Origin of the sequence: Bradyrhizobium sp. AUGA SZCCT0177 (assembly GCF_018130125.1) — a bacterium.
Lineage (GTDB): Bacteria > Pseudomonadota > Alphaproteobacteria > Rhizobiales > Xanthobacteraceae > Bradyrhizobium.
Window position 1 is genome coordinate 1 of sequence record NZ_JAFCMA010000016.1, and the last position, 55635, is coordinate 55635.

Below are 55635 nucleotides of genomic sequence, written 5' to 3' on the forward strand. Positions count from 1 at the left end.
TCTCATGTGCGATTGTGCATAAGAATGCTGCACATGAGCATACAGGGCAGCGGAGAACATCCGACATTCCCTGCGCAATGGCTTTACGGTTTATAGCGCGCTCTCCCCGGTGAGACGGCCTCTATTGCCACCGTCGCCCCTCGGAAGCGTTAGCTCCCGAAAGACTTGACGCCGTTACGGGCGCCAGGACCACACGCCTTCACCGTACGCATCAGCCGCGACCGTCAATCGCAACATCAGCGTCCACCGCGACCCGCCCCTCGTTGTGACGATGGCCAACGCCCCTCTGAGTGGGACGGGATGGCGAGAATGTGCCGATGATTTGGGTCGAAGGAAAGGAAAATATTTTTGATTTTCGGAAATTCTGGACTTGACACGATTTCCGTAAATCGGAACTGATTTGCCCGTCGGGCAAATTTTGTTGATTGCGCTCGCCTTTTTTGCGTCATTCCCGATCGGCAATTGCGTATCGTACAAGGCACCTCAATCAGCGTCGGTAATTTTTCCTTTGCCGGTACAGGCCACGCACTTGGCCGGATAGATTCTGCGGGTTGCCAGCACAGGCTGCTTCACCACGGGGAAGCCCGTTCCTTTGCAGGCGGAGCACGTATGCTCCCTGATTTTTTGCGTCATGATTTTCATTCGCTGCCTCCTGGGTGGTGATCCCGCCAATATGCACGCTGGCCGCCCCAAGACGCTGATCAATATTGCTCATCCTGTGCGAATTTGTACAAGCGGCGGCGGGTCGGGAAAAAGCGCAGCCTGGGTCGATTTGGCAATACAGCTATCATTTCCTTGAAATGAGAGACGCCAATTTCATGTCATTGTGCAAAATGGACTGTTCGGCCCGATTATCCCATTTAAGGGATACGCCCGACCAGTTCCTCTCCGTGACGGTTGCCTGATCGCCTTCATCTGCACCCCAGCGAATGCGACTACCGACCTTGAGATTCCTTGATTCATCGCCGGTCATCGTCGGCTCATGTCCCCGGTGGCCGCGGCCCCTGGAATTGGATGCCGCACTTCTTGATGTTTGCGGCTTGTTCAATGGCAACCATCTGCCCCTTCATTTGGGCAAGCTCGGCTGCGGTCTGCTTGTCGCCGCCGACGAAAAACGCGGCTGGCCAAAAGATGACAACGGCCGCAGCGGTTGCCAGGCCGTCGTTGGTTCGCTTTTGATCCTGAACGCCCGATAGCGAAGCGGCCCGGGTTGAAACGGCCTGTGCTTGCTGAGCCAGTTGCTGACACGTATAACTCTGATACGCGACCGGCGAGACGTAAGCCGGCATGATATCAGATGAACTCGACGCGCAGCCAGCCAGCGCGGTGCAAAGCACCACGATCCCGAGATTTCGCATTTTTGACTTCCCCCTGCCCAGGAGGTGTTGCGCCTACTGTGGCGGGAACACAAGGCACTCGCAGGCAGTTTGGCGCTTCCCGGTATTAGTACTGCCTTCCCGCCAAATGATGCGCGGGATTTCCATGGCCAACAAAAGGTTGCTGCTTAGCGAATCCACGACGCATCGCGCATCCTGTGAATTACCCCCCACCCACCAGCGCCAGAAACACCCGTCGCACCTCCGCCTCGGTCTCCCTTACCCTTGCCTGCAGCGTCGAGAAATCCGGGGTGTCGCCGGCGCGCGCCATTACGCGCTGCAGATTCTCGCCTGCGGTTTCCGGGTTGAACTTGCCGTTCACGCACAAACGCAAAATCTGGGTCAGGTCGTGATAGAGCCGCGCAGCCTGGCGCAGCACTTCGGCTTCGGCTTGCGGCAGCACGCCAAGCCGCGCGGCCTGGTCGAGCACTTGCAGCGTCGAGACGCTGAGGATTTCGGGTTTGGCTGAAGCATAAGCCAGCTGCAGATATTGCGCGATGAAATCGATATCGACGAGGCCGCCGGCTGCGAGTTTCAGGTCCCAGATGTCGTCCTCGCCTTTTTCCAGTGCGATGGCGCGGCGCATGTCGGCGACGTCGGTCGCCGTGCTGGCGGGATCGCGGGAGCGGACCAGCACGCCGCGGATGATGTCCTCGATCTTCTTGCGGAACGCAGGGGATGCCGAAATCACCCGCGCCCTCGTCAGCGCCATGTGCTCCCAGGTCCAGGCCTCGCGTTCCTGATAGTCGGCGAATGAATCGATCCGCGACGCCACCGGGCCGGCGCGGCCCGAGGGGCGCAGCCGCATGTCGACGTCATAGAGCACGCCGTAATTGGTCCGCGTCGTGAAGGCCGAGATCAGGCGCTGGGTCAGCCGCGCAAAATACTGCGCGCCGTGCAGCGACCGCTCGCCGTCGGAATCCGGATACTCCTCGTCGAAATCATAAAGCAGGATCAGATCGAGATCGGAGGACGCGGTCATCTCGCGGCTGCCGAGCCGGCCCATCGCAATGATCGCGGTCTCCTGCCCTTTGATCCTGCCATATTGGGTCGCGAACTGGTCGGTGACGAGACCATGCACGGTGTTCACGATACCTTCGGCCACATCGGCAAAGGCGACGCTGGCCTGCTGCGCCGATACGGTACCTGAAAGAATGCGCGTGCCGATCAGGAACAGGCTTTCCTGGCCGAACAACCGCAACCGGTCGAGAAAGTCCTCGTAGGAATCCGCGTCCTTCAATGTCGTCGCAAGCCGCGCGGACAATTCCTTCTGGTCCGGCATCGCGCCGAAAAAGCGCGGGTCGATCAAGCCGTCCATGATCTGCGGCTGACGCGCCAGCATGTCGCCGAGCCGCGGCGCGGCGCCGAGGATCAGCGCCACCAGCGCAACGAGATCGCGGTTCTGGCTCAATAGCGAGATCAACCGCCCGCCGCGCTGCAGCGCGCCGAGGAAACGGTCGAACGCCGTCACGGCATCGTCGGGGTCCTCGGCATGCGCGAGGCCGTCGATCAGGCCGGGGATGAATTCGATGAACGCGCTTTTGGTGGCCTCGTTACGCAGCCCGCGATAATCGCCCGTCATCCATTGCTGCAGGGTGCCTGCGACCATGACCGGCTTCTTGAAACCGAGCGTCGCCAAATGATCCAGCAGCCGCGGGTCTTCGGGTCCCGCGCCGTAATTGACATCGGGCAGTTTCTCGGTGCCGGTCGGATCGCCCTCGAACAGCTTGCTGTAATGCCCCTGCACTGTCTTGAGGTGGCCGAGCAAATCTTTTGCGAAGGCGGCGCGGCTCTCATAGCCGAAGAAGTTTGCGAAACGCTCCATGGCTTCGGGCTCGTCGGGCAGCGCATGGGTCTGCTCGTCCGATATCATCTGCAGCCGGTGCTCGACGCGGCGCAGATATTCGTAAGCGATGGTGAGCTCTTCCTGCGCCTGAAACGTGATCCAGTTGCTGGTCGCCAGCACCTGCAACGCCTGCAGCGTCGGCCGCACCCGCAAATGCGGATGCCGGCCACCCGCGATCAATTGCTGGGTCTGGGCGAAGAATTCGATTTCGCGGATGCCGCCGCGGCCGACCTTGACGTTATGGCCCTCGACCGAGATCTCGCTTTGGCCGCGATAGGTCTGCATCTGCCGCTTCATGTCATGGACGTCGGCAAGCGCGGCGAAATCGAGATGCTTGCGCCAGACAAACGGTGCCAGTTCGGCAATCAGCGCCTCGCCGGCCTTGGGATCACCGGCGCAGGGCCGCGCCTTGATCATCGCGGCGCGTTCCCAAGTGCGCCCTTCCCGCTCGTAATAATGCAGCGCCGCGTCGGTCGACATCGCGACTTGCGTCGAGGCGGGATCGGGGCGCAGCCGCAGATCGACGCGGAACACATAGCCGTCGCCGCTGCGCTGCTGCAGAATCCGTGCGAGCGCCTGCGTGACGCGCACGAAGAACGGCGCCGGTTCGATGTCGGCGACGAGCGAGGTCGCGGCGGGATCGAAGAACACGATCAGGTCGATGTCGCTGGAGTAGTTCAGTTCGCCTGCGCCCATCTTGCCCATCGCGAGCACGATCAGGCCGCAGCCTTCCTCGGGCCGGTCATGGTTGGCTGCATTCATCCGGCCGCGCACGACCTCCTGTCGGAGCAGGAACCGCAGCGCCGCCTGCACTGAAGCGACCGCGAGATCGGTCAGCGCCGCCGTCACGCGCATCACAGGCCAGACCCCGCCGATGTCGCACAGCGCGGTCATCAACGCGGCTTCCGCCTTCATGCGGCGAAGCAGATGCATCACGTCGGCTTCGCTGGCCGCATTGAATACGTCGCTGGTGGTTTTCTCGATCAGCGTGGAAAGGTGCGACTCCGGGTCGCACGCCAGCAAGCGGATCAGCCGCGCGGCGTCGGCGCGGAACAGATCGAACAGATAGGGCGAGAACTCCGCGATGCCCAGCAGGATGCGCCTGGCGAACGGCTGCGCCAGCACGGCCTCGAGCGCAGCCAACTGCGCCGGCTCCAGTTCGGAGAGCCAGGCTGAAAATATCTGTTCGGCATTGCTGGAAGCGGAGACATGCGGCCCGTCCACGAAGCGCGCGGCGAGGCCCTGTCCTTCCGCGTTGCCCGGCGCGGATGAGTTCATGCCACCTTCTGTGGCACATCCTGCGTTTGAGCCGCAAGCCTGTCACCGGAGGCCGCGCGCGCCGGAATGGCCAGCGTCGCGACCAGGCCCGGATGCGCATCGCCGAGCCGCAGTTCGCCGCCATGCAGGGTTGCCACCGCCGAGGCCAGGCTGAGGCCGAGGCCGGACCCCGGCAGCGTCCGGCTGGCCTCCAGCCGCACGAACCGTTCCACCGCGTGCTTGCGATCGCCTTCGGGAATGCCGGGGCCGTGATCGGTGACGCTGAGCAGCACGGTATCGCCCTCGCGCCGCGACTCGATCAGGATCTCCCGGGAACGTGCCGCCACCGCGGCGTCCAGCGGCTGCACCGCCGGATCCGGCTTGCCGTATTTGATCGCGTTCTCGACCAGATTGGCCAGCGCCTGGCTGATCAGCTCGCGGTTGCCGTGCAGGGCTGCGGGTGCGGCCCTGACGCGCAAGGTCAGGCCGTCGTCTTCGGCCAGCGGCTCGTAGAGTTCGTGGATGCCTTTTGCGACGTCGGCGGCGTCGAAATCGTCCATGTTGCCGCGCGCCTGCCCGGACTCGGCGCGCGCGATCATCAACAGCGCGTTGAAGGTGCGGATCAGGCCGTCGGATTCCTCGATGGTGCGTTCGAGCGCGGCGCGGTATTCGCTCTCGCTGCCTGAACTCGCCAATGCCTCCTCGGCGCGGTTGCGCAGCCGCGTCAGCGGTGTCTTCAGGTCATGGGCGATGTTGTCGGAGACTTCCTTGAGCCCCGTCATCAGGGCCTCGATCCGCTCCAGCATGGCGTTGAGGTTTTGCGCGAGCCGGTCGAGTTCGTCGCCGCTGCGGCCCACCGGCAGCCGGCCGGAGAGATCGCCGGCCATGATGCGCCGGGTGGTGCCGGTCATGGCGTCGATCCGGTGCAGCACCCGCCGCGCCACGAAGATGCCACCGCCGAGACCGAGCACGATGACGACCAGCAGCGACCATTGCGCGGCGTTGGCGACGATGCCGAACATCCGCCTTCGTTCCTCGAGGTCGCGTCCGACCAGCAGCCGAAAACCGTTGTCGAGTTGGGTGACGCGCACCAGCGCGCGATGGTGGGCGGTGTCCTGCTCGTCGAGCCGGCGGTACGCCGTCTCGGACCAGCCCGAAGAGGCCATGACGCCCGGAGAGAGCGATTCGACATTGCCGCCGAACGCCGTTCCCGCCGGCGTGGTGACGAGATAGAGATTGGCGCCGGGCCGCAGCGTGCGGCGGCCGAGCGTGAGGGCAAGGCCCTGCAGCCCGCGGCGTGCGTAGATGATCTCGATCTCTGCGATCTCGGCGTTGACGGTCGCGGTGATCTGCTCGTTGATCAGCCGGCGCGTATTCCAGGCGAAATAGCCCAGGAGCGAGGCGGCAAACAGCGCAAACAGAAACAGGTACACCAGCGTCAGCCGAAACGCCGTGGTGCGGATCAGTTTACCGAATGCCGTCACGGATCATGTATCCAATCTGAGTGCTTCGTCTGTTATCACTGACCGTCGTCACAGCTTTTATTTCCATTTATTTTCAATGTATTGCTGGCATCTACCGTCGTCTGGCTTCGCTAAAAATCGCCGAACGCCGGCCGGTTTTGGTGAAATAACGGTAAGTTAACGCTGCTTTCCCTCGTAAAGTATCCGTGATGGTCACCGATCCAAAGCAGGTCGATTTTGGAACAACTAACCATCACGACCGAGCATCCGTGACGGTAAGTGGTAAGCAGAACGGGAACGTTAAAGTGGCACTCAATTCGAACCAAGTTAAATCCCTGCAACCTGGCGTACATGCGGACGGTGGGGGCTTTATCTGGTGGTGCGCGAGAGCGGTGATCGGGTGTGGGCCTTCCGCTTCACCGACCTCGAGGGCACGCGGGCCCAGATGGGAGTTCGCCAGGGCTGGCGATCGCGACAGCGCAAGCGGTGACGTTCTGACCCTTAGTGGGCGCGCGAGAAGGCGCGCGACTATAAGGTCGCGTTGAAGCGCGAGGGCATCGATCCGCGCGTCAAGAAGCGGGCCACCGCTCAGGGCAGCAAGACCTTCAAGGAGTTTGCCGAGGAGCAGTATCCTGATTGGTGCCAAGGGCTGTCCGAAGAGGAGTTAAAGCAGTGGCAGCGCTCCATCCGGGATGTGCCGAGCCTGCACGACAAGAAACTCCAGGAGATCACCACCGAGCACGTGTTGGAGGCGCTCAAGGCGATCTGGACCGTGAAGCCGGTCACAGCGTCGCGGACGCGCCAGCGGATCGAGCGGCTGATGGACGCCGCCAAAGCCTTGAGACTGCGCGCGGGCGAGAACCCGGCTGCATGGCGCGGCAACCTCAAACATCTGCTCCCGTCGCCCCGCAAGCTGAATCGCAAGAAGGGGCATCGGTCCGCGCCATATACGAAGATGCCGGGAATGATGACAGGGCTGCGCTATGATCCCGGCAACGCCGCGCGCTGCACAGAAGTCGGCATCCTCACCGTGTCGCGGAGGCAGGAAATCCGGCTGATGGAGTGGACGGAACTCGACTTCGAAGCAAGGACGTGGATGGTTCCGGCTGAGAAGATGAAGATTAAGGGCGAGCTAGAGCCGAAGCCGCATCTCGTTCCGCTGTCAGATCAGGCAATCGAGATCATCCAATCGATGCCGCGCACGGATAAGTACGTGTTCCCCTCCGACCACGCGGAGGAACATCAGCCGTTCCGGGCGAACGCGCTTGTTGGGGCCATCGAGCGCACTGCCGTCAAATCCACCATGCATGGCTGCCGCACGAGCTTCCGAAATTGGGGCGCAGACAACAACGAGCACAATTTCCGCCGCGAAGTGCTCGAGTTCTGCCTGTCACACCGTATCGGCGATGAGGCTGAACTGTCGTACTGGGACAGCGAGATGATCAATCGACGCCGCGAGGCGCTGCAGGTGGGCTGACTTCATCAAGCCGCGCAAGGATACGTCGAGCGAGCAGCCACCAAGAAAGCGGCCAAAGCTCAATCTCGTCGCCTAACGAGGCGCACAAACCTACAGCATGCGGTGTCAGCTTAGTGCTGCTTGGTGCACTCAATTCCAACATGAGAATAGTTTGATGCCAACGCCCCCACGCAGGTTAGAAGACATTGTAGAGGCGCTGCGGCCGAAACCAGGCACAACGCGAAAATGCACCGTGCTACTTGGTGCTGGCTGTTCGATCAGCGCGGGGATTCCGTCGCAGGTGCAGTGGTAGAGCATATTAGGACCGCATATCCTGCCGCCTACGCGCGTGCGACCCCCAAAAGACTATCCTGGCTGCATGGCCGCTCTCGACCGGGGGGTCCGACGCGACCTTATTGGCGGATGCATCGACAATGCGAAAATCAATTGGGCCCACCTCGCGCTCGCCCAACTTATAGATCATGACTTTGTCGATCGGGTACTTACTACCAATTTTGATCCGCTCGTTTCCAGGGCTTGCTCACTCATAAATTCGTTCCCGGCGGTTTATGACTTCGCCGCATCGCATCTTTTCAATCCCGACCAGGTGAGTGAAAAGTCGATATTCCATCTCCATGGCCAGCGTGATGGCTTTGTGCTTCTCAACACGCGTGAAGAGGTGAACAAACATCGGCGCTATGTGAAACCTGTTTTCGAGGATGCGCACAAAGGCCGGATTTGGAGTGTGGTCGGTTATAGTGGCGAGAACGATCCGGTTTTTGATCTTCTTGCCGATGTTAGGACGTTCGAGTATGGGCTCTATTGGGTAGGCTATGGAAAGGCGCCGCCGGCCCATGTCTCCAAACGGCTCCTCGCCCCCGGACGGCTCGGCTGACTATCTTCGATGGATAGAAGAACAGGTGTTCTGACAGGGTCTTGATAAGCATGGCGAGAGAGCTGCAAAGCAGCGACCCTGCTCACGATTGGTTTCCTCGCTTGTTAGATCTAACGCGGCCGTCTCGAGGGACGGGCCACGGGCCTCACGGTTCGCCCGGCGAAGCATCGTCCGGAGACGCGCGAAGACGCGCTCCTCACCATGAGGTTCGCTACCGCGCCACGACCTCGACCTCGCCATCAACACCGTTCACCACGTTGAACGGGCGCTCGAACACCTTGCCTTCGTTCTTGGCGATGGCGCGGTATTCGCCTTCGGACAGGACGACGCGGGGAAATGCGCCGATCGATTCCTTGATGACGTCGCCGCCCGGCGTGATGACGGACCAGGCGGTGTTGGCGAGCGCCTCGCCGCCCTTGTCGCTGACCAGCTTTAGCGTGATCACAGCGGCGCGATGGGTGACGATCACGTCGGTCAACTTGCCGGCCTGCACGCGGATGTCGGAACGGACAACGGAATTGGCGTCGCCGTAGTTGGAGATGATGTAGTAGGTGCCCTCCGGCAGCAGCGCGACGTCGCCGCCGGCGACGTTGGGCAACAGCGAGGTCCGCTCCGCGCCGTCGAACTGGCTGCCTTTATAAATCGCGAACGAAATCTGGTTCGGCGGGATCTTGGAGGTGCCGACGCGGCCTTCGATGCGCAGGCCGCCGGCCGGAAGCACGAAGGATTCCCGATCGGTCTCCGACTTCAGGCTCACCGCCCGCACCGCGCTGACGAGGCCGAGCGCGACGTGCACGACATAATTGCCCGGCGGCAGCACGATGTTCGGGGTCGCACCGCGGTCCTCGCGGATCAGGCGGAACGTGCCGTTATCGTCCGGCTTGTCCGCGAACACCCGCCACACCAACCCGCTGTTGATGACCGGCAAATCCTTGCCGTAGCGCGCCGTCAACGACAGCACGGCCTGGCCAGGCGTCGCGGCGCCCGGCGGCGGCGCAACCGGCGGGACGGTGGCGATCGACGGCGGCACCAGGGTCGGCTGCGTCAGCGTTGGCGGCAGGGCGGGAATCGAGCCCGGCGGCGCCAGGTTCATCGCAGGACCCGACGGTGCATCCGGAATCGAACCCGGCGGCACCGGCGGCGGGCGATCGGAGAACATCTGGGCCGAAGCCGGGCCAGGTGCCAGCAACACCAAGGCAAACATTGAGGCAAGCAGAAGCCGCGGGAAAAGCCGCCATGCGCTCCCGTCCCCGCCGATGCCATTGCCTCGCCAAGTCATCGCCATGCTTTTCACTGAAAACGCGGCAAATTCAAGCCTGCAGAGTAGCCCGAAAGAGCAGCCCGAAGCCTCCTGGACCAAGGAACCGGCAGTTGATCACGCGGTCGCAGTCCAGTCATAATCTCCGCCTAGGCCGCTTTGGCCGGGCATAAACCATGCATCTGGAATTGATTGACATGATTCTGGTACGGCCATGCCGCGGCGAATATGCTTGAGCCGCAGGAGAGTTTTTCGTGTTGGATAACTGGATGGGCCGCGGCCAAAAGGGCTCCGACGGCCGTGACGAGGTAGGGCTCGGCAGCATCCGCCGGCCGGTGATCGGGCTGGCGCTGGGCGGCGGCGCCGCGCGCGGGTTCGCCCATATCGGCATCATCAAGACCCTGGTCGCCCACGGTATCCATCCCAATGTCGTGGTGGGAACGTCGATGGGCGCGGTGATCGGCGGCGGCTACGCCTCCGGAAATCTCGAAAAGGTGGAAGAATGGGCGCGCGGCCTGCAGCCGCGCAATATTTTCAGCTATCTCGATATCCGTCTCAACGGCTCCGGCCTGATCGGCGGCAGCAGGCTTGCCGCCCAACTCGAGACGACGATGGGTCAGGGCCTGATCGAGGACCTGCCGGTGAAATTCGCCACTGTTGCGACCGAAGTGCGCACCGGCCACGAGATCTGGCTGACCCATGGCCGCATGATCGACGCGATGCAGGCCTCATACGCGCTGCCGGGAATATTCTCGCCGGTCCTGATCGGCGACCGCTGGCTGGTCGATGGCGCGCTGGTCAACCCGGTTCCGGTGTCGGCGGCCCGCGCCCTCGGCGCGGAGATCGTCATCGCCGCCAATCTCTCCAGCGACGTCTTTACCCACTCGACGACGATCTATGCGCATGGCCCTTCCGCCGAGCTTGCGGTTGTGCCGGAAGCAGCGCCTGAACCTGCAACTCCGAAGCGCGGCCTCGGAAAATTCTTCTCCGCCGAACGCACCGTAAAGCGCGAATTCTTCGGCGCGCCCGGCCGGCCGGGAATTTCCACGGTCATGGTCGACGCCTTCAACATCATGCAGGACCGCATCACCCGCGCGCGGCTGGCCGGCGATCCGCCGGATCTCCTGATCTCGCCCCGGGTCGGCAAGATCGGCTTGTTCGATTTTCACCGCGCCGACGATCTGATCGCCCATGGCGTGCGCGCCGCCGAGCGCGCCATCGATTCCATCCAGGAAGCGATCCACATTCTGGCGCCGCCAGCGGCTGGTGCCGCCGCGCCCGCCGAAAAGGCCGGACCAGAGAAAGAATAGGGCTCAGGCGGTCTTGATGTAGTCGCGCAGCGCTTCCTGCTCGGCTTCATATTCGTGGACACGGCGCTTGACGATGTCGCCGATCGAGATCAGGCCGACCACCTTGCCCTCCTCGACGACAGGCAAATGCCTGAACTTGCCCAGCGTCATCATTTCCATGATGCCGCTGACCGTGTCCGACTCCCGGCAACTGACGACCTTGCGCGTCATCACGGCGCTGACCGGCTCATCCAGCACCTTGGCGCCGCGCTCGCCGAGCACACGAACGATGTCGCGTTCCGACAAGATGCCTTCGAGGCGTCCCTGGTTCATGACCAGCACGGCGCCGATCTTGCGCTCGCCCAGGAGCTTGACCGCGGCCGAGAGCTTGGCATCTGGCTCGACGTTCAGGATGTCATGGCCTTTGGAATCGAGAATTGCACGTACCGTCATTGCCGCCTCCTGAATCGGTGCGCACCCCTTTTGGGGGTTCGACTTGTTCGCGAGTCTTCAATCAACAGTTCCGCGCCGAACTCGTTTCAAGAGCGTTCGTTTCAGGCGCGGTCTACAAGCTCGGCTGTCCAGCATGGCAGCGGGCTTTGTCTTGTGTCACACATGTCAAGATGATGGATGAAATCGCGGTGCGCCGCAAGCGACGATCAGACGCGGTCGGCCTCGTCAGGCGATGACGCATCTGCAGCATGCGCTGCCGCCCGTGGCACCGGATCGAACAGCGAAAACAGCATCAGGCCGGCGAGAAATCCGCCGATATGCGCTTGCCACGCCACGGTGCCGCCGTCGGCGCCGATCGCAATCGATCCGACGCCAAAGATGATGTTGACGCCGAACCACACCGCCAGAAATCCCAGCACGCGCGTGTCGCGAAAGGCCTGTCCGAGCGACAGCGCCGGCACCTTCGCCGCTTCATCCGCGTCGCCGCGGCTGAACGACAGAAAGCTTCCCTTCACGAAGGCAAAGCGAATGGCGGCCGCCATGGTGCCGGACACCGACGCCGACGCGCCGATCATCGGCGCGATCGCGTGTTCATGCGTGAGCAGATGTGCAATCGCGCCGGCCGCGGCCGTCACGGCCATGAACAGGTAAAACCTGACCGCGCCGAACCGGCGCGCCAGCGCGCTGCCGAACGGCAACAGCCACAGCACGTTGAAGCCGATATGGGTGAGATTGGCGTGCAGCAGCGAATAGGTGACGAAGGTCCAGACCTTGGCGCCCGCTCCGCCGGGAAAATCGATGTTGAGCAGCGTCGAATCGTAGCGTTTCGGAATGAAACCGAAGACGTCGATGGTCCAGTTCTCGAGGTCCGGCGGCAGCAGCACCCGCAGATGAATGACCGCGATCAGCGCGATATAGGCCGTCAGCGCACCCGGCAGGGTCAGGATCGGCTCTCGCGGACCGTCCGGGGCTTCAAGCTGGGTTTCAGGCTGGGATTCCAAGGGGCCAGGGACCTTTAGAGACCTTTAGAGGCGGCTTTGGGGAATAATCGGCCCAGATAGGCGGCTTTGCCCGCGCTGTGCAAGTGCACAAAATGGCTGTGGTGGACATACCCGTGTCCCCGGCTCTGCAGTGCACCGCAAGAGCGCTGCACTGCGTCCGGGACACGAGACAGGGTCGCTATGCCAACAAGAGCAAAGAAAAAGGGAGGACGCTGAGAACGTCCTCCCTCATCGTGCCGATCTTTTCGCGCCCCTGGAGCTTGGGGGAACATCCCCACCCCTCCCCGCGCGACGACCAAACTGTTTGACGCCACCTGTGTACCAACCGAGCCGGTAAGTCGGAGATAAGCCGGCCGGGCCCGATGCGTTCCACTCTACGCAGGCCGCACCGGGATCGCCAATCTCATAGTTAATTTAACGTTAATAACGCAAAGCCGCCGCCAAAGCGGCCAAACCGCGTCCACGGCATGGACGCTGCACAGCCTGTCCTGCACAACACAGAAGGGACAGCACGTGAGCAAAATCGGGACAGATATGTGCCGCCCTGCCACGGGCGGGGGCGAGGCCAACGTATGAAACATCCATCCAGCCGTCAGTTTTTTGCCTATTGGGACGCAAAACGCGGCCACGCGCGGGCACCTGACCGCAGCGAGATCGAACCTTCCGCGGTACGCGAACTGCTCGGCGACATCTTCGTGCTGGGTTACGAAAACGAGGCCGGCTTCCCCTTCCGCGTCGCCGGAACACGGGTCTGCGCCCTGCTCGGCCGCGACGCAAAGGACAGCAGCTTCTCGGCGCTGTTCGCACCAGAGAGCCGCCGCGAAATCGAAGACGTCGTGACTTACGTCGCCGAAGAAATGCTGGCCGCCGTCGCCGGCATCACCGCGACGTCGGAAGACGGCCGGGCGGCGCATCTGGAATTGCTGCTGCTGCCGTTCAACAACCGCGCGCACGCGCCGATCAGCGTCACCGGCCTGTTGGCGCCGTTCGAGGACGATCTCGGCACCCTGAAGGATTTCAAGCTGACGTCGTGGCGCTATCTGCACCGGCCGGAAAAACTCGTTCCCCGCGCCTTGCGCAAGCTAGCCATCGCGCGCGGCTTCATGGTGTATGAGGGGATTACCGGCCGCTGAACCGCGCGGCGCGCTTTTCAAGAAACGCGTTGCGTCCCTCCAGCGCATCCGCGCTCTTGCGGATCTCGGCCTGCGTCTCGATTTCGCGCCGGAACTGATCGGCATAGCTGGCGTGTTCGCTCTCCTCGAGCAGGCGGCGCGTCGCAACCAGCGCCCGCGTCGGACCGTTTGCAAGCTTGCGCGCCAGCGCCAGCGCGCCGCCCTGAAGCGCGGCATCATCGAACACTTCCCGGACCAGTCCCCATTCCCTGGCCGTCTCGGCCGATAGCGGCTCGTTCATCAACATCAGTTCGAGCGCGCGCTGCCGGCCGACCAGGCGCGGCAACAGCCAGGTCGAGCCGAGATCAGGCACCAGTGCGATCCGGCTGAAGACCTGAATGAAGCTCGCCGAGCGCGCCGCGACAATCACGTCTCCCGCCATCGCGAGACTGAAGCCGCCGCCGGCGGCGACGCCATTGACCGCCACCACGACCGGCACCTGGCATTCGCGCAGCGCCTTGAAGGCCGGCCAGTAATACCGCATCACCCCATCGACAATGTCGTCGCCGAGGATGGCCGCGGCCTTGAGGTTCTGGCCGGAGCAAAAGCCGCGGCCGGCGCCGGTCAGGACCAGCGCCCGTACCCCGGGATCCTCGGTCATCTCAGGGATCGCGAGGGCAAGATCGCCCAACAGGTCGGGCGTCATCGCATTCAGCGTCGCAGGCTCGTCCAGCGTCAGCACGCCAACGGCATCGTCGCGGTCCCGCTTCACTCCCGGCATCGCATCCCTCCCCTTAACTTGGCCGGCCCTGCCGGGCCATTAAGCATGATGGTACCGAAACAACGCACTGACAAACAATCGCTTTCAGCGGTCTTGACCGAAAACGACCTTTGCCGGGATACTGACCGGATTGGACGTGAGCCATGTTTGAGATCATTATTTTCTGCGTCATTTTACTGGCGGTTTCCTATTGGGCGGTCCTGTGGCTGATGGGACGGCGCGAGGATGTTTTGCACGGCGAGTTCGTCGAAGCCGGCGCGCAGGTCGAGGAGCCCGCTCGATCGGTGTTTCCAGAGCGGCCTGCCCGTAAAGTTCAAGCGGTTCGGCAAGTCTTCCCCGAAAGGCCTGTCTTCCCCGAAAAACCCGTCATCACCGAGAAGCCCGACATCACGGAGAAGCGCGTTCAAACCGCAATCGCGGAGCCGGCCGTTCAAGCTGTCTTGCCGGAGCAACCCGCCTTCAGGCCGGAACGGCTGGAGTCGCTGCTCAACTCGATCAAGCAGGATCTCAATCAGCTGGTCCAGAAGTGGCTTTCGACCGCCGGTCGACGTTCAGGCCGAAATCTGTGCGCGCGTTGACATAGCTCGCTCGCGGTCGGAGGTTGCTCGACAACTCTTGAAGGTGCGGCATTGCGCAATCGCTGGGGCATTCTTGCGATCCTGTTCGTGGTTCGCCTCACGATGGCCTTCCAGTTTCAGAGCGTGGCCGCGGTCGCGCCGTTGCTCGGCAGCAATTTCGGCGTCAGCCTTGCCGATATCGGATTGCTGATCGGTCTTTACTTCACGCCGGGCGTGGCGATTGCGTTGCCGGGCGGCGCAATCGGGCAAAGGTTCGGCGACAAGACCACCGTGCTCGCCGCGCTCACGCTGATGCTGATCGGCGGCCTTGCGATGGCGCTGTCGGATTCCTGGAACGTGCAGATGGCGGGACGGCTGATCGCAGGCGCCGGCGGCGTGCTGCTCAACGTCCAGATGACCAAGATGGTCGCCGACTGGTTCGCCGGTCGCGAGATCGCAACGGCGATGGCGATCTTCATCAATTCATGGCCGGCCGGCATTGCGCTTTCGTTGTTGACCCTGCCCGCGATCGGCACCGCCTGGGGCGTGAGCGCGGTCTATTTCGCGGTCGCAGCCTTGATCGGATGGGGGATCGTTCTTCTTGCCGCGGGCTATCGATCGCCGCCGAATGCGGCTGCGGTCTCCGGCGCTCCCGCACGTCTCGACCGCAACGTAACGATCGCGGTGATCGTCGCGGGGCTGCTCTGGGGCATCTACAATATCGGCTTTGCGATGATCTTCAGCTTCGGACCGTTATTGCTGGTCGAACGCGGCTGGTCGATCGCGTCAGCAGGATCGACCATCAGCATCGTGCTGTGGCTGGCGGCGCTCGCGGGCCCGGCAGGCGGATTTCTGGCGGATCGAACCAAGCGCCCGCAGACCGTTCTTGTCGGCGGGTGCATCGTGTTCGCGCTGCTGATGCTGATGCTGCCACGCTCCGGCGCCGTGCTGCTGACAGTCGTCGCGCTCGGCCTCGTCTGCGCGCTGCCGTCGGGGCCGATCATGAGCCTGCCCCCGCAGGTGCTGCAGCCTTCCACCCGCGCGATCGGCATGGGCCTGTTCTACACGGTCTATTATGCGGCGATGATGCTGGGGCCGTTTGTCGGCGGCAGCCTCGCCAAATGGACGGGGACCGCTGCCACCGCATTCGACTTCGGTGCGGCGATGGTTTTGCTGTGCCCGCCGCTGCTGTGGACGTTCAACCGGATTGCGGCGGCACGGACACACACAGCTTGATGCACATACTTGATGCAACCGGCGATAACACATCATTAACCCTGTCGGCCTTAGGGTCTTCCTGACGCCGAAGGACCGGACGTCGGGTGGCGAAGAATGTCGTTTGCGCAAAAAAAATCCACTGTCCCGGTCGCTCAGGAGCGACGGCGCTTCCAGCGCGTGAAAGTCCACCTGCTCGGCCGCTATATGCTGCCGGACCGGCGTGAATTTCCCTGCCAGATCATCAATATGTCGCCGGGCGGATTGGCCCTGCTGGCGCCCGGCATCGGCAATGTCGGCGACCGCGTGATCGCCTATCTCGACCATATCGGCCGGGTTGAGGGCAAGATCACCCGCATCATCGACAATGGTTTTGCCATGACCGTGGGCGCGACCGCGCGCAAACGCGACAAGCTCGCCGCCCAGCTCACCTGGCTCGCCAACCGCGATATTCTCAATCTGCCGGAAGACCGCCGCCACGACCGTATCGTGCCGCGCAACCCGATCGCGCTACTCACGCTCGAGGACGGCAGCAAGATGACCTGCCGGATCATCGACCTCTCGGCGTCGGGTGCGGCGATTGCCGCGGAAAACCGCCCGCCGCTGAAATCGCTTGTCATGCTGGGCAAGGTCCAGTCCCGGGTGGTGCGAAATCTCGAAGAAGGCTTCGCGCTCGAGTTCGTCCACGAGCAAATTGCCGAGACGCTCGAAGACGCGGTTAGCGCGCGGTAAAGCGCCAGCCGCCCCAATCCTCGATTTCCCGACTTCAAAAGGCGGTATCCGCGTTGCCGGATACCGCCTTTGTGCGCTCTGACGCCGGCCAGAGCAGGTTAACGCCGGGCGCTTTTGCAACCACAAGTGCCGCTGCGGCAGCGCCTGGCGCGTTAATGCGTAAAATTTGAATCAATTGCAGTTGTTTCAAATTTTACGCGAATTTTATTCAAGTATAGATCGAATTCGCCGCGTCTTTTACTTGTATTCGCGTCAAATGTACTTGGCTGACTTAGCGGCGGCGCAAATCCTTTGTGCGAAACATGGTCCCAACAAGAAACGGGGGCCACAATGTTGTTCAGGGGACAGGGGAAGGGATTGGCGGTTGCCGCCATCCTGCTGGGGATGAGCGTCTCTACGAGTTATCAGGCGAAAGCCGGTGACGCGCTCTATGCCAGCCTTGGCGATACCACGCGTTCGCCGATCGGCTGGGTTGAATTCTGCGCCGAGAATCCCGGCGACTGCCGCGGCGGCGCATCACAGCCGCGGGACATCGTGCTGTCGCAGACGGCATGGCGAGATTTGCTGAGAGTCAACAAGTGGGTCAACGAGACCATCAAGCCGATCACCGACATGGATCATTGGGGTGTGATCGAGAAATGGTCGTTGCCGACAGACGGCTACGGCGACTGCGAGGACTACGTGCTGTTGAAGCGCAAGATGCTGATCGACGCCGGCTGGCCGCGCGAGGCGCTGCTGATCACGGTGGTGCGCGACAAAAAGGGCGAAGGCCACGCGGTGCTCACGGTCAAAACCGACAAGGGCGAATTCGTGCTCGACAACCAGAACGAAAACGTCCTCGCCTGGACGGAGACTGGCTACCGCTTCGTCAAGCGTCAGTCGCAGAGCGACCCTAATCTGTGGGTGTCGCTCGGTGATAACCGCCCCGCGGTCGCCACCGCCAGTTCTCGCGATCGCTAACGAAACAGGAATTTTACGAACCCGCGACCCGGTCACATCCCCACCCCTCCCCGTCCCAGACCGGTTCGCGCGCGGCCAGGCTTCCCCCAAAGCCTGGCCGCAACTTTTTTGTGACAAAGCCCAGCCGGCGTGCGGACAGATAGACCGGGTGCGTTGCGCTGATCTAGTCTTCCGGCAGCCAGAACTCGAGCATGCGTTTGGTTTCGCCGGTCCTTCGACGCCGTTGCCAATTCGGGTTGCGCGAGAGGAATTGAAACGGGTCCCTGTGCTCTCTTGCGGCCTCTTCGAGATAGGCCCGCCAGCGATAGTGACTGTAGGTCTGCATCGCGTTGATCGAATAGTGCATCGCGATCTCGCGATGACCGCGAATGACCAGAAAATTCTCATCGTTCTTGCCGCTCGCAGACTTCGAGAAATTATGCGATCCCGTGATCACGATGGGATCGTCGCCGAACGGGTCGATCACAATCATCTTTGAATGCGTAATGGCGTGGCCGATATGCGCCCGGAAATCTGTCGCCGTGCCCTCCACCGCCCATTCTCCAACCGTCTTGCGCACCCCTGTTGCCTGCGCGGAATCGAGGAAGAAATCCTCCGGGTTCTGTTTCAGCAATTTGAACTCCTCGGCGCCCGTGCTGGTGAACTGCGTCGCCACACCGCGCACGTACAGGTTCTTTTCCTCCTGCATCCTGAGCAGCGTGCGCACAGGCTCGTTGCCGGGCTGGAACATCACGAAGAGCACGCCTTGCTTCGCGTTCTTCACGAGATCGACGAGTTCCTCGATATCGACCTCGCCGCTCATCTTGGAGAACCAGCTGTCGATTGTGGCGTCGCCGAGCGGGATCCCTCGCTTCGGCCGGTTATTCGAGGCGAGCAGTTCCTCGGACACGACATCGCCCGCTTCGGCCAGCAGCTTGAACTGAGCCTCAAATCGTTCTGCCAGTTCGTCATGAACCAGCATGATCCCGTTGTTGAGCTGAGTACAGAGGCCGGTCGGCGTCCAATTGGTGCTGCCCGTCCACACCTTTTCCGGCTTGAATCCGCCCGCGGCCCGGCGCCCCACAACCACGAACTTGTTGTGCGCCAAGGCCCTCGGTGCGAGGAAACGATCGTGAACCACGACGCCAGCGTCGTTCAGCCGCGTCCGGGCTTCTTCATTTTCGTCCTCTCCTTGCACTTCAACGCTGCCGTTAGCCAGCACGATATGCGCGCGCTCGCCTATTGCGACGAGACCGTCCACCAGTTCCTCGTCGCTCAGTTCGTATAGCGCTGCATGGAGCTCAAGCCCATCGTCGTCGGCCACTTCGGCCATCATCTGCAGCATGGTCTCGCGCAGTGTTCCGCCGAGGAAGGATCGAGCTTCGCGGTCAACCTGCTCGCTGACAACGACGGCCGTCTCTTTCAGCTCCGCGAGGGTGATGCCCTTGCGCTTCATGTAGCGCGCCATGAACTGCGACAGCACGTATCCGCGATTGAAGTGCACGCTGACGCCGTCGCCGCAGTCCGCGCCAAGTGTCAGCGTTCTGGACCATTCACTCGACGGCCCGTCATGCAGCTTGCCATCGGCATCCACCACCCTAGCGACTACGCGATACGCGATCACATCGCCGAGATCGGTCGCGTGATCGGTCCAGTCATAGCGTTGAAACGGCCAGATCTGCGAAGAGCGCGAAGTGAGCTGATTGCCGTCGCCGTCAACTTCCACGTCATCCTCGAAGCCGACGCGGTTCGACAGATATTTGGGCTCCGCGTCACCGCGCCGGCATTCGATGGCGAACCCCAGGCATCCGGGAATGTCATCCGCGTGTGTCCAGACAAGATGCGCATCGTCGGCGTTCGAAAACACTTTGAGATTGATTTCCGACATTCGAACCCCCGCATTGAAGCAGATTGACGTTGAAGGAATTCTTTCCAAACCTCGCGCAGGACGAAAGTTGCTCTATCATGTATCACATCTTTTACGTGTACTTAATATGAAACGGCGACCCTGTTGCTCTGTCGGGGCTCTACGCGCCGCAGGTCCGTAGCGTCTCGGCTTTTCCGCTGCCCGGCCGACGTGCGATGATGGCCGGCCTCCTCGGGAGAACGCACCTTGGCCGACACTGAGATCGACGCCATCCGTGAATTGCTGGGCTCGAAACCGCGACCGGTCGGATGGTCGGAGCGGCGCCAGCGGCTCGACGAAGTCGGATCGACCTGGCCGGTCGCATCCGATGTGAAATGTGACGCCGTCGATTGCGACGGCGTCCCCGGCGAGTGGTCGCTTGTATCAGGCAGCGACGCGTCGCGCGTGCTGCTGTATTTTCACGGCGGCGGTTATTGCTCCGGTTCGATCCAGAGCCATCGCCGGATGGTGACGGAAGCCGGCCGCGCGGCGCAGTCGCGCTCGCTCGCGATCGATTACCGCCGCGCGCCCGAGCACCCCTACCCGGCCGCCCACGAGGACGCGCTGACGGCGTGGCGCTTCCTGCGCAAGCAAGGCATACCGGCGGCAAACATCGCCGTCGGCGGCGACAGTGCCGGCGGTAATCTCGCGCTCGGGCTGATCGGCCGGTTGCGTGCGGAAGGCGAGCAGCTGCCCGGCTGCGCCTGGCTGGTCTCGCCCTGGACCGACCTGACGATGTCGGGCACCACGCTCGACACCAAGGATGCGACGGACCCGCTGATCCACCGGGCCTATCTCGCCGAACTCGCGGACGCCTATGCGCCGTTGCCGCTCGATCGCCGGGAACCGCTGATCTCGCCGTTATTTGCGGATCTCGCCGGCTTTCCGCCGCTCCTGATCCAGGTCGGCTCGGCCGAAACGCTGCTGGCGGACGCCACACGGCTGGCGGCCGCCGCCGGATCTGATAACGTCGAGGTGAGCCTCGAAATCTGGCCGCACATGATCCACGCGTGGCCGGTCTGGAATGCGAGATTGGAAGATGGCCGCCGCGCATTGGCGAAGGCGGGGCAATTTGTCCGCGCGCATCTGCAAAGACCGCCGTAGAGCGTGTGCAGGCCGCGCAGGCCGCCCAAGGCCATTCTGCAGCGCAAAAGCCCGGGATTATTGATGTTTTACCCGGAATCCCGCCTCGACTGGGTGAATCCCTGGTTTCGGCGCAGCCAAGCCTGTGGTAATCGAGGGCATTGAAATTACGTCCGGATTTAGAGTCTCATGATCGAACCCGCCCCCCGGAATACCAGTGCGCTTGCGCGCATCAGTGGCCAGCCGATCGCAATCGGCGCTGCGGCACTCGTCATTGTCGTGCTGGGAATAGGTTCAATCACGCTGTGGCGGGCCTATACCGGCACCGCGCCCGAAACCGACCGCGTCGTCGCGGTCAGGCAATTGCAGGCGCGTACCGCGCAGGCGTCCGAACAGCTGGTCGAGAAAACCAAGGGCATCGAAGCCACCCAGCAGGAATCGATCGATCAGCTCCAAGTGGTCCAGGATCAATTACTGACGGTGCGCCGCCTGCTCGCCGCGCAGCAGGCCGATACCAGAAAGCTCTCCGAACAGGTCGGGACCCTGACCGAATCGATCGACGGCTTGCGGCAATCGTTCGCGAGCGCGCAGGCGGCCGAACCGGCCGCCCCGCCCTCTGCCCGCAAACGGTCGGTCAGGAAATCCAACGCGGCAAAGCCGCGCGCCAGCAAGAGCGCCAAACTCAAGCGCGGCAGGTCGAACGGCTGACGCCCGCCCCGGGCCGCGGTCCGGGACCGTCCCTCAAAGCCAGAGGAACGGACTGAGCGCCTTCGCGATACTACCGTGATCGCCGGTGCCCTTTGCGTGGCTGATCGTGACGCGTTCAGCCCAGTCCGCCGTGCCCGGCTGCAGGCCGGCGGCAGCTCTCCACCAGATGCCACCAAAAATCCGCCTTCCTGCCAATTTTGTGTTCCGAGTGTGAACTGCTTCACATATGGCCGCGGGAATCTCCTGCATGCTGCAGTTCACCGGATGGCGTGAGCCGATTTCAATATCCGGGGCTGGCAAGGTCGTTGACGGTATACTGCGTCGACGGCCTTGTTTTTTGGCCCCCATTCATCCCTCGCCCCGGCGCTTCCGAAATCCCGATCAGATTTAACTCGCAGGCAGGTGATTTGCCTTTGGCCGGCATTGTTTGCTGAATGCGGCTCTCTTGAGCCCGTGCGATCCTGATACATGAGGACCGCACTCTACTCGTTTGTTTTTGATGCGTTTTCGGCGCAGATAAGTCTACGCAATCTGCGTAAACTTGATCGCTATGCGGCCCTTGCGCCGGAAGACGCCATGCAAGGAGCCTCCCCAATGAGCGCCGAACCCCTGCCGACCGCCGATGTCATCGGACTGACGAAAATCGCGCCGTTTTCCCGCCGCAGCTTCATGACCGCGACGGCCGCCGTCACGGCCGGCTATACGCTGGCCGCCGGGCCGGTGCGGGCCGACGTTATCAAGACCGACACCAACGGCCTTAACGCCGGCGATGCCCGGATCAAGGTGACCGACGGTGAGATGCCCGGCTATTTCGCCCGTCCCGAAGGCGCCGCCAATCCGCCGGTCGTGCTGGTAGCGATGGAGATTTTCGGGCTGCATGAATACATCAAGGACGTGACGCGGCGCCTCGCCAAGCTCGGCGTGTTTGCGGTGGCGCCGGATTATTATTTCCGCAAGGGCACCGATCTCACCAAGGTCACCGACATCCCGCAACTGCTGCCGATCGTGAATTCGAAACCGGACGCCGAATTGCTGTCCGACCTCGACAGCACGGTGGCGTGGGCGAAGTCGCAGGGCGGCGATACTTCGCGGCTCGGCATCATCGGGTTCTGCCGCGGCGGGCGGACGGTTTGGGAATATGCCGCCCATAGTCCCACGCTGAAGGCAGGTGCCGCGTTCTAAGGGCCGCCGGTCGATCCGCCGAACCCGCTCTGGCCGAAGAGCCCGACGCAGCTCGCGCCCGAGATGAAGGCGCCGGTGCTGGGGCTCTATGGTGAAGCCGATAGCGGCATTCCCGTCGCCGCCGTGGGAGCCCTGAAAGCCGCCCTGGCGGCGAACAAGAAGACCGCCGAGTTCAAGATTTATCCGGGCGCCCCGCATGGCTTCCACGCCGACTATCGTGCCAGCTATCGCAAGGATGCGGCGGACGACGCGTGGGCGCAGATGCAGGCATGGTTCAAGAAATACGGCGTGCTGAGCTAAGAATAGCTACGGGCAAACCACAGGCGTGAAAAATGGCGCGCAGCCAACGGCTGCGCGCTATTTCAAGGGACGGCCTATCCGACGCGATCGCTGTTGCGATGCGGCCTGGATACCGTCTGCTCGATTTCCCAGAGTATCCAGACGACGGCCGCTCCCAGACTGACAACGATACCCAGGAGCACGAACGTCAAAGCCGGGACTGTGAGCATGTTCAGCATCCCTGATGTGATGCAAGCGACGTACCAGCAAACCAAACGCGGCCTCGGTGATTAAACACCGGGGCCGCCGAAATAATCCCGATAACCCGCCAGGCCGGGATTAGTTGCAAACCTGAACCGGCTGGAGGCGCCAGCCATAGGGGGTCAGCACGCGCTGCTGAACGACGTAGCAGCCGCCATCGCCGTAATCGTAGCCGTAATACGGGTAACCGTCATCATAGCCGTTGTAATAGCCGTACGGTCCGTAGAGCCCGTAGCCGAGGCCGGCGCCGACGACGGCTGCAGCGGCAAGGGGAAATCCACGATGACGGAAGCCGTGATGGTAGCCGCCGCGATAACCGGCAAAGTTGCCGCCGCGAAATCCAGCCGCTACGGGAAGCGCCGCCGCACGGAAACCACCGCCGATCGCTGCGGCGCGAAACCCTCCGCCGCCTATGCCAATCCCGCCGCCCCGGAAGCCGCCGCCGTGGAAACCACCGCCATGGAAGCCACCGCCGCGAAACCCTCCGCCGCCGAAGCCGCCGCGGGCCGAAGCTGTGTCCGGCACCAGCATGGCGAGCGATGCGGCCGCGACCAAGGCGATCATCGTTTTGCGTAACATCACACATTCTCCTGCTAAGGACTCGCCGCAAGCGAGTGGAAAACATTCTGCTTCCCACCACAAATCTAGGACGGGTTCTCAGCAATCGCGCTGCCTGTTTTCTCACTTCTGCGCGACTGGCAACGTGCAACGTTCTAGCAGCCCCGGCAGATGCTCTTCACCTTGCGGTCGATGGTCCTGTTTTCCTGTTGGATGGCGGCATCGACATCCGCGTGCGGTCGCTCCATCGACCCTGTGCCCGCAGCGCCGGTCGTGACCCCGGCCCCGGTGTTCACGGCCGGGCCCGACGATTGGGCGGTGCCGGCGCTGTTGGTGCCGGGCGCAGCGGGAAGCCTGGCCGCGTTGCCGCTCGGATCGTTGCCCGAATTGTTCAGACCTGCCGCGTTTGCCGGGCCGGGTGGCACGCCATGCATGGAGGTCGAGCCGGCGCCCGCCGATCCCGCATTGGGCGTACCGACCGCGCTGCTGCTTCCTGTCGTCGAGCCGCTCGCGGCGCCGCCGGCACTTGTGCCGCCAGCACTTCCGCTGCCGCCGCCTGCGTTTTGCGCCAACGAAATGGCAGGCACGGTCAGGATGGTGAGCGCGATCATTGCTGCAAATGCGGTTGGTTTGGTCATCGAGAACTCCTTTCTTGGTTCAACGACGGCGAAACAGGCTTGTTCCGGCCGGAACGATTTCGGGCGCGGACCATTATGCAAACGTATCCGCCACGTTGCCGGAGCCGAGGACGCTTGCGCAAACTGATCGCTTTCGACGACGACACGTTCGACAAGCTGACCCAGCTTGGACGCGACCGGATGGCGACGATTCAGGAACTGGCCGATGAAGCCTTTGCTGACGTTTTGAAGAAGCACGGCATCCCGATCGATCTCAAGGACGCACTTCGCAAGAGCGCAAAACTTTCCAGCGCCAAAACAGAAAAAATTGCAAAACAGAAGAAGTCAAAGGCCCGGAAGGCAACATCGTGACGACCGAGCCCGATCCGTTCGAGCAGGGTCAGCGCGCCGCGCGCGCGAACATTCCGGCTGAAGCAAATCCATATCAGGACGGCAGCGAACAGCACGCACTCTGGGCAGCCGGGCACGAACAGGTTGCCAGCGCGGCAGAGGTCAACGAATCCGAAGATACCTGACGCTGTGTTCAGCCGATCTTCTTCAAACCTTTTTTGAAGCGCGGCCCGTTGATGGCGTAGGACTTCGCCGCACGTCCCATCGCCGTCGCCTGCTCGGGCGAAAGCGTGCGGATCACGCGCGCGGGCGATCCGATGATCAGGGAATGCTCGGGAAATTCCTTGCCCTCGGTGATAACGGATCCCGCGCCGACGACGCTGCCACGGCCGATCTTCGCGCCGTTCATCACGATCGAGCCCATCCCGACCAGCGCGCCATCCTCGAGCGTGCAGCCGTGCAGGATGACGTTGTGGCCGACGGTGCAGTTTTTCCCGATCGTCAGCGGAAAGCCGGGGTCGGTGTGGCAGGTCGAATTGTCCTGCACGTTGGAGCCTTCGCCGATCTCGATCCACTCATTGTCGCCGCGGAGCACCGCGCCGAACCACACGCTGGCCCCATTCTTCAGACGCACCTTGCCGATGACGGTGGCGGTATCGGCGATGAAATAGTTTCCGTCCGCGGGAAGATCGGGCCCCTGCCCGTCAAGTTCGTAGATCGCCATGATGATCAGGTCTCCGTTTGTGGAGACCTTGGCACAGCCGCCAGCGCATGATCAAGCAAGCGGCCGGATACGCCTCAGGCGAGCAGGCTTTAGGCGAACAGGCTTTAAGCGAACAGACTTTAAGCGAACAGACCTGCGGCCCGCAGCGTCATCAGGAAGAACGTGCCGGACATCAGGCTCCAGAAACCGGCGAGCACGGTCGCCATCATCACGAATTCGAAGCGGCGGCGCTCGATCCTGGCGCCGCGCAGCGTATTGCGCATGATGATGAAGGGGGCAGCAAAAACCAGGAACGGAACCGCGGCGAACGTCTTCGGCGCCACGCCATCCCCGAGTAGCCCGAAACCGGCGGGCCGCGCCGCCATGGCCTGGTAGCCGCAGGTCAACGCGCCGGCGAGCGCAAAACCGATGCAAAGGGAAAACAGGGAATTCAACGCATCGGGCGACATGGAACACATCCGCTACAGAGCAAACCGCGCCCTGCTTTCGCAAAATCGGGGACCCGCCGCCACAGCATCCTTAAGGAAAGGTTAACAGCGGGCGGCCGCAGCCCCGTTTGCGCATGGCTCGCGCTTGCCCGATGCCGGTGAGATCATACGGAAATCCCGCCGCCCGTGGCATATTCGCCGGGTGATTCGGCCTCCGCCTCGAACTCGACCGATACTTCTTTCATGACATTGCTTTCGACGGCCCAGCACATCGCCCGCGACACGCGAAAAGACCCGCGCTCGCACATGGTCCTGATCGTGGTGGCGGCGACCATCACCGCCGGCGCAATCGGGCTCGTGGCCTATCTCCTGTGGCCGACCTGGGGCAATGGTGCAGCCAACGCGCCGTCGCGATTACCGGTCAGCGTGGGCGGTACCCTCTTTAACGTGCCGACGTCGGCGATCCGCAGGAAAATCCAGCGCCATTCCGGTCCACAGGAACGCGTCGATCTCAACTTCACATTCCCTTCGCTCGAAGCGCCCGAGTTGCCCCGGCACATGAGCGCCGATACGGTCGAAGAAAAGGTGCAGCCGATCGACCGGATCTTCCTGTCGATCTCGGCGCACCACGACACACTGGCGCCCGACGTCCGGGTCCGCACCATCTATCCGCGCTATCTGGAGCAGGCCGCAACGCCGATCGACGACGAACTGGCGATGCGCGCGTTTCGCGACGGCTCGCCCTATGCCAACGAAGATCTGTTCACCGCCAGCGCGCCAGGCCTCAACGCGCGCTGCACGCGCGACGGGGTGACGCCCGGAATGTGCCTGAGCGAGCGCCGTGTCGACGGCGCCGACCTGACATTCAGATTTCCGCGGAGCTGGCTATCGCAATGGCGCGACGTCGCCAATGCGATGAACCGTTTGACAGCGCAATTGCACGGGCCGCAAAAATAGCGGCGCAGACGCGCGTTACGCCTCAGCCCTGATCGACCAGGTCTTCCTCGAGGATCGCCATCTGGAACTGAAAGGAACGATCGTCGTCTTCGTCGTCGACGAACAGGACGCCGATGAACTCCTCACCGATATAGACCTCGGCGGAATCATCCTTTTTCGGGCGCGGCACCACGCGAATTTTCTGGTTGCCGAATACGCGCTTGAGATAGGCGTCGAGCTTCCTGACTTCCTGAACGTCCACGGCGGTCTCCAATCGGATATTATCGGGTTTCCGGGGAGTATTAGGCCGAGACGGCGCAGACCGCCAGCCGTATCTTCACGAGATCGACAGGTCAGAAAGTCCTTGAAAATCAGATCCCGATCGCGTTGAGCATCTGGTCCATGGTGCGCGATGGCTCGGCGCAGCCGGCTTCGCCAACGATCTTGGCCGGAACACCCGCCACGGTGACGTTATGCGGCACCGGCTTGACCACCACCGAGCCTGCGGCGATGCGCGCGCAGTGACCGATCTCGATATTGCCGAGAATTTTCGCGCCGGCCCCGATCAGCACGCCGTGGCGAATCTTGGGATGGCGATCCTCGTTCTCCTTGCCGGTGCCGCCGAGCGTGACACCGTGCAGGATCGAAACGTCATCCTCGATGACAGCCGTCTCACCGCAGACGAAACCGGTCGCATGATCGAGGAAGATTCCGCGGCCGATGGTCGCCGCCGGGTTGATGTCGGTCTGGAACACCGCGGACGCCCGGCTCTGCAGGTAGTAGGCGAAATCCTTGCGCCCTCGCTTGTACAGCCAGTGCGCCAGTCGATGGGTCTGCAGGGCGTGGAAGCCCTTGAAGTAAAGCAAGGGATCGATGAAGCGCGACGTTGCAGGATCGCGGTCATAGACCGCGACCAGATCGGCGCGGAACGCATTGCCGAGATCGGGCTCGTCGCGCAGCGCCTCGTCATAGGTCTGGCGGATCAGATCGCCCGACAGCGCCGAATGATCGAGCCGCTCGGCCAGGCGGTGGATCACCGCATCTTCCAGCCGCTCGTGATGCAGCACGGTCGAGTAGATGAAGGACGCCAGTTCCGGCTCGCGGCGAACGATGTCTTCCGCCTCGTTCCGCACGCGATCCCAGATCGGATCGAGCGCGGTCAGCTTCGAACCCTGCGGACTGACCTGATGCACTGCCATGGGTTTCTCTCGGGTTTCTCTCGGGTTTCTCTCGGGTTTCTCGGCTTGTTTCGCCCGGCCTTATAGCACGGCGGACGGATGGCTGTCCCGGGGCGGGCGCCGGCAGAGTAACCCCCCGCCGAACGCCCCAGGATCGGTCAGGGTCAGTTCAAGGTGGTTGGCGATTTCAGGAAATCAAGCCGGGTAAGGTCCGACTATTGGTGAATTTCGGCCCCCCGGCCATTCCGGGCAAGCTGGCCGAAATTGGGGGGAAACCACATCAACACGCAGATTTTGCGCGCGCGGACCGCCGACTCACGGCTGGTCTGGATCGCCGCCATCGCCATCCCCCTGATGTTGCTCGCCCCTGCCCTGTGGAACGGCTATCCGCTGCTCCAATGGGATACCGGCGGCTATCTGGCACGCTGGTATGAAGGCTACCTCGTGCCAAGCCGCTCCACGGTGTTCGGCCTCTATCTGCATTTCGGCGAAGACTCCGCGTTCTGGATCAATCTCGGAATCCAGGCGCTGGCAACGCTGTGGATCCTGCAGCTGACGCTGCGCGCATTCGAAATCGCCCAACCCTTGCGGCTGCTCGCAATGAGCCTGGTGCTGGCCCTGGCCACCGCGCTGCCGTGGCTCGCGAGTACGCTTCTGACCGACCTCTACGCCGGCCTGTCGGTGCTGTCGCTCTTCATCCTGGTCGCGCTGGGCGAGCGGACCTCGACAATCGAAAAATGTTCGCTGTTCGCGCTGACGGCGTTCGCCGCGGCTTCGCACAGCGCCACGCTGGCAGTGCTGCTCGGGCTGTGTTGTGTGGGGTGGATCGTGCGTCCGTTTTCGCGCGGACGGATTGCAGTTTCCGGACTGATGCTGGGCAGCCTCACCCTCGTCGCCGGCGCGGCGATGCTGCTGGCGGCGAATTTCGCACTGTCTGGGAAAGTGGCGTGGACGCCCGGCGGCTACGGCGTCGCCTTCGGACGCATGCTGCAGGACGGCATCGTCGCGCGTTACCTGAAGGAGCATTGCCCGCAGCAAAAGTTGAAGCTCTGTCCCTATCGCGACCAGTTGCCTGCAACGGCCGATCAATTTCTGTGGGGCAACAGCATGTTCAACACGCTTGGCCGCTTCAAGGGCCTGGGCGACGAAATGAGCTTCATCGTGCTGCGTTCGCTGGCCGAATATCCGGCACGGCAGCTCGAGGCGGCGATCGCCGGAACCGCGCGGCAACTGGTCCATGTCGCGACCGGCGAAGGCACCAATGAATGGATCGGCCACACCTACGGAATCATCGAGCGTTATATCCCAACGCAGGTCAAGGCGATGCGCGCGGCGAACCAGCAGCGCTGGCGGCTCGACTTCGCCGCCATCAACCGTCTCCACGTTCCGGTGGCGCTTGTCTCGATGCTGCTGGCCGTAATCGTGTTCGCTCGCGGCCTGTGGCGGCGGCCGTTCGATGATCTCACGCTCCTCGCGGGAACCGTTACATTGGCCGTGCTCGGCAACGCCTTCATCTGCGCCGTGATATCAGGCCCGCATGACCGCTATGGCGCGCGCATGGCGTGGGTCGCGACCTTCGTGGTGCTGATCGCGGCGGCGCGGCAATTTTTCGCCGAGGACGGAGCGCGCGAACGTTCAGCCTCGCCGTGAGAGAAAGTCGATGACGCCGGCCTTGTAGACCTTGTCGCCGACCGCGCGCATGTGATCGCGGTTCGGAATATCCAGCACCTCGGCGTCCGGAATGATTTCGCCCAGCGCCTGCGCCGAGCCTGCGATTTCGTCTGACGTGCCGACCGCGATCAGCACGGGCACATGGATAGCGGCGGCTTCATCCCGCGTCATCAGGCGCCGCGAGCCGCGCAGGCAGGCCGCCAGCGCGCGGCGGTCGGAACGGGTCTGGTCGGCAAAAGCGCGAAACGTCCGCCCGACCGGATCGGTGACGTCTTCCAGCGACGGCGCCTCGAGTGCGAGGGCTACGTTTTCGCCGGGGCCACCGCCCGTGATCATCCCGATCCCGATGCCGCCCAGGATGGCCGAGCGCAGCCGCTGCGGCTGGCCCAGCGCCATCACCGCCGTCATCCGCGATCCCAGTGAATAGCCCATCACGTCGGCCCGCTCGATTCCCAAATGATCCAGCAGCGCGATGACGTCGCCGGCCATGATCGCGATCTCGTACTGCGCGGCGTCGTAAAGCTTGCCGGAATCGCCATGCCCGCGATTGTCGAGCGCGATCACGCGGCGCCCGGCTTTCTTCAGTTCGGACACCCAGGTCGGATAGACCCAGTTCACGTTCTTGCTCGAGGCAAAGCCGTGTACGAGAACGATCGGATCGCCCTCGCCTTCGTCGAGATAGGCAATTTCGATATCGCCGTTGTGAAAACTCGGCATCGCTAGTTCCATTTTTGGGGGAGTTCAAAATGCGCGATCGAAAAACGATCGCAAGGTTATAGCGTTTTCAAGCGAAGTGGACACCGGTTCGCGTGAAGAAAACGCGTCAAGACAAAACTAGCCGCAGGTGGCGGCGCCCGCCAGAGCCGGGCCGGGAAGCAACGCCGCAGCCGCCGCCTGCTCACGCTGCCGCCTCGCCTTCTTGCGGCGCAGATACGCCATGGTGGCGCGCTCGGTGATCGCCTTGATCGACGACAAGAAGCCGAACATCGCCAGCAGTGCACTGAATACCCACAGCGACAGATTGAATGCGCCGGCCGCCAGCAGCAGGGCGCCGCGGCCGAGCAGTTTCAGGATCGCCCGGGTCTGGCCACCCTTGGATTCCGCGAGCCGGGCGGCGCGCGCGATATCCTTCGGGCCCTCGGCAATGCGCAGTGTGTCGAGCGCACCGCGCGTACCGGCCTTCTCTCCGATGCGGCCGACGTCCTTGGCCAGCCGAACCAGCGCACCGGCCTTCTCGGCGCGGAACGCCGCCTTGATCGCGTTGACGGTTGCGCCGGGCCGCAGCACCGAGCCGGAGGCGACGGCCTTCTGCAGCATCGGCCCATCGACGACCTCGCGCGCCGAGCGGCCGGCCCACAGCATCAGCCCCTCGCCCAGGCGCCCGACCTTGCGGGCATCCTTGACCATGGTCAGCCCGGCACGCACTGGTAGCGCGCCACCGACCGACACATAGGTCGCCGCCGTCACCGCCAGGCCCACCGTCGCAAGTCCCAGCACCAGATGATCGGTATCCTCGCCCATCGCCAGATGCTTGCTCTCGCGCACCACGTCGCGGATATCGCCGAACACGAAGAGATCACCGGCCAACGTGCCCGACAGGCTCGCGACATCCTCGGCGTTGCCGGTGACGAGACCGACCGCGAAACGTTTGGCAAAATGCGAGCTTGAGTTCGCGTCCGTGACGGCGTCGTTCACGCGCGTCGACAGCTCTTCGCTAATGGCGATGTTCTTGTCGCGCGCAAGTTCGGTAAAGCTACCGGCAAGATCGGCATCGCCTGCCGCCAGCGCGGCCTCGATATTTTCTGCAACCAGCGCCGGGTTGTTCCGCAGGACAGAATTGATCCTCAGATCGGCCAATTCGGACGGTTCGTCCTGCGCTGCCAGGATCGCAAAAGCGTCGCGCGCGTGTGGCCATAGCGCCGCACCCACGGCGATAGTTGCCGCCATGCCCGCCACCGCCAAACTGAGCCCTGCCCGCTTCATCCTGCAAAACCTGGGTTTTCGCTGCCCTCAACATAATGTGCCGCATTTGCGACACAACGTCCCCGACGAAAGAAGGGCTTCTCTGGGACGACAAGATTGTGTCGAATTTGCATGAGCAAATGTGCGGCGGCGACCTTCAAGAATCTGGGCTCTAGGAATCAACGGAACCCGTCAGTATGGTGCGCGGCATTTCGGGCCGCCGCATCGCGTTGGTTGCGTCCGTCCGTCATTGCTATCCAAGGTGAAACAAGATGTCCGATCATGTCGTCCCGCACTTTCACAACGACGCCGGCGTCTCGGTAATCGAGATCGGCTCGCAGGAATTCATGTGCGTGGGCGCCAATCCGCCGTTCGACCATCCGCATGTCTTCCTGGACCTCGGCAACGACAACGAGATCATCTGCCCCTATTGTTCGACGCTGTACCGGTTTGCCGCCGATCTCAAAGCCGGCGAAGCGCGCCCCCCGGAATGCGTGCTGAAAGACAAAGTCGCCTGACAGGTCCGCCGTGGCGGTTACGCGCACCATCGTTGTCGCTGGTGCCGGGATCGGAGGACTGACCGCGGCGCTGGCGCTCGCAAAGCAAGGCTTTCGCGTCGTCGTTCTGGAAAAGGCCGAGCGGCTGGAGGAAGCCGGCGCCGGCCTGCAGCTTTCGCCCAACGCCAGCCGCATCCTGGTTGAACTCGGTCTGCAGCCGCGGCTCGCAGCAAGCGCCGTGACACCCCAATCCATCAACATCATGAGTGCCCGGGGCGGCGGCGAGATCGCCCGCCTGCCGCTTGGTGAGGCCGCGAATTTTCGCGCCGGCGCACCCTATTGGGTGGTGCATCGCGCCGATCTGCAGGCGGCGCTGCAGGCCCAGGTCGACCACAGTCCCGACATCGAATTGCGGCTTGGCTGCCAGTTCGAGGACGTCACCGCGCACGCCAAGGGACTGACGGTCGTGGGGCGCCGCGGCAATGCGCGGCAACAGGAGCTGGCGGTGGCGCTGATTGGCGCCGACGGCATCTGGTCGGCGGTCCGGCATCATTTGTTCCCGGAGGTCCAGCCGCAATTCTCCGGTCTGATCGCCTGGCGCGGCACGCTCGATGCGACGGCGTTGCCGCGCGAATATACTTCGCCCCGGGTGCAACTCTGGATGGGACCAAGAGCGCATCTCGTCGCCTATCCGATCTCGGGCGGGCGGCGCATCAATGTCGTCGCCATCGTGCCGGGGACGTGGAACAGGCCGGGCTGGAGCGCACCGGGCGAGGCTAACGAAATCAAGGCGGCGTTCTCGCAGCAATGGCCGGCGACCGCGCGAATGCTGATCGGCGCCGTCGATGAATGGCGGCGATGGGCGCTGTTCACGGTGCCCGATATTGGCGGATGGAGTGACGGCGCGATCGCGCTGCTCGGCGATGCCGCGCACGCCATGCTGCCGTTCGCCGCGCAAGGCGCGGGAATGGCGATCGAGGACGCCGCGGTACTGGCGAAAGCCTTGAGCGAATGCGCCGGCGACAACACCGCCGGCATCCCGGCGGCCTTGAAGCGCTACGGACGGCTGCGGCGCGCCCGTGTGTTAAGGGTTCAGCGCGCCGCCCGGCGGTCGGGACAAATCTATCATCTGACCGGACCGTTGGCGCTCGCGCGCGATCTCGCCATCAAGTCGCTCGGTCCAAGGCGAATGCTGGCGCGACAGGACTGGATTTACGACTGGCGGGCGTGAACATCCGACGCGAGCGCATGGCGCGGGACAACTTCCGCAGGACGCGTCACCGCGACGATGGACGGGATCCCCTGACGCCTGCAGACGGCGCAGGCGGCGTCGCCGCCGCGCTCGCGGCAGGTTTGGATTCCGGCGGCGACTCCTGGCATTTGTTGCGCCGCCAGGCCTCCTCGGCGAATTTCGATTGTCCCTGGGTCGCAATGAGTTCGTTGCGATAGGCGAGCTCCGCCACCACTGACCCGCCGACGCCGGTTTCAGCCTTCACCATCAGGCCGTTCAGTTCCGCCTTGCGCGCAGCAATCCTGACGCGTTCCGTCTCGAGTTGCTTGCATTCGTAGAGGTCGTATTTGGCGGGATCGGCGAACGCCGTCGACATGTTGTCGCCCACGCTGGCACAGCTGGAGAGCCCTGCCCCGACCGCGAGCAGCGCCAACACGCCTGCGGCACGCGAAATTCGCCGGCGATGGGACGTGGATTCGGACATCGGACCTTCATAAGCCAACAACGTTGAGATTGCCTAAAGCAGGACCAGATGTCCGCATTGAGGCTTTGCGTCCGGCCCCGCGTTCCCTTAAGGAAAGGCGCGGTTTCGGGGGCGGATTATCCCATTTCCCCTTCGCCGGCAAACGCGCTAAGTACCTGATCTTCTGACTAAAGCGGACGTGGCGGAATTGGTAGACGCAAGGGACTTAAAATCCCTCGATGGCAACGTCGTGTGGGTTCGAGTCCCACCGCCCGCACCACGCTTCGCCCTGACGGGCTACGCGTGGCGCAGTCACGCTTAGGCCGTAAGGGCGAAGCGTGTCCGGCGTAGCTTGAGCGCAGCGAAAGCGAAGGCGGACTGGTGAGGCAAAGGGGACGCTTTGCCGAATGACGGCTTGGCAAGCCATGCCGGACCGTCGGGACGAAGCGTGGCGGGGGATTCAACTTTGCAGCAGACTAGTCTTTTCGAAATGCGCCGGCTGGAGATGCTGAGCAACACGATCTTCGGCGTTGCGATGACGCTGCTCGCTTACGACCTGCCGAAGGCCGCCAGTTTCGCGAGCGCACCGGCCTGGATCGACCTCGTTCGCGTCTACGCGCAACCGGTCATCGCGCTGACGATCAGCTTCGTGGTCGCCGGCCTGTTCTGGTTCAGCCATCACCGGCGGCTCGCCGTTGCGCCGGAAGCCAGCCGCGGCGTGGTATTTCTCAATCTGCTGTTTCTGCTGTCGATCATCATCCTGCCGGTGACGAACGGTCTGTATGGCAGTTATCGGCTCGACGGCGTGGTCGCCGTGATCTACGGGATTCATCTCGCCACGATCGCCACGCTGAACGGGTTGCTGTGGGTTATCGCCCTCAGGGGCCGCCGCGACATGCCATTACGGGTGACGGTGTTATTTCCGATCCTGGTGTTCGTGATCGGAACTGCCATCGCCACATTCTCCCCGAAGGTGGCGCAATTTATCTGGTGCCTGGCCTTTTTCTCGCCGATCGCAGGCTGGCTGACGGGACGACGCGCGAGCTAGCTTGCTTCTTTTCGTTCGCAGCTGCCGTTGTTCTCTTGAATATTCGCTGGGTCGCGCGGCCGCCCGGTGTCGCAATCATCGCGAGGAATATTCACTTGTCTCGCCGCGCCCCGAAAACGCTCTAGTTGGCACCGGTTGCCTTGAGCAATCTGCCCGCCTCGTCCGCAATCGCCCGCTCGACCTTCGCCTGAAACTCTTTCCGATCGACTCCCGGCGGAATCGGCGGCATATAGGACAGCGAAATGTTGCCGCTGTGAATCATCAGCGTCTTCTTGCCCCAGAACAATCCGGAATTATGCGCCGTCGGCAACACCGGGATATCGAGATTGGTGTACAGCGCGGCGATGCCGGCCGCATGGAATGTCATGGGCTCGTCGACCGCCTGGCGCGTGCCTTGCGGAAATATCAAGACCTTGCGGCCTTCGCCGGTCGCGGCCCTTGCTTCCGCGATCATCTGCTTGAGCGCCTGCCGCCCGGCTGACCGGTCGACCAGGATCATCGGATAGCGGTGAAGGAACCAGCCGACGACCGGGATATTGAGCAGTTCTTTCTTGGCGACGATGCTGGCATCGGGAAAAATCACGCAGAGCGCAACCGTCTCCCACAGCGATTGGTGATTGCAGGCGATGATGCAGGGGCCAATTGGAATGTTGTCGCGGCCTTGCTCCCTGTAATCCAGCCCCACCACGTATTTCAGCAGAAACACGATGCCGTGCGACCACAATTGGGACACCGCGCGAACCTTTGCGCTGCTCGCATCGAAAACCCACAACAGGGGTATCGCCGGCGACAGCACCAGCGTCCACAGCACCACCAACGCATCGAATGCGACCGATCTCAGATAATGCAACGATAATATCCCTTGAGGCTTCTGCGATTTGCCGGCCCCAAATACAGTACTTTTCGGCCCTTGCATAATTCCGGACGGGCCCAGACGACCGCCTGCCCCAAAGAAAAATCGTTTCGCCGTGGACCGGCCGGCATTGTCTATTTAGGATTGTCGCGTGCCCGCCCTGGAACAGATCACCATCTCCCCCCGCCTCACCTTCGACGCCCTCGTCGCGGGCGATGCAGCCGCGCCGCTGGTGTTGCTGCTGCATGGCTTTGCCGAATCGATGCATTGCTGGCGCGCCCAGGTCACGGCGCTCGGCGATATGGGCTACCGCGCGATTGCGCCGAGCCAGCGCGGTTACTCTCCGGGGGCGCGGCCTAACCCCCGCGAGTTCTCGCACTACCTGATCGACCGCCTGATCGACGATGCGCTGGCCATCGCCGCGGCCTCGGGCTATGGCGACGCGCGCTTTCACCTGGTCGGCCATGACTGGGGCGGCAGCATCGCCTGGGGATTGGCCGACCGTTGCCACGAGCGGCTGGCCTCGCTCACCATTCTTTCGCGGCCCCATCCGAACGCGTTCAATCGCGCGCTGCACATGTCCGACGGCGAACAGGCTAGTCGCTCGCGACACCACAAGGCGTTCCTCGAACCCGACGCCGCCGACATAGTGCTCGCCGACGACGCCAAATGGCTGCGCGATCGGCTCATTGCCAACGGCGTTCCCGCCGAAGCGATCGAACGGCATCTGGCCGTGCTCGGCAACAAGGACGCGATGGAAGCGGCGCTGGCCTGGTACCGCGCGCGCGGCGCGGTCCGCGGGCCGCTCGGTCCGATCCGTGTACCCACGCTCTACGTCTGGGGCGACGCCGACGACACCGTCGGCCGTGTCGCCGCCGAAGGCACCCGCGATTTCGTCGCCGCGCCCTATCAATTCGAAGTCCTGCCCGGCGTCGGGCATTTCGCGGCCGATCAGGCGCCGGAACGGGTCAGCGAGTTATTGCTGGCGCATATCGCAGCGCACCCGGATTGACGAAACCTGTTGCCCGCAAACCGGCCCGGGGTCCGCGCTCACCTTCGCAAATCCGGTCCCGCGCCATCAAGCGCTGGCGGCGAATTCCTGATGCCGGCCAGGCGCGGCGTCGAACAATGCCCTGGTATATTCGTGCTGGGGCGCGGCGAAGACCTCCGCCGTGGTGCCCTGTTCGACAATTACCCCGCGCTGCATGACCGCGATCCGGTCACAGACCTGGGCTGCGACCCGCAAATCGTGGGTGATGAACAGCACCGCCAGATTAAACTTTCGACGCACCTCGTCCAGGAGCTTCAGCACCTGATCCTGCACGGAGACGTCGAGCGCCGACACCGGCTCGTCGCCAATCAGCAATTCAGGCTCCATCGCCAGCGCCCGCGCAATGCAGATCCTTTGGCGCTGGCCGCCGGAGAACTGGTGCGGGAAGCGATCGATCGCGGCCGGCGGCAGGTGCACGATCGCCATCAGGTCGCGCGCACGCTGCAGCGCCTCCTTGCGGCTGACGCCAAAATTCATCGGCCCCTCGATGATCGCCTCACCGACCGTGCGGCGCGGATTGAGCGATCGATATGGATCCTGGAAGATGAACTGAACGCGCCGGCGCATCGGACGAAACTTCGCCTCCCGCATTGCCGCGATATCGATGCCGTCGATCTTGATGCCGCCGCCGGAGGTGTCGACCAGCCGCGCGACGCAACGCGCCACTGTCGACTTGCCTGAACCGGACTCGCCGACAATGCCGAGCGTTTCGCCGCGACGGATCGTCAGCGAGACGTCCTTGACCGCGGCCACGACGCGCGCCTTCGGATTGAACAGCGATCGCTTGCCATAAGTCTTGAAGAGATTCTCGGTCTGCAGGACCACCGGACCGGTCACCGGAGATCGCTTCGGCGGCGTCATGCTCGGCACTGCGCGCAGCAGCATCCTGGTATATTCCTCGCGCGGGGCCCGCAGCACTTCCTCGCAGGGGCCCTGCTCCACGATCCGGCCCATCTGCATCACCACGACGCGATCGGCGATCTCGGAAACGACGCCGAAATCGTGGGTGATGAACAGCACGCCGGTTTTCGTCCGCCCCTGCATTTCCCGTACGAGCTTGAGGATCTGAGCCTGCGTGGTGACGTCGAGCGCCGTGGTCGGCTCGTCGGCAATCAGCAGAGCGGGGTCGAGCACCAGCGCAGCCGCGATCATGATCCGCTGGCGTTGGCCGCCGGACAGCTGGTGCGGATAGGCGTCGATCATCTGTTCAGGGTCCGGCAGATGCACCGCGCGCATGATCTCAAGTACACGCGCGCGCTGCTCCTTCTGGTCGAGCCTGGTGTGGATCTCCAGCACTTCACGGATCTGGTCGCCGACCCGCTCGACCGGATTGAGCGCCGTCATCGGCTCCTGGAACACCATGGCCATGCGGGTGCCGCGGATCGCGCGCAGCTCCGAATCGGATTTTGTGAGGAGTTCATCGCCCTGCAGCCGGATCGAGCCGGACTCGACCCGCATCGCAGCTTTCGGCAACAGGCCCATCACGGCCTGCGCCGTCACCGACTTGCCGGAACCGGATTCGCCGACCACGCAGACGATCTCGTCGGTACCGACGGTGAGGTTGATACCCTGCACGGCGTGCGTCCGGTCGCCTCCCCTGATGGAGACGGAAAGATCGGAGACTTCGAGTACGGTATTGCTCACATCACACCCGCTTCGCCATCTTGGGATCGAGCGTATCGCGCAAGCCGTCGCCGAGAGTGTTGACGGCAAGGATCGTGAGCGCAAGGCACACCCCGGGATAGATGATATTGTGCGGATAAAGGCTGAAGACCTGACGGCCCTCGGCCATGATGTTGCCCCAGGTCGGCACCTCCGGTGGCACGCCGATGCCGAGGAACGACAGGATGGCCTCGATCAGAATGGCCGACGCGCAAATGAACGTGCCCTGCACGATCATGGGCGCGATCGTGTTGGGCAACACGTGCCGCCACAGCAGTTTCGGGGTGGAGGTGCCGAGCGTCACCGCCGCCTCGACATAGGGCTCCTCGCGCACACTGAGCACGATGGAGCGCACGAGCCGGACCACGCCCGGAATCTGCGGAACAGTGATGGCGATGATCACCGTCCACACGCTGGAACGGAACAGCGACACCATGGCGATCGCAAGCAGGATGGCCGGAATGGCCATCAACCCGTCCATGATCCGCATGATGACGGCGTCGAGCATGCGGAAGAAGCCGGCGAGCAGACCGATGAACAGGCCACAGGCGACGCTGATCAGCGCCACCGTGATGCCGACAAAGAGCGAGACGCGCGCGCCATAGACCACGCGACTGTAGACATCACGTCCCAAGCTGTCTGTGCCGAACTTGGTGATCATCTTGATGCGTTCGCCGGTGTCCGTCCGCATCGTGATTTCCGTGCCGGGCACCTTGTTGCGCGCAATCGGGCTGATCGCCGTCGGATCGATGGTTCCGAGCCAGGGCGCGAGCAGCCCCATCAGCAATACGATCGTGATGACGGCAGCGCCGAACACCACGCCCGGGTTGCGCAGCAATTTGCGATACGCGGCGGGCTTGACCGGGCTCGCCGGCAGCACGGGTTCGAGGATCGTCGCGTCGGCCATCAGTAGCGAATCCTGGGATCGAGAACGGTGTAGATCATGTCGACCGACAGGTTGATCATGACGTAGACGAATGAGAACAGCAGGATCACGGCCTGAATCGTCGGGTAGTCGCGCGCCAGCACCGCATCCACCGTGAGCCTGCCAAGGCCGGGGATCGTGAACACGCTCTCGGTAACGACGACGCCGCCGATCAGGAGCGCCACGCCAAGTCCGATCACCGTGACGATCGGAACGGCGGCATTGCGCAGCGCATGACGGAACAGCACCTTTCGCTCGGATTGTCCCTTGGCCCGCGCGGTGCGGATATAGTCTTCCGACAGCACTTCCAGCACGCTGGTGCGCGTCATGCGCGCGATCAGCGCGATATAGATCACCGACAAGGTCACCGACGGCAGGATCAGCCGCTGCACCCAGCCGCCGATCCCCTCCGAGATTCGCTGATAGCCCTGCACCGGCAGCCAGTTCAAATAGACCGCGAACAAATAGATCAGGAGGTAGCCGATCACGAACACGGGCACGGAAAAGCCGAGCACCGAAAAGCCCATGACGATGCGGTCGATCCACGAACCGTGCCGGTGCGCGGCCAGCACGCCGAGCGGAACAGCGACAAACACCGCAATCAGAATCGTGAACAAGGCGAGCGACAAAGTCGGCTCGATGCGTTCGGCAATCAGCGAGGCCACGGTCTTCTTGAAGAAGAAGCTTTCGCCGAAATTACCCGTCAGCACTCTGCCCGACCAGATCACGAACTGCTCGATCATCGGCCGGTCGAGGCCGAGCTGGCTGCGGATCTGCGCCACCTGTTCGGTGGTGGCATTGTCGCCGGCGATGACGGCCGCCGGGTCGGACGGGGTCAGACGCAGCATCAGGAAGATGAAGACCGCAACCACCAGCATCACGGGGATCGTGCCGAGCAATCGCCGGAAGAAGTAGCCATACATAGGTCGATCCCCGAAACCAAGCGGGCGGCGGTAAGCCGCCCGCTTCCTTCACATCACTTGCACATCACTTGGTGACTTCGATGTTCCAATGCACCGGGACCGGCGCCATCAACAGCCCCTTGACGTTCTTGCGAATGGCAATCGGCTGGACATACTCACCGACCGGGATCATGGCCGTGATCTCGATATTACGCTTCTGCACCGCTTCCGCGATCTGTTTCTGCTTTGCCAGATCGGTTGTTCGAGCGAAATCGTCGCGCAGCTTCTCCATTTCCGGGTCGCAGGGCCATCCGAACGAAGCCTTGTCGCACCCCGAATTCACATAGGCGGCAGAGACCGGGTTCATCACGTCGGCCACGACCCAGGCCGTCAGGAAGGCGTTCCAGCCACCGGCGCTCGGTGGATCCTTCTTGGCGCGGCGCGCAACGAGGGTCTGCCAGTCCATCGACTGCATGTCGACCTTGAAGCCGCCTTTCTCCATCAGTGATTTCGCCACTGGCGCGAGGTTGGTCAGAGCCTTCAGGTCGGTGGAGTGCATCAGCAGGACGGGCGTGCCGTCATAGCCCGCTTCCTTCAAGAGCTCCTGCGACTTCTTGGCGTTCGAGTTGAGAATGGCATCCGTTCCATTGGTCGTCCCGAACTGGGTGTCGCAGACGAACAGCGCCTTGCAAGCCTTGATGTAGTTCTCGTCACCGATGGTCGCCATCAGGAAGTCTTCCTGATTGAAGGCGTACCATAGCGCCTGGCGGATTTTCGGGTTGTCGAACGGCTTGTGCAGGTGGTTGGGGCGGAAGACGTACTGCGCCTTGATCTGCGGTACCTGGACGATCGCGATATTGGCATCCTTCTTCAGGGTACCAAGGAGATCATGGCTGGGTTGCTCGATGTAGTCGATCTCACCCTTTTGCAGCGCGTTGACCGCCTGCTGCGCGTCGGAAATGGCGCGCCACTCGACGCGGTCCACCTTGACGACCTTGCCGCCGGCAAGACCCGATGCGGGCTCGGCGCGCGGCTTGTACTTATCGAACTTGACGTAGACGGTCTTGTCGCCCGGCTTCCATTCATCCTTGACGAAGACGAACGGGCCGGAGCCGGTGAAATCCTCGATCTGCTTGTTGGCGTCCGTATCGGCGACGCGCTTGGGCATCATGAACGGCACGTTGGACGAGGGCTTTGACAGGCCGAGCAGCACGAGGCCTGTCGGTTCCTTGAGCTTGATGGTGAAAGTTTTGGCATCGACCGCGTCGATGGAGTCGACGAAGGTCATCATCTTCTGACCGAGCGAGTCCTTGACTGCCCAGCGCTTGATCGAAGCGATGCAGTCTTCCGATGTCACCGGCTTGCCGTCGTGCCACAGCAGTCCGTCGCGCAGCGTGAAGGTGTAACTTTTGCCGTCCGCCGCGGCTTCGTACTTCTCGACCATCTGCGGCTTGATCTCGCCCTTTTCATCCTGCGCGAGAAGCGTGTCGTAAATCATGTAGCCATGGTTGCGGACGATGTAGGCCGTGGTCCAGATCGGATCCAGAATCTTCAGATCCGAGTGCATGACGGCGCGCAAGGTAGTCTGGGCCAACGCTGGCGCCGCCACCGTCATCAGGCTGCCGACGCAAGTCGCAGCCAGAATTGTTTTTCTGAACGCATTCATTCCTTCACCTCCATTGTCGCTCGGCGCCCGAACGCTTTTTCTTGTTCGGGCCCCCTGCCCGGTTTCTGACCGGACTATAGGGTCGATCTTGAGCTTCACAACACCCTTTTGGTCCGACGATACGGATGACGCCGGCGTTCAGGTGGAAGTCGGGATAGCCCTCATCCGCGCCTGGCTTGCGCTGGCCGCTGGACGGCCCTATCCGGCTCCGCCAGCACGCCTTCACAAATATCTACAATCAAGAATGATGCCAGAATTCCCATTCCCCGATCCGCTGCGGCGAAAGTCTGACGGCGGGATATTTTCCCTTTACAAAATCCCTGCCGGTCCCTCTCGTACGGACCGATCGGCACCGAGCCCAAACATTCCGGCCGAACCGGGAGAATCCAGATGAATCCTGCCAACCTTCCCTTTGATTCCGAGACCATGCTGCAGGGGCTGCGGACCTGGGTCGAATGCGAAAGCCCCACCTGGGACGCCGGCGCGGTCGACCGCATGCTTGATCTTGCAGCGCGGGAGATGGCCATCATGGGTGCGACCATCGAACGCATCGCCGGGCGGCAGGGCTTTGCCGGCTGCGTCCGCGCGCGCTTTCCCCACCCGAAGCAGGGCGAACCCGGCATCCTGATCGCCGGCCATCTCGATACCGTCCATCCCGTCGGCACGCTGCAAAAGCTGGCGTGGCGGCGCGAGGGCAACAAATGCTACGGCCCGGGCATATTCGACATGAAGGGCGGCAACTACCTCAGCCTGGAGGCAATCCGGCAATTGGCGCGCGCCTCGTTCACGACGCCGCTGCCGATCACGGTACTGTTCACGCCGGACGAAGAGGTCGGCACGCCATCGACCCGCGACATCATCGAGGCCGAAGCCGCCCGCAACAAATACGTGCTGGTGCCGGAGCCGGGTCGTCCCAACAACGGCGTCGTCACCGGACGATATGCGATTGCCCGGTTCAATCTCGAAGCGATCGGCAAGCCGAGCCATGCCGGCGCCACGCTCTCATCCGGCCGTTCCGCGATCCGCGAGATGGCACGCCAGATTATCGCCATCGATGCCATGACGACTGAAGATTGCACTTTTTCGGTCGGCATCGTGCATGGTGGCCAGTGGGTGAACTGCGTCGCCACCACCTGCACCGGCGAGGCGCTCAGCATGGCCAAGCGGCAGGCAGATCTCGATCGCGGCGTCGAGCGCATGCTCGCGCTTTCCGGGACCAGCAATGACGTCACGTTCAAGGTCACCCGTGGCGTGACCCGGCCGGTGTGGGAGCCTGACGCCGGCACGATGGCGCTCTACGAACAGGCGCGCAACGTGGCCCGCAGCCTGGGCGTCGAGCTGCCGCACGCCAGCGCCGGCGGCGGCTCCGACGGCAACTTTACTGGCGCGATGGGTATCCCAACCCTCGATGGCCTGGGCGTTCGCGGTGCCGACGCGCATACGCTCAACGAACATATCGAAGTCGACAGTCTCGCCGAGCGTGGCCGCTTGATGGCGGGGTTGCTGGCGACATTGACGTGAGTGCCAGGCATCTCTCCCCATCATTGCCTGCGGCAAACGCAGAGCGTTTGCGCATGGGAGCAACGCTCCCAGGCAATGCCTAACGGCGCAAGCCGCTGCATGGATTGCTTCCGCCTTCGCTCGTTGAGCTACGGCGGACAGGTCGCTTCGCTCGCAATGACGCATGGGGCGGCATGCAAAACGGAATTGCTCCACGGCTTGCGCTTGGCGCAATGACACGCTTAACGTCCCCCAACGAGTGCACCGGTGAGAAAACTTGATGACCCGCATTGCCGTTGGTGCCTTTCTGCACGAGACCAACACGTTCGCGCCGACCAAGGCGACCTATGACGATTTCGTTCATGGTGGCGGATGGCCGTCGATGGCGCATGGCGCCGACGTGCTCAAGGTGATGCGCAAGGTCAATATTGGCCTTGCCGGCTTTGTCGAAGCCGCCGAGGCCAATGGCTGGGAGCTGGTGCCGACGATCTCGGCGGCCGCTGTTCCATCAGCCCATGTCACCAAGGATGCCTTCGAACGCATCATGAAGGAAATGGTCGACGGCATCGCAGCGGCCGCACCGATCGATGCCGTCTATCTCGACCTGCACGGCGCCATGGTCACTGAACATTACGACGACGGCGAAGGCGAAACGCTTGCCCGGGTGCGCAAGGTGATCGGCAAGGACCTGCCGCTGGTCGTCAGCCTCGACCTCCATGCCAACGTCTCGCCCGAGATGATGGAACATGCGGATGCGCTCATCGCCTACCGCACCTACCCTCACGTCGACATGGCCGACACCGGCCGGGCCTGTGCAAAGCATCTGGCGCTGATGCTCAAGACAAAGGCGCGTTACGCAAAAGCCTTCCGGCAATTGCCGTTCCTGATTCCGATCAGCTGGCAATGCACCAACGACCAGCCGACCAAAGGCATCTATGAAAAACTGGCGGCGCTGGAGAGCGCTTCAGTTCCGACGCTGTCATTCGCGCCCGGATTTCCGGCCGCCGATTTCAGGGATTGTGGCCCCAGCGTATTCGCCTACGGCGCGACGCAGGCCGATGCGGATGCCGCCGCCGACCAAGTCGTAGCGCTGGTCGAGAGTCACGAGGACGATTTCGACGGCCGTATCTATTCGCCCGACGACGGCGTGCGCCACGCCATGGAATTGGCCAAGAACGCCAGCAAGCCGATCGTCATCGCCGACACCCAGGACAATCCCGGCGCCGGCGGCGATTCCGACACGACAGGAATGCTGCGGGCGCTGGTCCGCAACAAGGCGACGCGAGCGGCGACCGGCGTGATCTATGATCCGGAGTCAGCCAAGGCCGCGCATGCCGCGGGCGTCGGCGCGACCGTGACGCTTTCGCTCGGCGGCAAGTCCGGCATCCCGGGCGACGCGCCGTATCAGGAAACGTTCGTCGTCGAAAAACTGTCGGACGGCAAGTTCGTGGCGTCCGGCCCCTATTATGGCGGCCGCGACATGGAGATGGGACCGTCGGCGTGCCTGCGCATCGGCGATGTCCGTGTGGTCGTGAGTTCCTACAAGGCGCAACTCGCCGACCAGGCGATGTACCGCTATGTCGGGATCGAACCGACCGAACAGGCGATCCTGGTCAACAAGAGTTCGGTGCACTTCCGCGCCGACTTTGAGTCGATCGCCGAAAAACTGCTGATCTGCGCCGCGCCCGGCGCGATGCCGGCCGATACCGCCGCCCTGCCCTGGACGCGGCTGCGTCCGGGTATCCGCATCAAGCCGAACGGCCCTGCTTTTGCGACTCCAGCCAAATCTCGTTCAACCGTAACCGGATAAACAGACATGCCCACCATCGAACGCATCGACGGCTATGCCGAAGAACTCACCGCTATCAGGCGCGATCTTCATGCCCATCCCGAGATCGGCTTCGAGGAGGTCCGCACCTCAGGCATCGTCGCCGACAAGCTGACGCAATGGGGCATCGAGGTGCATCGCGGCCTTGGCGGCACCGGCGTCGTCGGCGTGCTCAAGGGCAAGGGCAACAGCGGCATGAAAATCGGCCTGCGCGCCGACATGGACGCGCTGCCGATGGAAGAGAACACCAATCTGCGCTGGCGCTCGACCATTCCCGGCCGCTTCCACGGCTGCGGCCATGACGGCCACACCACCATGCTGCTCGGCACCGCGCGCTATCTCGCCGAGACCAAAAACTTCGACGGCACCGTGCATTTCATCTTCCAGCCCGCCGAAGAAGGTCTCGGCGGCGCTCGCGCGATGATCAAGGACGGCCTGTTCCAGAAATTTCCCTGCGACGAGGTCTACGGCCTGCACAACGCGCCTGACCTGAACCACGGCGAGATCGCGATCCTGCCGGGCCCGGCGATGGCGGGCGCCGATTTCTTCGACATCACGATCGACGGCTACGGCGCCCATGGCGCGATGCCGGAACGCTCCAAGGATGCCGTGATCATCGCGACCACGCTGGCGCAGGCGCTGCAGACCGTCGTCAGCCGCAACGTCCCTCCGCATCACCCGGCGGTGCTGTCGATCACGCAGATCCATGCCGGCTCGGCCTACAACGTCATTCCCGGCCAGGCCAAGCTGTGCGGCACCGTCCGCGCTTTCGATGACGGCGTGCGCGCACTGATCCGCGAGCGCATGCGCGCGATCTGCGCCGGCATCGCTGCGGCGTTCCAGTGCGAGATCACTGCCGACATCCGCGACACCTTCAGCGTGCTGGTGAACCAGGAAGAGCAGTCGCGGATCGTTGAGGCGGTGGCGCGTACGGTGGTCGATCCGGACAAGGTGATCACCCGCACCGAGCCGAAAATGGGCAGCGAGGATTTCGCCGACATGATGCAGGCGGTGCCCGGCGCCTATTTCTGGGTCGGCCATGAAGGCTCGGTGCCGGTGCACAATCCCGGTTACGTCCTCGACGACAAGATCCTGCCGATCGGCGCCAGCATGTTCGCGCGCATCATCGAGACCCGTATGCCAGTAGGTTAGGTGGTCATGCATAAAACCAAAAAAGAAGAAGAGGTCACGTCGCTGCACGATCTCAGCGCCGTCGACCTTCTCGCCGGCTATCGCGCCAAGCAGTTCTCACCGTCCGAAGTGCTGGAGGAAGTGCTGGCGCATGTCGCGGCGTGGGAGCCGCACATCAAGGCGCTCTATTTGCTCGACCCCGAGGGCGCGCGCACCGTCGCCAAGGCCTCGACCGAACGCTGGCAGAAGGGCGAGCCTGTCGGCACGCTCGACGGCGTGCCGGTGACCATCAAGGACAATATCGCCACCAAGGACCAGCCGGTGCCGCTCGGCGCCGCCAGCGTCAAGCTGGTGCCTTCACCGAAGGACGCGCCGCCCGCCGCACGGCTGCGCGAAGCCGGCTCCATCATCTTCTCCAAGACGACGATGCCGGATTACGGCATGCTGTCGTCGGGCCTTTCGAGCTTCCATCCCCTCACCCGCAATCCCTGGGACCTCAGCAAGAACCCCGGCGGATCCTCTTCCGGCGCCGGCGCCACCGGCGCGGCCGGTTACGGTCCGCTGCATCTCGGAACGGATATCGGCGGCTCTGTGCGGCTGCCGGCCTGCTGGTGCGGCCTGGTCGGGCTGAAGCCCAGCCTCGGGCGCGTTCCGATGGAGCCGTTCTATGTCGGCCGCGTCGCGGGGCCGATGACCCGCACCGTCGACGATGCGGCGCTGATGATGAGCGTGCTGTCGCGGCCGGACCGGCGCGACGGCATGAGCCTGCCCGCGCATGAGATCAACTGGAAGGGGCTCGACAAATCGCCGCGCAAAGTGCGGATCGGGTTGATGCTCGATGCCGGCACCGGTCAGCCGCTGGAGAAGGAAGTGCGCGAGGTCGCAGTCAAGGCCGCCAAGGCGTTCGAATCCGCCGGCGCGGTCGTTACCGAAATCGACGGCATATTGACGCGTGAGATGCTCGACGGGATCGACAATTTCTTTCGCGCGCGAAGCTGGGACGATATTTCCAGGCTGACGCCGGAGGAGCGCGCCAAGACGTTGCCTTACATCCTTCAATGGGCAGAGGCCGGCGCGAAGCTCTCAGGCCTTGATGTCATCAGGGGCTTCAACGCCACCATGGCGATCCGCACCGCCGCGGCAAAACTGTTCTGCGATCTCGATTACGTAGTTTCTCCGGTGTCGCCGGTGGTGAACTTCCCGGCCGAGTTCGCCTCCCCGGTCAACGATCCCACGAAACCGTTCGAGCACATCGCCTATACCGTGCCGTGGAATATGTCGGAGAACCCGGCCGTCTCGATCAATGGCGGCTACGACAAGAAGGGCTTTCCGATCGGCGTGCAGATCGTCGGCCGGCGGTTCGACGATCTCGGCGTGCTCGGCATGGCCAAGGCGTTCGAAGGCCTGCGCGGCCCGCAAAAGCCGTGGCCGGCCCCGCCGAAGAAGTAGTTTTCTCCGTCATTCCGGGGCGTTGCGCAGCAACGAGCCCGGAATCTCGAGATTCCGGGTTCGCCGCTTTGCGACGCCCCGGAATGACGGGTACAAATCACCAAACAAAGATACAGCAGAGGAAACCCCATGGCGTATGAGACCATCAAGTACGAGGTCGCCGAGCAGATTCTCACCATCACCTTGAACCGGCCCGACAAGCTCAACGCCTTCAACGGCACCATGCAGCAGGAATTGATCGACGCGTTCGACGCGGCCGACAAGGACGACAATGTCAGGGCCATCATCGTGACCGGCGCGGGGCGCGGGTTCTGCGCCGGCGCTGATCTGTCCTCCGGCGCCAACACCTTCGACCGCGACGCGCGGCGCGGGCCGGTGAAGCGGCTGGCCGACGGCACGGTGGATTACAGCGATCCGCAGGTGCGCGACGGCGGCGGACAGGTGACGCTGCGCATCTTCAAATGCTTAAAACCCGTGATCGCGGCGGTGAACGGCCCGGCGGTCGGCATCGGCGTCACCATGCAGCTCGCGATGGACATCCGCATTGCGAGCGAAGCCGCGCGCTTCGGTTTTGTGTTCTCCCAACGCGGCATCGTGCCCGAGGCTGCCTCAAGCTGGTTCCTGCCGCGCCTCGTCGGCATCGCCCAGGCGCTGGAGTGGTGCTACACCGGTCGCGTCTTCCCGGCGCAGGAAGCCCTCGCCGGCCGCCTCGTCAGCAAGGTGGTGCCGCCGGATGATTTGCTGCCGACCGCCCGCGCGCTCGCCAAGGAAATCGCCGCCAAGACCGCGCCGGTCTCGGTGGCGCTGATCCGCCAGATGATGTGGCGCATGATGGGCGCCGACGATCCGATGGAAGCGCACAAGGTCGACAGCCGCGGCATCTACGCCCGCGGCCGCTCTGATGACGTCAGGGAAGGCGTGGTGTCGTTTTTGGAAAAGCGCCCGGCGCAATTCAAGAACAAGGTTTCATCAGATATGCCCGACTACTACCCGTGGTGGGACGAGCGGGAGTATAAGTGACGGCGAAGCCGTCATCCCGGGGCGATGCGAAGCATCGAACCCGGGATCTCGAGATTCCGGGTTCGATGCTCTGCATCGCCCCGGAATGACGGACGATGGAAATGCCCGAAAATAATGACGGTGTCATCCTGCTGCACGGCATCAGCAGGACGGCCCTGTCATTCCGGAAAATGCAGACCGCGCTCGAGGCCGCCGGCTTCGCCACGCTGAACATCGACTATCCCAGCCGCCATCACGCGCTCGAACCGTTGGCTGAGCATATCCATCCCGCCGTCACACACTTAGCCGCTGGGATCGCAGGCCAGCTTCATTTCGTCGGCCATTCGATGGGCGGCTTGCTCGCCCGCGTCTACATTTCCAGATATCGGCCGCAGCATTTGGGCCGCGTGGTGATGCTCGGTACGCCCAATGGCGGTAGCGAGATCGCCGATCGCCTGAAGAACGTGTCGCTCTACCGCGCCTGGTTCGGGCCCGCCAGTGAGCAACTCGTGACCCGGCGCGATGCCGCAACCGGCGCATTGTTTCCGCCGGTCGATTACCCTGTCGGCATCATCGCGGGAAACCGGTCGCTCGATCCGACCGCTGCGCTGTTCCTGCAAAAGCCGCATGACGGCCCGGTGTCGGTGGAGAACACCAAGCTCGACGGGATGACCGACCACATCGTGATAGGCACGGCGCATCCCTGGCTGCCAAGGAATAATGCGGCGATTGCGCAGACGATTGCGTTTCTGAGGGATGGCAGGTTTGGCAGACAAGAGAGCGGATGAGAAGGAGCCAACTCTCCTCACGTCGTCCCGGCCTTGAGCCGGGACCCATAGCCACCGGCTTTAGTTTTGCGAAGAGCGTCTGCCACTTTGCTTCCTCGCTACATCACGCGGTATGGGTCCCGGCTCAAGGCCGGGACGACAAGGTCACCCCATCGTCAGCGCCACGCGGCCGATGGCCTTGCGGTCGATCAACAGCCGCATCGCGCGGGCGTAGTCTTCCAGCGGCAGGCGGTGGGAGATGTTGGGGCGGATTTTTCCGGCTTCCGCCCACTCCGTCAGCACTTTGATCCTGACCTCGCCGAGCGCGGGATTTTTCCGCACCGCTTCGCCGGCGCGCACGCCGAGCACGCTGGCGCCCTTGATCATCAGGAGATTGGTTTTGGCGAGCCCGATGCCGCCGGTGAATCCGATGATCAAGAGGCGCGCGCCCCAGTTGATGCAGCGCATCGAGTTCTCGAACACCTCGCCGCCGACGGGGTCAAACACGACATCCGCGCCGCGCCCGTCGGTGATGCGCTTGACCGCGTCGCGAAACGGTTCCTGGTCATAGCGCACGAGATGATCGGCGCCCCTCGCCCTGGCGATCGCAAGTTTCTCGTCGCTTGATGCGGTCGCGATCACGGTGGCCCCCAGCAGCTTGCCGATCTCGACCGCCGCTAGTCCCACGCCGCCACCGGCGCCATGCACGAGCAGCACTTCACCCGGCTGAAGCTGCCCGCGATCGATCAGCGCGTGATAGGCCGTGCCGTGGCCGGCCAGGAACGTCGCGCCCTCCGCATAGTCGAAGGTCGAGGGCAGCGGCACGAGTTGCGACGGCGTGGCCACGGCCTCGTCGCAATAGGCGCCGTGACGCATCTTGACGATCACCTTGTCGCCGACCTTGACACCCGTCGCATCGTTCACCTCGACGACATCGCCGGCGGCTTCAACGCCGGGCGTGAACGGCAATGGCGGTTTGAGCTGGTATTGACCCGCCGCCATCAATATGTCCGGAAAATTGATCCCGGCGGCGCGGATCGCAACACGCACCTGCCCTGGCGCCAACGGTGCACTGTCAACGGTTTCCAAGCGCAGGCTTTCGGGCGGGCCGAGTTCGCGGCAGACGACGGCTTTCGGCATCAGGCAGCCTTCTCTTGCAGCCGCTGCACAGCTTCGCGGATCAGCGGCATGCGGTCGTTGCCAAAATACATGTCGGTCTTGCCGACGAAGATGGTCGGCGATCCAAAGCCGCCCCGCGCCATCACCTCATCGGTGTTGGCCTTGAGCTGGTCCTTGATCGCCTGCTCGCCAATGCCGGCAAAGAACTTGACGTGATCGACGCCGACGCTCTTGCAGACTTCCGTCAATACCGAGTCCTGCGAAATGTCCTTGTCGCCGCCCCAATAGGTCTCGAACACGGCGCGCGCGAACGGCACCATGTGCCTTTCAGATTCTTTGCCCAGCCAGATGCAGCCGCGCATCGCCTTGACGCTGTTCACCGGAAACACCGTCGGCGGCATCTTGATCGCAAGCCCCGCGGAGCGCGCCCAGTCGGCAATATCCTTTTTCATGTAACGCGCCTTCAGCGGCACCGGCGTTTCGCGCTGGGCGTAAACGCTGGGATTGACCGTGTTGAAGATGCCGCCGACCAGGATCGGCCGCCACGAAATCTCGACGCCGAGCTCTTTTGCAAGCGGCTGGATGTTGTGGAAGGCGAGATAGGTCCAGGGACTGGAACAGTCGAAGAAGAATTCGATCATGGCATTTCCTTTTTGTGTTTCTAGGCCGTCATACAAGCGAAGCAATCCATCGCACGGCATAACGGATGGATGGATTGCTTCGTCGCTTCGCTCCTCGCAATGACGGCGCGGCTGGTTCTTACTTCCGCCCGGCCATTTCCTTTGCCTTCTGGCCAAACATGTTCCTGCGCGCTTCCTCGTCGAATGGTTCTTTCACGAACTTGCCGATCGCCAATCCCGCCTGCACCTGCGGCCGGGCGCGCACGACGGCGTACCAGCGCTTGATGTTGGGATAATCGTCGAGCGTAAAGCCCTGTGCCTTGTGGGTCATGGTCCAGGGGAAGCAGGCGATGTCGGCGATCGAATATTCAGCGCCGGCGATATAGGCCCCGGTCTTGCCGAGCTGCGTGTCAAGCACGCGATAGAGCCGCGCGGCTTCATCCCGGTAGCGCTCGATGGCGTATGGGATTTTTTCCTGCGCATAAAGCGCAAAATGGCCGTGCTGGCCGAGCATGGGCCCGAGCCCACTCATCTGCCACATCACCCACTGCACCGCGTGGGAGCGGCCGCGCATGTCCGCAGGGAGAAAACGGCCGGTCTTTTCCGCGAGATAGATCAGGATCGCGCCCGTCTCGAACACCGAGAACGGCGCGCCGCCGTCGGCCGGCGCATGGTCGACGATGGCCGGAATGCGGTTGTTGGGACTGATCGCCAAAAATTCCGGCCTGAACTGCTCGCCGGCGCGGATGTTGACCGGGATCACGGTATAGGGGAGCCCGAGTTCCTCCAGCATGATCGAGATTTTCCAGCCATTCGGCGTCGGCGCGTAGTGCAGGTCGATCATGGTTTCCCCAGCCTCCGGGATTTTCGAATTATTCCCGGTAAAGGCGACTTTTGTTGTTCTGTACTGACATCATAAGACATGGCAGACAGGCGCTCAATCAGAACCACTCGGGAGGCTCCCATGCTGTTTCCAACGACGATCGCAGGCTCACTTCCCAAGCCGGAATGGCTGGCCGAGCCGAACACGCTATGGGCGCCCTGGAAATCCAAGGGCGATGAACTCGCCCGCGCCAAGCGCGACGCCACCATGCTGGCGGTGAAGTTGCAGGAGGACTCCGGGGTCGATATCGTCACCGAGGGCGAGCAGGCCCGTCAGCATTTCGTCCACGGCTTTCTGGAAAAGGTCGACGGCATCGATTTCGCCCACAAGGTCGAAATGGGCATCCGCAAAGACCGCTACAAGGCAATGGTGCCGCAGGTGGTGGCGCCGCTGACGCTCAGGGGCCGCGTCCACGCCGATGAGGCCCGCGTCGCCCGCGCCCACACCAAACACAAGCTGAAATTCACTTTGCCCGGCCCGATGACCATCATCGACACCGTGGCGGACGGCCATTATGGCGACCGCGTCAAGATGGCATTCGCCTTCGCCGAACTATTGAACGAGGAAGCCAAGGCGTTGCAGGCCGACGGCGTCGATATCATCCAGTTCGACGAGCCCGCCTTTAACGTGTTCATGGACGAGGTTTCGGACTGGGGCATCAAGGCGCTGGAGCGCGCCGCGCAGGGGCTGACCTGCGCCACCGCCGTGCACATCTGCTACGGCTACGGCATCAAGGCCAACACCGACTGGAAGGAAACCCTGGGCAGTGAGTGGCGGCAGTACGAGGAGATTTTCCCGGCGATCGCCAAAAGCTCGATCCAGCAGGTCGCGATCGAGTGCCGCAATTCCAAGGTGCCGCTGGACTTGCTGGCGCTGTTGACCGGCAAGATCGTCCAGGCCGGCGTGATCGACGTCGCCAGCGACACGGTCGAGACCGCAGAAGACGTCGTCAAGGTGATCGACGCGGTGTCGAAATTCGTGCCGAAGGCCAACATCGTCGCGACGACGAACTGCGGCATGGCGCCGATGCGCCGGGATATCGCGGAGGCGAAGCTGGCGGCGCTGGGGGCTGGCGCGAAGCTGGCACGGCAGCAGTTGGGGTGAGCAGCGCTCCCAACCACCGTCATGGCCGGGCTTGACCCGGCCATCCACGTCTTTCTTTGATGAGCAAGGACGTGGATGCCGGCACAAGGCCGGGCATGACGAAGGATAGAGTCCGGCTCAAGCCGTCAATTCACCCGCACTCGGATGCAACACCGGCCGATACCCCGCGCCCAATGCACGCAGCGTCGACGGCGGCGTCAGCAGCATCGCGTTCTCGATCGCATGGCCCGCCTGTCGATAGCCTGCCATCAACCATTGCAGCCCCCTGCCCTGCATGATCAGAAAACTCTCCGCCCCCGCCTGCACCATCGCGCCATCAGGCAGCTTCTCGACCGGCATCGGCAATGGATGCAGCCGCTTCTTGCCTTTCTCCAGCCGCTCCCGATGCAGCACAGCGTCAATATCTCGCGCGAGGACATCGGCGGCGCCATTACCCTCTTCCCACGCCGCGCGAAAACGGTTGGCGTCGTCGCGGCGGCAGAAGAAACAGGGGCGATGGCCGGCCGCGAACGCGGTCGCTTCATCGAGGAAGAACAGTTCGGTCCAGCTGCGCGTGCCCATCACCTTGCGTCGCCATCCCCTGAACTCGCAGACACAGGTGATCCACGCCGGGCTCGCCCAGCGCTTTTTCAGCAGCGTTTTCGTTGCGGGATCATGGATGATGCCGCGGTTGCCGGTGAACAGGCCGCGGTGCGGATCGGCGACGATGTCGCCTGAGGGCGTGACGCGGTTTTGCAGCGGCATGGGTTTGCCCGGCTAGTTGCCTCGGGCGTCATTGCGAGGAGCGTCAGCGACAAAGCAATCCACACTTTCTTTGCCGCACGATGGATTGCTTCGCTGCGCTCGCAATGACGGCCGAGGAATTACCCCGCGCCGTCGCGGATCGGCGGCTGGAACGACAGCGCGGTGTCCCAGGGAAAGTGAATCCAGGTGTCCTGCGACACTTCGGTAATGAAGGTATCGACCAGCGGCTTGCCCTGTGGCTTGGCGTAGACAGCTGCGAAATGCGCCTCCGGCATCATCGAACGCACCAGCCGCCCGGTCTTGCCGGTATCGACGAGGTCGTCGACGATCAGCAGCCCCTTGCCGGTACCGCCGCCGAGTTTTGCCACATCAGCCGAAACGCCCTTCAGAGCCTTCAGGTCGCCCTGTCTGGTGTGGTCGTAGCTCGCAATGCAGACGGTATCGATGATGCGAATGCCGAGTTCGCGCGCAACGATGGCGGCCGGCACCAGCCCACCACGGGTAATCGCAATGATGGCATGAAACGGCCCGACCTCGTTGAGCCGCCAGGTCAACGCCCGGCAATCCCGGTGGAATTGATCCCACGACACCGGAAAGGCCTTCTCCGGCGGAGTGACTTTTTCACTGGTCATGACTTCGCTCCAAAACGATTGGCCACCTTGATCTCCTCAACTATAGCGACTTTGCCATCTCGCTGGTCGCCGACCAGCCCAGTTGCGCGTAGAGCGGCCGTCCCATCTTGGTGGCGTGCAGTATCGCGAACGCCACGCCTCGGCTGGCGAATTCCTGGTCCGCCCGGTCCATCAGCGCCTTGGCAATTCCCCGTTTGCGATGCGACGGCTCGACAAACACATTGAGCACGTAGCCGCGCCTGTCCTGCGTCGGATGGGAGGGGCCCGGCGGCCACTCGATGGTCATCAGCCCGATTCCTGCGATAGGCTTGCCGTGTTCCTCGACGATATAGCCGAAATACGATCCGTCACCGAGGTGCTTGGCCAGCCAGGGTCGAAAATGCGCGGTCTGACTCTCCAAAATCGCTTCGGTCCTGCCCGGCGCGTCGGATTCGCGGAACATCTGTTCGCGGTGCCGGCACACCAGTTCGAGATCGTCTGATCGGATTGGCCTGGTCGAAATCATCGGTGCTATCGCGGCGTGTTCAAACCCGCCAGCATCTCCTTCACCGCAGCCATCGCGGCGGCGAGCTTGTCGGGATCGCGCGAGCGGACCACAAGATTGGTGTTCGGCTTCTTGTCTTCGTCCTGGAACGGATAGCTGCCGATGATGGTGTCGGGATGGGCACTCGCGATCGCGCGCAAGGGGCCGCCGATGTCGCCTTCCCGCGCATTCGCCCGGACCGAATCCGACAGCATCCGCACGCCCGATTTCAGCTTCGGCGCGACGATGTCCATCATCGCTTGCATGATGGTGGGAATACCGGCCATCACGATGACGTTGCCGAGCTTGAAGCCGGGGGCCAGGATGGTGGCGCTCTGGATCAGTTCGGCGCCATCGGGGACACGGGCCATGCGCAAGCGCGCCTCGTTCAGATCCTGTTCGGTCCAGCGCTCGCGGAATCGGGCCACCACTTCGGGGTGATGATCGATGCCGACGCCGAACGCCTTGGCGACGCTGTCGGCAGTGATGTCGTCATGGGTCGGCCCGATGCCACCGGTGGTAAAGACGTAATCGTAGCGCTTTCGCAGTGCATCAAGGGCGGCG

58 protein-coding genes, 1 tRNA gene and 1 pseudogene (1 of these 60 only partly in view) are annotated in these 55635 nt (G+C 63.0%); 28 read left to right on the forward strand and 32 right to left on the reverse strand.

Annotation, left to right across the window (positions count from 1 at the left end; translation table 11 throughout):
* Positions 1-483 precede the first annotated feature (483 nt).
* The 5 genes from JQ597_RS19370 to JQ597_RS19390 all read right to left on the reverse strand — a co-directional run bounded on the left by JQ597_RS19370 (position 484) and on the right by JQ597_RS19390 (position 5963).
* Complete coding sequence (locus tag JQ597_RS19370) at positions 484-642, reverse strand: hypothetical protein (protein ID WP_212265827.1); 159 nt, start codon at positions 640-642, stop codon at positions 484-486.
* A 145-nt stretch (positions 643-787) separates the two neighbouring features.
* Positions 788-973, reverse strand: coding sequence for a hypothetical protein (locus tag JQ597_RS19375; RefSeq protein ID WP_212265828.1), 186 nt, complete (start codon positions 971-973; stop codon positions 788-790).
* 7 nt (positions 974-980) lie between these two features.
* Positions 981-1358, reverse strand: a complete 378-nt coding sequence (locus JQ597_RS19380; RefSeq protein ID WP_212265829.1) for a hypothetical protein — start codon at positions 1356-1358, stop codon at positions 981-983.
* Positions 1359-1539: 181 nt separating this feature from the next.
* The gene (locus JQ597_RS19385) at positions 1540-4500 is read right to left on the reverse strand and encodes a bifunctional [glutamine synthetase] adenylyltransferase/[glutamine synthetase]-adenylyl-L-tyrosine phosphorylase (protein WP_212265830.1); all 2961 of its coding nucleotides are present in this window, start codon (positions 4498-4500) and stop codon (positions 1540-1542) included.
* The gene (locus JQ597_RS19390; RefSeq protein WP_212265831.1) at positions 4497-5963 is read right to left on the reverse strand and encodes a sensor histidine kinase; all 1467 of its coding nucleotides are present in this window, start codon (positions 5961-5963) and stop codon (positions 4497-4499) included. The genes JQ597_RS19385 and JQ597_RS19390 overlap by 4 nt, the downstream gene beginning before the upstream one ends.
* Before the next feature lie 520 nt (positions 5964-6483).
* On the opposite strand from JQ597_RS19390, the gene JQ597_RS19395 reads away from it, so the two are divergent.
* The gene (locus tag JQ597_RS19395; protein ID WP_212265832.1) at positions 6484-7419 is read left to right on the forward strand and encodes a tyrosine-type recombinase/integrase; all 936 of its coding nucleotides are present in this window, start codon (positions 6484-6486) and stop codon (positions 7417-7419) included.
* Between the two features lie 358 nt (positions 7420-7777).
* Positions 7778-8293: an SIR2 family protein gene (locus tag JQ597_RS19400; protein ID WP_212265833.1), complete on the forward strand. Its 516-nt coding sequence runs from the start codon at positions 7778-7780 to the stop codon at positions 8291-8293.
* Between the two features lie 211 nt (positions 8294-8504).
* Here the strand turns inward: JQ597_RS19400 and JQ597_RS19405 are convergent, their stop codons facing one another.
* Positions 8505-9572, reverse strand: coding sequence for an RgsD C-terminal domain-containing protein (locus tag JQ597_RS19405; RefSeq protein WP_212265834.1), 1068 nt, complete (start codon positions 9570-9572; stop codon positions 8505-8507).
* A 233-nt stretch (positions 9573-9805) separates the two neighbouring features.
* Between JQ597_RS19405 and JQ597_RS19410 the strand changes: the two genes are divergently transcribed.
* Positions 9806-10861, forward strand: coding sequence for a patatin-like phospholipase family protein (locus JQ597_RS19410; RefSeq protein ID WP_312010908.1), 1056 nt, complete (start codon positions 9806-9808; stop codon positions 10859-10861).
* A gap of 3 nt (positions 10862-10864) precedes the next feature.
* On the opposite strand, the gene JQ597_RS19415 is transcribed toward JQ597_RS19410, so the two are convergent.
* Positions 10865-11293: a CBS domain-containing protein gene (locus tag JQ597_RS19415; RefSeq protein ID WP_212265835.1), complete on the reverse strand. Its 429-nt coding sequence runs from the start codon at positions 11291-11293 to the stop codon at positions 10865-10867.
* 206 nt (positions 11294-11499) lie between these two features.
* Positions 11500-12294: a rhomboid family intramembrane serine protease gene (locus tag JQ597_RS19420; RefSeq protein WP_212265836.1), complete on the reverse strand. Its 795-nt coding sequence runs from the start codon at positions 12292-12294 to the stop codon at positions 11500-11502.
* A gap of 572 nt (positions 12295-12866) precedes the next feature.
* Between JQ597_RS19420 and JQ597_RS19425 the strand changes: the two genes are divergently transcribed.
* The gene (locus tag JQ597_RS19425; protein WP_212265837.1) at positions 12867-13427 is read left to right on the forward strand and encodes a PAS domain-containing protein; all 561 of its coding nucleotides are present in this window, start codon (positions 12867-12869) and stop codon (positions 13425-13427) included.
* Here JQ597_RS19425 and JQ597_RS19430 read toward each other — a convergent pair.
* Positions 13414-14187 (reverse strand): enoyl-CoA hydratase-related protein, encoded by a 774-nt coding sequence (locus JQ597_RS19430; RefSeq protein ID WP_212265838.1) that lies wholly within the window; start codon positions 14185-14187, stop codon positions 13414-13416. The genes JQ597_RS19425 and JQ597_RS19430 overlap by 14 nt on opposite strands.
* A gap of 143 nt (positions 14188-14330) precedes the next feature.
* Between JQ597_RS19430 and JQ597_RS19435 the strand changes: the two genes are divergently transcribed.
* From JQ597_RS19435 to JQ597_RS19450, 4 genes are all read left to right on the forward strand, one after another.
* Positions 14331-14765 (forward strand): hypothetical protein, encoded by a 435-nt coding sequence (locus JQ597_RS19435; protein ID WP_212265839.1) that lies wholly within the window; start codon positions 14331-14333, stop codon positions 14763-14765.
* Between the two features lie 51 nt (positions 14766-14816).
* Positions 14817-15980, forward strand: a complete 1164-nt coding sequence (locus tag JQ597_RS19440; RefSeq protein ID WP_212265840.1) for an MFS transporter — start codon at positions 14817-14819, stop codon at positions 15978-15980.
* 96 nt (positions 15981-16076) lie between these two features.
* Entirely contained in the window at positions 16077-16691 is a 615-nt protein-coding gene (locus JQ597_RS19445; RefSeq protein WP_212204845.1) for a PilZ domain-containing protein, read from the forward strand.
* Positions 16692-17021: 330 nt separating this feature from the next.
* Positions 17022-17651, forward strand: a complete 630-nt coding sequence (locus tag JQ597_RS19450) for a transglutaminase-like cysteine peptidase (RefSeq protein WP_212265841.1) — start codon at positions 17022-17024, stop codon at positions 17649-17651.
* 163 nt (positions 17652-17814) lie between these two features.
* Here JQ597_RS19450 and JQ597_RS19455 read toward each other — a convergent pair whose 3' ends face one another.
* Positions 17815-19113 (reverse strand): phospholipase D-like domain-containing protein, encoded by a 1299-nt coding sequence (locus tag JQ597_RS19455; RefSeq protein WP_212265842.1) that lies wholly within the window; start codon positions 19111-19113, stop codon positions 17815-17817.
* An 87-nt stretch (positions 19114-19200) separates the two neighbouring features.
* On the opposite strand from JQ597_RS19455, the gene JQ597_RS19460 reads away from it, so the two are divergent.
* From JQ597_RS19460 to JQ597_RS19470, 3 genes are all read left to right on the forward strand, one after another.
* Positions 19201-19545 carry a hypothetical protein gene (locus JQ597_RS19460; RefSeq protein ID WP_212265843.1) on the forward strand — a complete coding sequence of 115 codons (345 nt, stop codon included), beginning with the start codon at positions 19201-19203 and terminating at the stop codon, positions 19543-19545.
* A 198-nt stretch (positions 19546-19743) separates the two neighbouring features.
* A complete protein-coding gene (locus JQ597_RS19465) occupies positions 19744-20640 on the forward strand; it encodes an alpha/beta hydrolase (protein WP_212265844.1) in 897 nt (298 codons plus the stop codon).
* Between the two features lie 168 nt (positions 20641-20808).
* On the forward strand, positions 20809-21327 hold the full coding sequence (locus JQ597_RS19470; RefSeq protein WP_212265845.1) for a hypothetical protein: 519 nt from the start codon (positions 20809-20811) through the stop codon (positions 21325-21327).
* Positions 21328-21360: 33 nt separating this feature from the next.
* Here JQ597_RS19470 and JQ597_RS19475 read toward each other — a convergent pair whose 3' ends face one another.
* Positions 21361-21675: a hypothetical protein gene (locus JQ597_RS19475; protein WP_212265846.1), complete on the reverse strand. Its 315-nt coding sequence runs from the start codon at positions 21673-21675 to the stop codon at positions 21361-21363.
* 321 nt (positions 21676-21996) lie between these two features.
* Between JQ597_RS19475 and JQ597_RS19480 the strand changes: the two are divergent.
* Positions 21997-22809 (forward strand): annotated as a pseudogene (locus JQ597_RS19480) (dienelactone hydrolase family protein).
* 318 nt (positions 22810-23127) lie between these two features.
* On the opposite strand, the gene JQ597_RS19485 reads toward JQ597_RS19480, so the two are convergent.
* Together JQ597_RS19485 and JQ597_RS37690 are read right to left on the reverse strand one after the other, a co-directional pair.
* Entirely contained in the window at positions 23128-23628 is a 501-nt protein-coding gene (locus tag JQ597_RS19485; RefSeq protein ID WP_212265847.1) for a hypothetical protein, read from the reverse strand.
* A gap of 134 nt (positions 23629-23762) precedes the next feature.
* Entirely contained in the window at positions 23763-24245 is a 483-nt protein-coding gene (locus tag JQ597_RS37690) for a hypothetical protein (protein WP_249148030.1), read from the reverse strand.
* 114 nt (positions 24246-24359) lie between these two features.
* Here JQ597_RS37690 and JQ597_RS19495 point away from each other — a divergent pair, with 114 nt between their 5' ends.
* Together JQ597_RS19495 and JQ597_RS19500 are read left to right on the forward strand one after the other, a co-directional pair.
* Positions 24360-24596: a hypothetical protein gene (locus tag JQ597_RS19495; protein ID WP_212265959.1), complete on the forward strand. Its 237-nt coding sequence runs from the start codon at positions 24360-24362 to the stop codon at positions 24594-24596.
* On the forward strand, positions 24593-24760 hold the full coding sequence (locus JQ597_RS19500; RefSeq protein WP_212265848.1) for a ribosome modulation factor: 168 nt from the start codon (positions 24593-24595) through the stop codon (positions 24758-24760). Before JQ597_RS19495 ends, JQ597_RS19500 begins: the two co-directional genes overlap by 4 nt.
* An 8-nt stretch (positions 24761-24768) precedes the next feature.
* Here the strand turns inward: JQ597_RS19500 and JQ597_RS19505 are convergent, their stop codons facing one another.
* Complete coding sequence (locus JQ597_RS19505) at positions 24769-25299, reverse strand: gamma carbonic anhydrase family protein (protein WP_211996227.1); 531 nt, start codon at positions 25297-25299, stop codon at positions 24769-24771.
* Positions 25300-25418: 119 nt separating this feature from the next.
* Entirely contained in the window at positions 25419-25748 is a 330-nt protein-coding gene (locus JQ597_RS19510) for a DUF6949 family protein (protein WP_212265849.1), read from the reverse strand.
* Positions 25749-25970: 222 nt separating this feature from the next.
* On the opposite strand from JQ597_RS19510, the gene JQ597_RS19515 reads away from it, so the two are divergent.
* Positions 25971-26684, forward strand: a complete 714-nt coding sequence (locus JQ597_RS19515; protein WP_212265850.1) for a hypothetical protein — start codon at positions 25971-25973, stop codon at positions 26682-26684.
* Between the two features lie 22 nt (positions 26685-26706).
* Here JQ597_RS19515 and JQ597_RS19520 read toward each other — a convergent pair whose 3' ends face one another.
* Positions 26707-26925, reverse strand: a complete 219-nt coding sequence (locus tag JQ597_RS19520; protein ID WP_192734033.1) for a DUF3126 family protein — start codon at positions 26923-26925, stop codon at positions 26707-26709.
* A gap of 109 nt (positions 26926-27034) precedes the next feature.
* Positions 27035-27862: a serine O-acetyltransferase gene (cysE, locus tag JQ597_RS19525; RefSeq protein WP_212265851.1), complete on the reverse strand. Its 828-nt coding sequence runs from the start codon at positions 27860-27862 to the stop codon at positions 27035-27037.
* Between the two features lie 243 nt (positions 27863-28105).
* On the opposite strand from cysE, the gene JQ597_RS19530 reads away from it, so the two are divergent.
* A complete protein-coding gene (locus tag JQ597_RS19530) occupies positions 28106-29491 on the forward strand; it encodes a hypothetical protein (protein ID WP_502754527.1) in 1386 nt (461 codons plus the stop codon).
* On the opposite strand, the gene JQ597_RS19535 is transcribed toward JQ597_RS19530, so the two are convergent.
* Positions 29477-30229, reverse strand: a complete 753-nt coding sequence (locus JQ597_RS19535) for an alpha/beta fold hydrolase (RefSeq protein WP_212265852.1) — start codon at positions 30227-30229, stop codon at positions 29477-29479. The two genes, JQ597_RS19530 and JQ597_RS19535, sit on opposite strands and share 15 nt — an antisense overlap.
* Before the next feature lie 117 nt (positions 30230-30346).
* Entirely contained in the window at positions 30347-31495 is a 1149-nt protein-coding gene (locus tag JQ597_RS19540; protein ID WP_212265853.1) for a hypothetical protein, read from the reverse strand.
* 251 nt (positions 31496-31746) lie between these two features.
* On the opposite strand from JQ597_RS19540, the gene JQ597_RS19545 reads away from it, so the two are divergent.
* Together JQ597_RS19545 and JQ597_RS19550 are read left to right on the forward strand one after the other, a co-directional pair.
* Positions 31747-31992, forward strand: coding sequence for a zinc-finger domain-containing protein (locus JQ597_RS19545; protein ID WP_192734038.1), 246 nt, complete (start codon positions 31747-31749; stop codon positions 31990-31992).
* A 10-nt stretch (positions 31993-32002) separates the two neighbouring features.
* Positions 32003-33202, forward strand: a complete 1200-nt coding sequence (locus tag JQ597_RS19550) for an FAD-dependent monooxygenase (RefSeq protein ID WP_212265854.1) — start codon at positions 32003-32005, stop codon at positions 33200-33202.
* Positions 33203-33248: 46 nt separating this feature from the next.
* Here the strand turns inward: JQ597_RS19550 and JQ597_RS19555 are convergent, their stop codons facing one another.
* Entirely contained in the window at positions 33249-33686 is a 438-nt protein-coding gene (locus JQ597_RS19555; RefSeq protein ID WP_212265855.1) for a twin-arginine translocation pathway signal, read from the reverse strand.
* 172 nt (positions 33687-33858) lie between these two features.
* Between JQ597_RS19555 and JQ597_RS19560 the strand changes: the two genes are divergently transcribed.
* Together JQ597_RS19560 and JQ597_RS19565 are read left to right on the forward strand one after the other, a co-directional pair.
* A tRNA-Leu gene (locus JQ597_RS19560) sits at positions 33859-33945 on the forward strand.
* A gap of 210 nt (positions 33946-34155) precedes the next feature.
* Positions 34156-34713 carry a TMEM175 family protein gene (locus JQ597_RS19565; protein WP_212265961.1) on the forward strand — a complete coding sequence of 186 codons (558 nt, stop codon included), beginning with the start codon at positions 34156-34158 and terminating at the stop codon, positions 34711-34713.
* Between the two features lie 121 nt (positions 34714-34834).
* Here the strand turns inward: JQ597_RS19565 and JQ597_RS19570 are convergent, their stop codons facing one another.
* On the reverse strand, positions 34835-35563 hold the full coding sequence (locus JQ597_RS19570) for a lysophospholipid acyltransferase family protein (RefSeq protein ID WP_212265856.1): 729 nt from the start codon (positions 35561-35563) through the stop codon (positions 34835-34837).
* A gap of 154 nt (positions 35564-35717) precedes the next feature.
* Between JQ597_RS19570 and JQ597_RS19575 the strand changes: the two genes are divergently transcribed.
* Positions 35718-36578 carry an alpha/beta fold hydrolase gene (locus tag JQ597_RS19575; RefSeq protein WP_212265857.1) on the forward strand — a complete coding sequence of 287 codons (861 nt, stop codon included), beginning with the start codon at positions 35718-35720 and terminating at the stop codon, positions 36576-36578.
* A 66-nt stretch (positions 36579-36644) separates the two neighbouring features.
* Here JQ597_RS19575 and JQ597_RS19580 read toward each other — a convergent pair whose 3' ends face one another.
* From JQ597_RS19580 to JQ597_RS19595, 4 genes are all read right to left on the reverse strand, one after another.
* Positions 36645-38261, reverse strand: a complete 1617-nt coding sequence (locus tag JQ597_RS19580) for an ABC transporter ATP-binding protein (RefSeq protein WP_212265858.1) — start codon at positions 38259-38261, stop codon at positions 36645-36647.
* A 1-nt stretch (position 38262) separates the two neighbouring features.
* Positions 38263-39186 carry an ABC transporter permease gene (locus JQ597_RS19585; RefSeq protein ID WP_212265859.1) on the reverse strand — a complete coding sequence of 308 codons (924 nt, stop codon included), beginning with the start codon at positions 39184-39186 and terminating at the stop codon, positions 38263-38265.
* The gene (locus JQ597_RS19590; protein WP_212265860.1) at positions 39186-40127 is read right to left on the reverse strand and encodes an ABC transporter permease; all 942 of its coding nucleotides are present in this window, start codon (positions 40125-40127) and stop codon (positions 39186-39188) included. The genes JQ597_RS19585 and JQ597_RS19590 overlap by 1 nt, the downstream gene beginning before the upstream one ends.
* 64 nt (positions 40128-40191) lie before the next feature.
* Complete coding sequence (locus JQ597_RS19595; protein WP_212265861.1) at positions 40192-41772, reverse strand: ABC transporter substrate-binding protein; 1581 nt, start codon at positions 41770-41772, stop codon at positions 40192-40194.
* Positions 41773-42162: 390 nt separating this feature from the next.
* On the opposite strand from JQ597_RS19595, the gene JQ597_RS19600 reads away from it, so the two are divergent.
* The 6 genes from JQ597_RS19600 to JQ597_RS19625 all read left to right on the forward strand — a co-directional run bounded on the left by JQ597_RS19600 (position 42163) and on the right by JQ597_RS19625 (position 49467).
* Positions 42163-43293 carry a M20/M25/M40 family metallo-hydrolase gene (locus JQ597_RS19600; protein WP_212265862.1) on the forward strand — a complete coding sequence of 377 codons (1131 nt, stop codon included), beginning with the start codon at positions 42163-42165 and terminating at the stop codon, positions 43291-43293.
* A gap of 259 nt (positions 43294-43552) precedes the next feature.
* The gene (locus JQ597_RS19605) at positions 43553-45082 is read left to right on the forward strand and encodes a M81 family metallopeptidase (protein ID WP_212265863.1); all 1530 of its coding nucleotides are present in this window, start codon (positions 43553-43555) and stop codon (positions 45080-45082) included.
* A gap of 6 nt (positions 45083-45088) precedes the next feature.
* Positions 45089-46252, forward strand: a complete 1164-nt coding sequence (locus tag JQ597_RS19610) for a M20 aminoacylase family protein (protein WP_212265864.1) — start codon at positions 45089-45091, stop codon at positions 46250-46252.
* Positions 46253-46258: 6 nt separating this feature from the next.
* Positions 46259-47680: an amidase gene (locus JQ597_RS19615; protein ID WP_212265865.1), complete on the forward strand. Its 1422-nt coding sequence runs from the start codon at positions 46259-46261 to the stop codon at positions 47678-47680.
* Positions 47681-47809: 129 nt separating this feature from the next.
* The gene (locus JQ597_RS19620) at positions 47810-48700 is read left to right on the forward strand and encodes a crotonase/enoyl-CoA hydratase family protein (protein ID WP_192734048.1); all 891 of its coding nucleotides are present in this window, start codon (positions 47810-47812) and stop codon (positions 48698-48700) included.
* 95 nt (positions 48701-48795) lie between these two features.
* Positions 48796-49467 (forward strand): alpha/beta hydrolase, encoded by a 672-nt coding sequence (locus tag JQ597_RS19625; RefSeq protein ID WP_212265866.1) that lies wholly within the window; start codon positions 48796-48798, stop codon positions 49465-49467.
* A gap of 144 nt (positions 49468-49611) precedes the next feature.
* Here the strand turns inward: JQ597_RS19625 and JQ597_RS19630 are convergent, their stop codons facing one another.
* From JQ597_RS19630 to JQ597_RS19640, 3 genes are all read right to left on the reverse strand, one after another.
* Positions 49612-50586 carry an NADPH:quinone oxidoreductase family protein gene (locus JQ597_RS19630; RefSeq protein WP_212265867.1) on the reverse strand — a complete coding sequence of 325 codons (975 nt, stop codon included), beginning with the start codon at positions 50584-50586 and terminating at the stop codon, positions 49612-49614.
* Positions 50586-51206 (reverse strand): 2-hydroxychromene-2-carboxylate isomerase, encoded by a 621-nt coding sequence (locus tag JQ597_RS19635; RefSeq protein WP_212265868.1) that lies wholly within the window; start codon positions 51204-51206, stop codon positions 50586-50588. Before JQ597_RS19635 ends, JQ597_RS19630 begins: the two co-directional genes overlap by 1 nt.
* 118 nt (positions 51207-51324) lie before the next feature.
* Complete coding sequence (locus JQ597_RS19640; protein ID WP_212265869.1) at positions 51325-52029, reverse strand: glutathione binding-like protein; 705 nt, start codon at positions 52027-52029, stop codon at positions 51325-51327.
* A gap of 120 nt (positions 52030-52149) precedes the next feature.
* Between JQ597_RS19640 and JQ597_RS19645 the strand changes: the two genes are divergently transcribed.
* Positions 52150-53172 carry a methionine synthase gene (locus tag JQ597_RS19645; protein WP_212265870.1) on the forward strand — a complete coding sequence of 341 codons (1023 nt, stop codon included), beginning with the start codon at positions 52150-52152 and terminating at the stop codon, positions 53170-53172.
* Positions 53173-53289: 117 nt separating this feature from the next.
* Here JQ597_RS19645 and JQ597_RS19650 read toward each other — a convergent pair whose 3' ends face one another.
* The 4 genes from JQ597_RS19650 to JQ597_RS19665 all read right to left on the reverse strand — a co-directional run.
* Positions 53290-53916: a hypothetical protein gene (locus tag JQ597_RS19650; RefSeq protein WP_212265871.1), complete on the reverse strand. Its 627-nt coding sequence runs from the start codon at positions 53914-53916 to the stop codon at positions 53290-53292.
* A gap of 119 nt (positions 53917-54035) precedes the next feature.
* A complete protein-coding gene (gene gpt / locus JQ597_RS19655) occupies positions 54036-54548 on the reverse strand; it encodes a xanthine phosphoribosyltransferase (protein ID WP_212265872.1) in 513 nt (170 codons plus the stop codon).
* A gap of 40 nt (positions 54549-54588) precedes the next feature.
* Positions 54589-55053, reverse strand: a complete 465-nt coding sequence (locus JQ597_RS19660; protein WP_212265873.1) for a GNAT family N-acetyltransferase — start codon at positions 55051-55053, stop codon at positions 54589-54591.
* A 5-nt stretch (positions 55054-55058) separates the two neighbouring features.
* Positions 55059-55635: the 3' portion of a competence/damage-inducible protein A gene (locus JQ597_RS19665; protein WP_211996254.1), read on the reverse strand. The gene runs 161 nt beyond the window's last position; only the last 577 of its 738 coding nucleotides appear in the window; its start codon lies beyond the right edge, outside the window; the stop codon is at positions 55059-55061.

Excerpts from the sequence above, each read along its gene's own strand:
- JQ597_RS19370 (WP_212265827.1), bottom strand. The coding sequence starts at position 642 with ATGAAAATCATGACGCAAAAAATCAGGGAGCATACGTGCTCCGCCTGC.
- JQ597_RS19375 (WP_212265828.1), bottom strand. The coding sequence starts at position 973 with ATGACCGGCGATGAATCAAGGAATCTCAAGGTCGGTAGTCGCATTCGC.
- JQ597_RS19380 (WP_212265829.1), bottom strand. The coding sequence starts at position 1,358 with ATGCGAAATCTCGGGATCGTGGTGCTTTGCACCGCGCTGGCTGGCTGC.
- JQ597_RS19385 (WP_212265830.1), bottom strand. The coding sequence starts at position 4,500 with ATGAACTCATCCGCGCCGGGCAACGCGGAAGGACAGGGCCTCGCCGCG.
- JQ597_RS19400 (WP_212265833.1), top strand. The coding sequence starts at position 7,778 with ATGGCCGCTCTCGACCGGGGGGTCCGACGCGACCTTATTGGCGGATGC.
- JQ597_RS19405 (WP_212265834.1), bottom strand. The coding sequence starts at position 9,572 with ATGACTTGGCGAGGCAATGGCATCGGCGGGGACGGGAGCGCATGGCGG.
- JQ597_RS19415 (WP_212265835.1), bottom strand. The coding sequence starts at position 11,293 with ATGACGGTACGTGCAATTCTCGATTCCAAAGGCCATGACATCCTGAAC.
- JQ597_RS19425 (WP_212265837.1), top strand. The coding sequence starts at position 12,867 with ATGAAACATCCATCCAGCCGTCAGTTTTTTGCCTATTGGGACGCAAAA.
- JQ597_RS19430 (WP_212265838.1), bottom strand. The coding sequence starts at position 14,187 with ATGCCGGGAGTGAAGCGGGACCGCGACGATGCCGTTGGCGTGCTGACG.
- JQ597_RS19435 (WP_212265839.1), top strand. The coding sequence starts at position 14,331 with ATGTTTGAGATCATTATTTTCTGCGTCATTTTACTGGCGGTTTCCTAT.
- JQ597_RS19445 (WP_212204845.1), top strand. The coding sequence starts at position 16,077 with ATGTCGTTTGCGCAAAAAAAATCCACTGTCCCGGTCGCTCAGGAGCGA.
- JQ597_RS19450 (WP_212265841.1), top strand. The coding sequence starts at position 17,022 with ATGTTGTTCAGGGGACAGGGGAAGGGATTGGCGGTTGCCGCCATCCTG.
- JQ597_RS19460 (WP_212265843.1), top strand. The coding sequence starts at position 19,201 with ATGCAGCTTGCCATCGGCATCCACCACCCTAGCGACTACGCGATACGC.
- JQ597_RS19470 (WP_212265845.1), top strand. The coding sequence starts at position 20,809 with ATGATCGAACCCGCCCCCCGGAATACCAGTGCGCTTGCGCGCATCAGT.
- JQ597_RS19475 (WP_212265846.1), bottom strand. The coding sequence starts at position 21,675 with ATGGGGGCCAAAAAACAAGGCCGTCGACGCAGTATACCGTCAACGACC.
- JQ597_RS19485 (WP_212265847.1), bottom strand. The coding sequence starts at position 23,628 with ATGTTACGCAAAACGATGATCGCCTTGGTCGCGGCCGCATCGCTCGCC.
- JQ597_RS37690 (WP_249148030.1), bottom strand. The coding sequence starts at position 24,245 with ATGACCAAACCAACCGCATTTGCAGCAATGATCGCGCTCACCATCCTG.
- JQ597_RS19505 (WP_211996227.1), bottom strand. The coding sequence starts at position 25,299 with ATGGCGATCTACGAACTTGACGGGCAGGGGCCCGATCTTCCCGCGGAC.
- JQ597_RS19510 (WP_212265849.1), bottom strand. The coding sequence starts at position 25,748 with ATGTCGCCCGATGCGTTGAATTCCCTGTTTTCCCTTTGCATCGGTTTT.
- JQ597_RS19515 (WP_212265850.1), top strand. The coding sequence starts at position 25,971 with ATGACATTGCTTTCGACGGCCCAGCACATCGCCCGCGACACGCGAAAA.
- cysE (WP_212265851.1), bottom strand. The coding sequence starts at position 27,862 with ATGGCAGTGCATCAGGTCAGTCCGCAGGGTTCGAAGCTGACCGCGCTC.
- JQ597_RS19535 (WP_212265852.1), bottom strand. The coding sequence starts at position 30,229 with ATGCCGAGTTTTCACAACGGCGATATCGAAATTGCCTATCTCGACGAA.
- JQ597_RS19540 (WP_212265853.1), bottom strand. The coding sequence starts at position 31,495 with ATGAAGCGGGCAGGGCTCAGTTTGGCGGTGGCGGGCATGGCGGCAACT.
- JQ597_RS19545 (WP_192734038.1), top strand. The coding sequence starts at position 31,747 with ATGTCCGATCATGTCGTCCCGCACTTTCACAACGACGCCGGCGTCTCG.
- JQ597_RS19555 (WP_212265855.1), bottom strand. The coding sequence starts at position 33,686 with ATGTCCGAATCCACGTCCCATCGCCGGCGAATTTCGCGTGCCGCAGGC.
- JQ597_RS19565 (WP_212265961.1), top strand. The coding sequence starts at position 34,156 with ATGCGCCGGCTGGAGATGCTGAGCAACACGATCTTCGGCGTTGCGATG.
- JQ597_RS19585 (WP_212265859.1), bottom strand. The coding sequence starts at position 39,186 with ATGGCCGACGCGACGATCCTCGAACCCGTGCTGCCGGCGAGCCCGGTC.
- JQ597_RS19590 (WP_212265860.1), bottom strand. The coding sequence starts at position 40,127 with ATGTATGGCTACTTCTTCCGGCGATTGCTCGGCACGATCCCCGTGATG.
- JQ597_RS19595 (WP_212265861.1), bottom strand. The coding sequence starts at position 41,772 with ATGAATGCGTTCAGAAAAACAATTCTGGCTGCGACTTGCGTCGGCAGC.
- JQ597_RS19600 (WP_212265862.1), top strand. The coding sequence starts at position 42,163 with ATGAATCCTGCCAACCTTCCCTTTGATTCCGAGACCATGCTGCAGGGG.
- JQ597_RS19605 (WP_212265863.1), top strand. The coding sequence starts at position 43,553 with ATGACCCGCATTGCCGTTGGTGCCTTTCTGCACGAGACCAACACGTTC.
- JQ597_RS19610 (WP_212265864.1), top strand. The coding sequence starts at position 45,089 with ATGCCCACCATCGAACGCATCGACGGCTATGCCGAAGAACTCACCGCT.
- JQ597_RS19615 (WP_212265865.1), top strand. The coding sequence starts at position 46,259 with ATGCATAAAACCAAAAAAGAAGAAGAGGTCACGTCGCTGCACGATCTC.
- JQ597_RS19620 (WP_192734048.1), top strand. The coding sequence starts at position 47,810 with ATGGCGTATGAGACCATCAAGTACGAGGTCGCCGAGCAGATTCTCACC.
- JQ597_RS19625 (WP_212265866.1), top strand. The coding sequence starts at position 48,796 with ATGGAAATGCCCGAAAATAATGACGGTGTCATCCTGCTGCACGGCATC.
- JQ597_RS19630 (WP_212265867.1), bottom strand. The coding sequence starts at position 50,586 with ATGCCGAAAGCCGTCGTCTGCCGCGAACTCGGCCCGCCCGAAAGCCTG.
- JQ597_RS19635 (WP_212265868.1), bottom strand. The coding sequence starts at position 51,206 with ATGATCGAATTCTTCTTCGACTGTTCCAGTCCCTGGACCTATCTCGCC.
- JQ597_RS19640 (WP_212265869.1), bottom strand. The coding sequence starts at position 52,029 with ATGATCGACCTGCACTACGCGCCGACGCCGAATGGCTGGAAAATCTCG.
- JQ597_RS19645 (WP_212265870.1), top strand. The coding sequence starts at position 52,150 with ATGCTGTTTCCAACGACGATCGCAGGCTCACTTCCCAAGCCGGAATGG.
- JQ597_RS19650 (WP_212265871.1), bottom strand. The coding sequence starts at position 53,916 with ATGCCGCTGCAAAACCGCGTCACGCCCTCAGGCGACATCGTCGCCGAT.
- gpt (WP_212265872.1), bottom strand. The coding sequence starts at position 54,548 with ATGACCAGTGAAAAAGTCACTCCGCCGGAGAAGGCCTTTCCGGTGTCG.
- JQ597_RS19660 (WP_212265873.1), bottom strand. The coding sequence starts at position 55,053 with ATGATTTCGACCAGGCCAATCCGATCAGACGATCTCGAACTGGTGTGC.